General features: G+C 46.0%; 53 protein-coding genes (2 of these 53 cut by a window edge). 33 read left to right on the top strand and 20 right to left on the bottom strand.

Annotation, left to right across the window (positions count from 1 at the left end; genetic code table 11):
- A protein-coding gene (locus QNO02_RS29580; protein ID WP_289390714.1) for a GNAT family N-acetyltransferase crosses the window boundary here: on the bottom strand, positions 1-469 show its 5' portion. It extends 392 nt beyond the left edge of the window; 469 of the gene's 861 nt are visible here — the first part of the coding sequence; its start codon is at positions 467-469; the stop codon falls past the left edge of the window.
- A gap of 267 nt (positions 470-736) precedes the next feature.
- On the opposite strand from QNO02_RS29580, the gene QNO02_RS29575 reads away from it, so the two are divergent.
- The gene (locus QNO02_RS29575; protein ID WP_289390713.1) at positions 737-1,330 is read left to right on the top strand and encodes a hypothetical protein; all 594 of its coding nucleotides are present in this window, start codon (positions 737-739) and stop codon (positions 1,328-1,330) included.
- Here the strand turns inward: QNO02_RS29575 and QNO02_RS29570 are convergent.
- The gene (locus tag QNO02_RS29570) at positions 1,325-1,678 is read right to left on the bottom strand and encodes a winged helix-turn-helix transcriptional regulator (protein WP_289390712.1); all 354 of its coding nucleotides are present in this window, start codon (positions 1,676-1,678) and stop codon (positions 1,325-1,327) included. The two genes, QNO02_RS29575 and QNO02_RS29570, sit on opposite strands and share 6 nt — an antisense overlap.
- Positions 1,679-1,825: 147 nt before the next feature.
- Between QNO02_RS29570 and QNO02_RS29565 the strand changes: the two genes are divergently transcribed.
- On the top strand, positions 1,826-2,440 hold the full coding sequence (locus QNO02_RS29565; RefSeq protein WP_353959095.1) for a flavin reductase family protein: 615 nt from the start codon (positions 1,826-1,828) through the stop codon (positions 2,438-2,440).
- A 139-nt stretch (positions 2,441-2,579) separates the two neighbouring features.
- Here QNO02_RS29565 and QNO02_RS29560 read toward each other — a convergent pair whose 3' ends face one another.
- Positions 2,580-4,448 carry an AbfB domain-containing protein gene (locus QNO02_RS29560; protein ID WP_289390710.1) on the bottom strand — a complete coding sequence of 623 codons (1,869 nt, stop codon included), beginning with the start codon at positions 4,446-4,448 and terminating at the stop codon, positions 2,580-2,582.
- A gap of 245 nt (positions 4,449-4,693) precedes the next feature.
- Here QNO02_RS29560 and QNO02_RS29555 point away from each other — a divergent pair, with 245 nt between their 5' ends.
- Positions 4,694-6,106, top strand: a complete 1,413-nt coding sequence (locus tag QNO02_RS29555; protein WP_289390709.1) for a DKNYY domain-containing protein — start codon at positions 4,694-4,696, stop codon at positions 6,104-6,106.
- Between the two features lie 80 nt (positions 6,107-6,186).
- Here QNO02_RS29555 and QNO02_RS29550 read toward each other — a convergent pair whose 3' ends face one another.
- The gene (locus QNO02_RS29550; protein WP_289390708.1) at positions 6,187-7,632 is read right to left on the bottom strand and encodes a DEAD/DEAH box helicase; all 1,446 of its coding nucleotides are present in this window, start codon (positions 7,630-7,632) and stop codon (positions 6,187-6,189) included.
- A 231-nt stretch (positions 7,633-7,863) separates the two neighbouring features.
- Positions 7,864-8,220: a hypothetical protein gene (locus tag QNO02_RS29545; protein WP_091035462.1), complete on the bottom strand. Its 357-nt coding sequence runs from the start codon at positions 8,218-8,220 to the stop codon at positions 7,864-7,866.
- Positions 8,221-8,650: 430 nt separating this feature from the next.
- On the opposite strand from QNO02_RS29545, the gene QNO02_RS29540 reads away from it, so the two are divergent.
- Positions 8,651-9,583: a macrolide 2'-phosphotransferase gene (locus QNO02_RS29540; protein ID WP_091035466.1), complete on the top strand. Its 933-nt coding sequence runs from the start codon at positions 8,651-8,653 to the stop codon at positions 9,581-9,583.
- A 315-nt stretch (positions 9,584-9,898) separates the two neighbouring features.
- Here QNO02_RS29540 and QNO02_RS29535 read toward each other — a convergent pair whose 3' ends face one another.
- Positions 9,899-12,187, bottom strand: a complete 2,289-nt coding sequence (locus QNO02_RS29535; RefSeq protein ID WP_289390707.1) for a 5'-nucleotidase C-terminal domain-containing protein — start codon at positions 12,185-12,187, stop codon at positions 9,899-9,901.
- Positions 12,188-12,632: 445 nt separating this feature from the next.
- Between QNO02_RS29535 and QNO02_RS29530 the strand changes: the two genes are divergently transcribed.
- Positions 12,633-13,595 (top strand): endo-1,4-beta-xylanase, encoded by a 963-nt coding sequence (locus QNO02_RS29530; protein WP_133386336.1) that lies wholly within the window; start codon positions 12,633-12,635, stop codon positions 13,593-13,595.
- Between the two features lie 137 nt (positions 13,596-13,732).
- On the opposite strand, the gene QNO02_RS29525 is transcribed toward QNO02_RS29530, so the two are convergent.
- The 3 genes from QNO02_RS29525 to QNO02_RS29515 form a co-directional block, all read right to left on the bottom strand.
- A complete protein-coding gene (locus QNO02_RS29525) occupies positions 13,733-14,893 on the bottom strand; it encodes an MFS transporter (RefSeq protein ID WP_289390706.1) in 1,161 nt (386 codons plus the stop codon).
- Positions 14,894-15,203: 310 nt separating this feature from the next.
- Positions 15,204-16,535, bottom strand: coding sequence for a glycoside hydrolase family 30 protein (locus QNO02_RS29520; RefSeq protein ID WP_502921892.1), 1,332 nt, complete (start codon positions 16,533-16,535; stop codon positions 15,204-15,206).
- 285 nt (positions 16,536-16,820) lie between these two features.
- The gene (locus tag QNO02_RS29515) at positions 16,821-18,338 is read right to left on the bottom strand and encodes a leucine-rich repeat domain-containing protein (RefSeq protein ID WP_289390704.1); all 1,518 of its coding nucleotides are present in this window, start codon (positions 18,336-18,338) and stop codon (positions 16,821-16,823) included.
- Positions 18,339-18,692: 354 nt separating this feature from the next.
- Between QNO02_RS29515 and QNO02_RS29510 the strand changes: the two genes are divergently transcribed.
- The 7 genes from QNO02_RS29510 (at position 18,693) to QNO02_RS29480 (ending at position 24,760) form a co-directional block, all read left to right on the top strand.
- The gene (locus QNO02_RS29510) at positions 18,693-19,583 is read left to right on the top strand and encodes a diacylglycerol/lipid kinase family protein (RefSeq protein ID WP_289392925.1); all 891 of its coding nucleotides are present in this window, start codon (positions 18,693-18,695) and stop codon (positions 19,581-19,583) included.
- 147 nt (positions 19,584-19,730) lie between these two features.
- Positions 19,731-20,648 (top strand): aldo/keto reductase, encoded by a 918-nt coding sequence (locus QNO02_RS29505; RefSeq protein WP_076213731.1) that lies wholly within the window; start codon positions 19,731-19,733, stop codon positions 20,646-20,648.
- A 273-nt stretch (positions 20,649-20,921) separates the two neighbouring features.
- Positions 20,922-22,304 (top strand): transcriptional regulator, encoded by a 1,383-nt coding sequence (locus QNO02_RS29500; protein ID WP_289390703.1) that lies wholly within the window; start codon positions 20,922-20,924, stop codon positions 22,302-22,304.
- 238 nt (positions 22,305-22,542) lie between these two features.
- Positions 22,543-22,713 (top strand): aspartyl-phosphate phosphatase Spo0E family protein, encoded by a 171-nt coding sequence (locus tag QNO02_RS29495; RefSeq protein WP_289390702.1) that lies wholly within the window; start codon positions 22,543-22,545, stop codon positions 22,711-22,713.
- Between the two features lie 99 nt (positions 22,714-22,812).
- On the top strand, positions 22,813-23,193 hold the full coding sequence (locus QNO02_RS29490) for a GntR family transcriptional regulator (protein ID WP_036611682.1): 381 nt from the start codon (positions 22,813-22,815) through the stop codon (positions 23,191-23,193).
- The gene (locus QNO02_RS29485) at positions 23,190-24,065 is read left to right on the top strand and encodes an ATP-binding cassette domain-containing protein (protein ID WP_133386331.1); all 876 of its coding nucleotides are present in this window, start codon (positions 23,190-23,192) and stop codon (positions 24,063-24,065) included. Before QNO02_RS29490 ends, QNO02_RS29485 begins: the two co-directional genes overlap by 4 nt.
- Positions 24,062-24,760 (top strand): hypothetical protein, encoded by a 699-nt coding sequence (locus QNO02_RS29480; RefSeq protein ID WP_289390701.1) that lies wholly within the window; start codon positions 24,062-24,064, stop codon positions 24,758-24,760. The genes QNO02_RS29485 and QNO02_RS29480 overlap by 4 nt, the downstream gene beginning before the upstream one ends.
- Positions 24,761-25,113: 353 nt before the next feature.
- Here the strand turns inward: QNO02_RS29480 and QNO02_RS29475 are convergent, their stop codons facing one another.
- The 3 genes from QNO02_RS29475 to QNO02_RS29465 form a co-directional block, all read right to left on the bottom strand.
- A complete protein-coding gene (locus tag QNO02_RS29475) occupies positions 25,114-25,632 on the bottom strand; it encodes a hypothetical protein (protein ID WP_133386329.1) in 519 nt (172 codons plus the stop codon).
- Positions 25,633-25,684: 52 nt separating this feature from the next.
- Complete coding sequence (locus QNO02_RS29470; RefSeq protein ID WP_133386328.1) at positions 25,685-26,470, bottom strand: isocitrate lyase/PEP mutase family protein; 786 nt, start codon at positions 26,468-26,470, stop codon at positions 25,685-25,687.
- 77 nt (positions 26,471-26,547) lie between these two features.
- Entirely contained in the window at positions 26,548-27,600 is a 1,053-nt protein-coding gene (locus tag QNO02_RS29465) for a bifunctional transcriptional activator/DNA repair enzyme AdaA (RefSeq protein ID WP_289390700.1), read from the bottom strand.
- Positions 27,601-27,905: 305 nt separating this feature from the next.
- Between QNO02_RS29465 and QNO02_RS29460 the strand changes: the two genes are divergently transcribed.
- A complete protein-coding gene (locus QNO02_RS29460; RefSeq protein WP_289390699.1) occupies positions 27,906-28,283 on the top strand; it encodes a LysM peptidoglycan-binding domain-containing protein in 378 nt (125 codons plus the stop codon).
- 186 nt (positions 28,284-28,469) lie between these two features.
- Complete coding sequence (locus QNO02_RS29455) at positions 28,470-29,039, top strand: hypothetical protein (protein WP_289390698.1); 570 nt, start codon at positions 28,470-28,472, stop codon at positions 29,037-29,039.
- 315 nt (positions 29,040-29,354) lie between these two features.
- Here the strand turns inward: QNO02_RS29455 and QNO02_RS29450 are convergent, their stop codons facing one another.
- Positions 29,355-30,272, bottom strand: coding sequence for a phosphatidate cytidylyltransferase (locus QNO02_RS29450; protein WP_076213755.1), 918 nt, complete (start codon positions 30,270-30,272; stop codon positions 29,355-29,357).
- A 96-nt stretch (positions 30,273-30,368) separates the two neighbouring features.
- Here QNO02_RS29450 and QNO02_RS29445 point away from each other — a divergent pair, with 96 nt between their 5' ends.
- Entirely contained in the window at positions 30,369-30,923 is a 555-nt protein-coding gene (locus tag QNO02_RS29445) for a hypothetical protein (protein ID WP_289390697.1), read from the top strand.
- Between the two features lie 90 nt (positions 30,924-31,013).
- On the opposite strand, the gene QNO02_RS29440 is transcribed toward QNO02_RS29445, so the two are convergent.
- Complete coding sequence (locus tag QNO02_RS29440; RefSeq protein ID WP_289390696.1) at positions 31,014-31,475, bottom strand: VOC family protein; 462 nt, start codon at positions 31,473-31,475, stop codon at positions 31,014-31,016.
- Between the two features lie 161 nt (positions 31,476-31,636).
- Here QNO02_RS29440 and QNO02_RS29435 point away from each other — a divergent pair, with 161 nt between their 5' ends.
- From QNO02_RS29435 to QNO02_RS29425, 3 genes are all read left to right on the top strand, one after another.
- Complete coding sequence (locus tag QNO02_RS29435) at positions 31,637-32,071, top strand: Lrp/AsnC family transcriptional regulator (RefSeq protein ID WP_091035519.1); 435 nt, start codon at positions 31,637-31,639, stop codon at positions 32,069-32,071.
- A 521-nt stretch (positions 32,072-32,592) separates the two neighbouring features.
- On the top strand, positions 32,593-33,888 hold the full coding sequence (locus tag QNO02_RS29430) for a GntP family permease (RefSeq protein ID WP_133386323.1): 1,296 nt from the start codon (positions 32,593-32,595) through the stop codon (positions 33,886-33,888).
- A 22-nt stretch (positions 33,889-33,910) separates the two neighbouring features.
- A complete protein-coding gene (locus QNO02_RS29425) occupies positions 33,911-35,077 on the top strand; it encodes a glycerate kinase (protein WP_091035525.1) in 1,167 nt (388 codons plus the stop codon).
- Between the two features lie 135 nt (positions 35,078-35,212).
- Here the strand turns inward: QNO02_RS29425 and QNO02_RS29420 are convergent, their stop codons facing one another.
- Together QNO02_RS29420 and QNO02_RS29415 are read right to left on the bottom strand one after the other, a co-directional pair.
- A complete protein-coding gene (locus tag QNO02_RS29420) occupies positions 35,213-36,259 on the bottom strand; it encodes a CdaR family transcriptional regulator (RefSeq protein WP_091035528.1) in 1,047 nt (348 codons plus the stop codon).
- Between the two features lie 144 nt (positions 36,260-36,403).
- The gene (locus QNO02_RS29415; RefSeq protein WP_289390695.1) at positions 36,404-36,757 is read right to left on the bottom strand and encodes a winged helix-turn-helix transcriptional regulator; all 354 of its coding nucleotides are present in this window, start codon (positions 36,755-36,757) and stop codon (positions 36,404-36,406) included.
- A gap of 240 nt (positions 36,758-36,997) precedes the next feature.
- Here QNO02_RS29415 and QNO02_RS29410 point away from each other — a divergent pair, with 240 nt between their 5' ends.
- Together QNO02_RS29410 and QNO02_RS29405 are read left to right on the top strand one after the other, a co-directional pair.
- Entirely contained in the window at positions 36,998-37,741 is a 744-nt protein-coding gene (locus QNO02_RS29410) for an SDR family oxidoreductase (protein WP_289390694.1), read from the top strand.
- Between the two features lie 228 nt (positions 37,742-37,969).
- The gene (locus QNO02_RS29405) at positions 37,970-41,965 is read left to right on the top strand and encodes an S-layer homology domain-containing protein (RefSeq protein ID WP_289390693.1); all 3,996 of its coding nucleotides are present in this window, start codon (positions 37,970-37,972) and stop codon (positions 41,963-41,965) included.
- Between the two features lie 241 nt (positions 41,966-42,206).
- On the opposite strand, the gene QNO02_RS29400 is transcribed toward QNO02_RS29405, so the two are convergent.
- Entirely contained in the window at positions 42,207-42,779 is a 573-nt protein-coding gene (locus QNO02_RS29400) for a GbsR/MarR family transcriptional regulator (RefSeq protein WP_076213761.1), read from the bottom strand.
- A 198-nt stretch (positions 42,780-42,977) separates the two neighbouring features.
- On the opposite strand from QNO02_RS29400, the gene QNO02_RS29395 reads away from it, so the two are divergent.
- The 7 genes from QNO02_RS29395 (at position 42,978) to QNO02_RS29365 (ending at position 50,266) form a co-directional block, all read left to right on the top strand.
- Positions 42,978-43,853 (top strand): carbohydrate ABC transporter permease, encoded by an 876-nt coding sequence (locus QNO02_RS29395; protein ID WP_036671737.1) that lies wholly within the window; start codon positions 42,978-42,980, stop codon positions 43,851-43,853.
- An 89-nt stretch (positions 43,854-43,942) separates the two neighbouring features.
- Positions 43,943-44,758 carry a carbohydrate ABC transporter permease gene (locus QNO02_RS29390; RefSeq protein ID WP_248278243.1) on the top strand — a complete coding sequence of 272 codons (816 nt, stop codon included), beginning with the start codon at positions 43,943-43,945 and terminating at the stop codon, positions 44,756-44,758.
- A gap of 37 nt (positions 44,759-44,795) precedes the next feature.
- Positions 44,796-46,169 carry an ABC transporter substrate-binding protein gene (locus QNO02_RS29385; RefSeq protein ID WP_192135348.1) on the top strand — a complete coding sequence of 458 codons (1,374 nt, stop codon included), beginning with the start codon at positions 44,796-44,798 and terminating at the stop codon, positions 46,167-46,169.
- Between the two features lie 160 nt (positions 46,170-46,329).
- Positions 46,330-47,100: an HAD family hydrolase gene (locus QNO02_RS29380; RefSeq protein WP_289390692.1), complete on the top strand. Its 771-nt coding sequence runs from the start codon at positions 46,330-46,332 to the stop codon at positions 47,098-47,100.
- Positions 47,097-47,435: a DMT family transporter gene (locus tag QNO02_RS29375; protein WP_289390691.1), complete on the top strand. Its 339-nt coding sequence runs from the start codon at positions 47,097-47,099 to the stop codon at positions 47,433-47,435. Before QNO02_RS29380 ends, QNO02_RS29375 begins: the two co-directional genes overlap by 4 nt.
- Positions 47,435-48,529, top strand: a complete 1,095-nt coding sequence (locus QNO02_RS29370) for a metallophosphoesterase family protein (protein ID WP_091035553.1) — start codon at positions 47,435-47,437, stop codon at positions 48,527-48,529. Before QNO02_RS29375 ends, QNO02_RS29370 begins: the two co-directional genes overlap by 1 nt.
- Positions 48,530-48,808: 279 nt before the next feature.
- Positions 48,809-50,266: a carboxylesterase/lipase family protein gene (locus QNO02_RS29365; protein ID WP_289390690.1), complete on the top strand. Its 1,458-nt coding sequence runs from the start codon at positions 48,809-48,811 to the stop codon at positions 50,264-50,266.
- Positions 50,267-50,438: 172 nt separating this feature from the next.
- On the opposite strand, the gene QNO02_RS29360 is transcribed toward QNO02_RS29365, so the two are convergent.
- Complete coding sequence (locus QNO02_RS29360) at positions 50,439-51,590, bottom strand: VanZ family protein (RefSeq protein WP_289390689.1); 1,152 nt, start codon at positions 51,588-51,590, stop codon at positions 50,439-50,441.
- Positions 51,591-51,825: 235 nt separating this feature from the next.
- Between QNO02_RS29360 and QNO02_RS29355 the strand changes: the two genes are divergently transcribed.
- From QNO02_RS29355 to QNO02_RS29335, 5 genes are all read left to right on the top strand, one after another.
- Entirely contained in the window at positions 51,826-52,167 is a 342-nt protein-coding gene (locus QNO02_RS29355; RefSeq protein ID WP_017691576.1) for a zinc ribbon domain-containing protein YjdM, read from the top strand.
- 146 nt (positions 52,168-52,313) lie between these two features.
- A complete protein-coding gene (locus QNO02_RS29350; RefSeq protein WP_289390688.1) occupies positions 52,314-53,126 on the top strand; it encodes a class I SAM-dependent methyltransferase in 813 nt (270 codons plus the stop codon).
- Positions 53,127-53,235: 109 nt separating this feature from the next.
- Positions 53,236-53,493: a hypothetical protein gene (locus QNO02_RS29345; protein WP_047840923.1), complete on the top strand. Its 258-nt coding sequence runs from the start codon at positions 53,236-53,238 to the stop codon at positions 53,491-53,493.
- A complete protein-coding gene (locus QNO02_RS29340) occupies positions 53,490-53,876 on the top strand; it encodes a retropepsin-like aspartic protease (protein ID WP_289390687.1) in 387 nt (128 codons plus the stop codon). The genes QNO02_RS29345 and QNO02_RS29340 overlap by 4 nt, the downstream gene beginning before the upstream one ends.
- A gap of 155 nt (positions 53,877-54,031) precedes the next feature.
- The gene (locus tag QNO02_RS29335) at positions 54,032-55,093 is read left to right on the top strand and encodes an LLM class flavin-dependent oxidoreductase (protein WP_289390686.1); all 1,062 of its coding nucleotides are present in this window, start codon (positions 54,032-54,034) and stop codon (positions 55,091-55,093) included.
- 132 nt (positions 55,094-55,225) lie between these two features.
- Here the strand turns inward: QNO02_RS29335 and QNO02_RS29330 are convergent, their stop codons facing one another.
- Positions 55,226-55,885 carry a TetR/AcrR family transcriptional regulator gene (locus QNO02_RS29330; RefSeq protein ID WP_289390685.1) on the bottom strand — a complete coding sequence of 220 codons (660 nt, stop codon included), beginning with the start codon at positions 55,883-55,885 and terminating at the stop codon, positions 55,226-55,228.
- 365 nt (positions 55,886-56,250) lie between these two features.
- Between QNO02_RS29330 and QNO02_RS29325 the strand changes: the two genes are divergently transcribed.
- Positions 56,251-57,051 (top strand): SDR family NAD(P)-dependent oxidoreductase, encoded by an 801-nt coding sequence (locus tag QNO02_RS29325; protein WP_289390684.1) that lies wholly within the window; start codon positions 56,251-56,253, stop codon positions 57,049-57,051.
- A gap of 37 nt (positions 57,052-57,088) precedes the next feature.
- Here the strand turns inward: QNO02_RS29325 and QNO02_RS29320 are convergent, their stop codons facing one another.
- Positions 57,089-57,671, bottom strand: the 3' end of a protein-coding gene (locus QNO02_RS29320) for a VWA domain-containing protein (protein WP_289390683.1). It continues 725 nt past the right edge of the window; only the last 583 of its 1,308 coding nucleotides appear in the window; its start codon lies off the right edge, out of view; it ends in the stop codon at positions 57,089-57,091.

The raw sequence follows: 57,671 nt of genomic DNA, 5'->3' as shown, positions 1-57,671 counted from the left end.
CCACGGACAACGTTAGTTCAGGCGGCTCCACAACCGAAAGGACCTCATTCACAAGTTGCATCGAGTACTCCGCACGATCATAGATGGCTCCAAGGGATTGGGCAGTAAGAAGGCCCGGAGATAAGCCCTGAGGAACACGATAACTGAATTGGTTGATTCCCTGTGGTTTCATGTCCAGAATTACCCTTTTCAGTAGGCTGCTGAACACACCTTGGCGACGAAAATCTGGGTGTACGATGGCATTAATATTCCCGGTTACAGCGTCAGAAGCATACCAGCTGAGGAGCCCTACCAAATCACCGTGGCGATAACAGAGGAGCGCGTGGTCTCCGTCTTTTTTGCTGATATGGTCAAGGTCTGCTTTCAGATGAATGGAATCAAGCTGTCTACATTGTTGTTCGAACAAAATAATAGCTTCAATCTGTTCCTTGGAATCATAGATCATAGGAACGACTTGATAAGTTGACATAGCTTTACACCTTCAATGTTGAAGGAAACACGCAGTTATTGGACCCGCAGGCGCTATCCTTCTTGAGTTGGTCCAGTTGTAATTTTGATCATCATCATTATCTCCTCCAAATCACTTCCCGATGACTATAACACAATCTATGATGAAGATGACACCCAATGGATGTAATTCACTGGGTGTCTGTTCAGATGTGCCCAATAACTGGACATTATATCCTATTGAAGGGATAATTGAGAGTAATACTGACGAGAAAGGGAGGGATTACCTATGCGCAAGTTGGCATATGTGATGGGTACATTATTTCTTTTCGCCGCCATGTTAATGGGATGTACACCATCTGAACCAGCGGAAAGCACTGAACCCATCACTCCACCAGCAACGGAACAGCCAAGTGATACGGGGGACCAGAAGGCGACGGCGGAGGAGCAGCAACAAGCGCTGGAAATGTCGCTCGATTATAAGACAACAGAACTCACCGTGGATGGTAAGGATTATGATGATACGTTAGAGATGGAAGGGTTATTGGCCAAAGGAGAGACGATGAAGCCATTCCTGACCTCCAGGAATTATGAGGCTTATATGGCTAATCGATATATTGTCTTGCCTCTTCAGGTTGCAAGCATCGAACAAGCGAAACTGCATCCTGAAAATATACAAACCAAGATCAAAGATAACAAGAGCGACTGGATTCTTGTGGAATACACGCTTGATCTGAAATTTACAGACGATAACGGCAAGGAGTTCAAGTCCATTCCGTTATCGGGGGATATCACCTTTTTGCAAGATCAGGGAGAATGGCGCATTCAGGATGATACGTACAACAGGGATGCATTCGCAGACATCATCAATAGTTCTCTATAGTTCATGAAGTGTCTGTGATTCCGGCACATTATGCACACCCCACTTGCATATCTCCTCCAGAATGGGCATTAGACTCTTGCCTCGAGGGGTTAAGGAATACTCCACTTTGGGCGGAGTCTGATCATACTCCACTCGTTTTATCACACCTTCACGTTCCAAATCGTTCAGTTGAGAGGTTAACACCTTGTAGGTAATCCCGGGGACACGTCTTTTGAGTTCGCCGTAGCGTGTGACCCCATGGAAGGCAAGTTGATACATGATCTTCATCTTCCACTTCCCGCCGATAATGGATAGGGTGTAGTCGAATGGAGTTAGTGTTTCCATTGGGATTGTGCTCGGATTATCCATCACGAATAAGCTCCTTTATGCAGGTACGCACTTCAAAGTGCGTACTTTTTTTGTGGTGAACAAGTGTATATTCTTATACCAACTATATGTTTCCCATGGGGCTTTGTAAACCGAAGGAGCTTCTGTTGGAATGGAGAAAAGGAGTTAGTGTCATTGGCAAAAGACAATGCATTTGAGTTTGCAGCAGATGATATCACCATCGATGAAATGTATAAATTGATGATTGGTTCCGTGGTGCCACGGCCTATTGCCTGGGTTTCTACGAGAAGCAAGGACGGTGCTCTTAATCTGGCGCCCTTTAGTTTTTTTACCGTTGCTTCGCGCAATCCACCAACCCTGCTCATATCTGTTGGACCCGGTGTAGGTGAGAGGCAAGGTACCGTGAAGGATACGCTCCTCAATATTCGGGAGACGGGAGAGTTTGTGATCAATGTAGTTCCCGCTGTACTTGCAGCGTCCATGCAGCGTTCGTCAGCAGATGTAGCATCGGACGAAGATGAATTTGAACTGGCGGGGGTTACTCCGAAAGCGGGCATACGTGTAGATGTACCTTCCGTGCTCGAATCTCCGATTGCTTTTGAACTTACGCTGGATCGAATTATTGAGGTGGGAACAGATCATCTGGTTCTTGGAAAAGTAGAGCACGTAAGGGTCGATGCAGAGGCATATGCCGGTCATTATAAAATAGCGATAGAGAGCTGGCAGCCACTAGCCAGTCTGGCTGGCGATTATGCTTTAATTAAACCTACATTTTCAGTCTGAGATGGGGTTACGTGATCTATATCTGAAATGGTGAAGCAGAAAGAACCGCTTCTTCAGTTGTGACTCCTGAATAAGCGGCCTTTCCCCAAGATTTAAATTATAGATGTAGGTGGCTAATCCTCATCTCCAATTCATTGGTTTAGAAATTTGTTCGCCCAAACGTGGCGTCACTCTTTACCGTTGAGCTGCTGGATGTATTGATGGCATCGAGTTGTAATACGTAATCATAATGCCGGATGTAATATCCGGGCTGACTGTACGATTGAAGGGATACTTTGGTGCTGTCAGCCCAACCAGGGCTGCTTAGGAACGTAGCATCTCCTTTATAGGCAGCGGTGTCGGCGTAGGCTTCAAGTACAATTTTGTTGCTGGCATTACGCTTCAGAAAGTAGCCTGGGAAGTTAAGGGACTCCAGTGATATTCCCGTGGAGCTGGCAAGACCCGGTACGACGCGGAACTGTGAATCCAGAACAGGAGAGACGTTGGCATCCACGCGAGCGGTGTAATTGGCATGACGGATGTATCGATCCGGATAGTTGTGTGAACTGAACCGGCTGTAACCTGTGGCTTCAGGTGTTGCAGGGCCCAACATTTTGACCTCGTGCAGGGTTGGGGTGTACCAGTTCCCCGGATTATTCCACAAGACGGCGTTCACCATATTGATCCGTACATAACGGGCGGTGAAGTGCACGGCGTCCGTGGTGAAACCATAGGTCAGATTGTTGGTGCGATCCAAGGTGGAGTAATTAACACCATCGTTGCTAATCTCAATTTTGTATTTGTAGTACCCTTCAGAACCTTTATACATAAACCAGGAGGTGTCGATCTCGGTGATCGTCTTGGGTGCGCCGAAGTCCACTTGCCACCAGGCAGGCCAGCTATTGGAGGAAGCCACCCATGAAGTCTGGTAGTTACCATCATTAACGTTGGATGCAGACGAGCCGGAGGCTGTGGAGATGGCGGTAGCTGTTTTGCCTTGTGCATGGTTGACGAGAGCAGGTGGTGTTACTGCACCCGTTACTGCATCGATATTCCATGTTGTATACCACTCCAGTGATGCTGTTCCGTTCGAATCATTCAAGGTTAGCGGCAGCCAGATATGTTTGTGCTCTCCGAGGTTCATCGGATTCCAGCGATCCCCCATGTAGACGTAGGATGTGGTATTGCTGCCTGTAATCGTGGCAATATCATGAATCTGCGAACCGAAGGCAGATGGATTGCCATATGGCGTAAGCGCAGTCCATGGGCCCGTCATGGAAGTTGCTGTAGCATAAGCACCTTGATTCGGATACCAGCCAGCCGCTTGGGAGGTGAAGAGGTAGTAACGGTTTCCTTTTTTCACAACGGCAGGCGCTTCACGATAGGCGTTCTCAAACAGCCAGCCCTCGAAGGATTGTATTCCGGTGTAACTTGCATTCATTTTAAAAATAGCCATCGTATCATTGGCACCGCCATTTTTGCGTGAAGCAGTAACCAGATAACCTGTGCCATCTGTATCAACAAAGACGGTCATGTCACGGGATTCATAATTCAGCGGGCGGAAGCTGCCCTCATAGGTGAATTTGCCATTCGGGGTATTGCTTGTTGCAACTGCTACACGCCCGAGGTTGTAGTCTGTACCGTTCTCATAGTGTGCCCAGAGCACATACTGATTGGTGGAGGCGTTATAGATGACTTTGGGGCGTTCGATTTTACTGGAGGCCAACTCAGTTGCCGAATCTTTTGTCAGAATGGCGTTGCTGAAAGTCCAGTTCTTCAGATCGGTGGAGGTGTACACGTTCACACTGTCGAACCTGCCACCCACCGCATGTTCACCGTACAGATAATACGTCGAGCCTACCTGCAGAATGTTGCCGCTGTTCGCATGGATGGGGTTGCCTGCGGTGTCGAGCCAATCGGTGCCATTGGTTATCGTGACACTTGCTGCGCTTGTTCGTTCAGGATGAAGTCCAAACAGGGTGAACGTGAGTGCAAAGACCAGAAACCAGACGGCTTTTCTGTTACCCATTACATACACCTCCCGAAAGATATCAGATAAAATGTAGCGCTTTCATTTATATTGTAGTTCGGCTAGACTCTTTTTCAAGTGAACAATCCATCCATTGCTGAACAAACCTTCATTTCATCGTGGCTGAGCGGTGAGAGCAGAGGAAATGTTGCTAAATATCAAGTACGATGATGTAGAGCGGATCAGGTACACACGTTAAAATAAAGCTAGACTGAATTCACATCATGGTTGGAGGGTGGACCGTCATGAACAAGTTTATTGTAGATGAGGACCTTCAGGTGATATTGCATAATGAAGAAGATAGCACCAGCACTCCGATTAAGGGAGGCATTACCGCTCAGGATTTTGAAGTCATCTCCACTTATCAAAAGGGGTGGTTGACCTTCGCCTATCTCCGTGATCATCAGGGAATATGGTGGTTTAATGCCCGTAAGAACAAGGCGAGTTTGTTCAGCCAGGATACGGAAGCTTTCCGTGTGATTGATGAAGATTACTGCTGCGACTCTCAGTACGTCTATCTGGAGGATCAGGCCGTGCCTGACTCCGATCCGGAAGGCTTTCGGCTGTTGCCGGATACGCCCTACTTTGCGCAGGACCAACGTTATTTATATGTGAAGAGTAGCCAGCATTTTCATCTTTTTGAGGATATCGATACAAATGCTGTGATTGCTCATCACGATTATTGTACCGACAAAGACCACCTGTTCCATCTGTCCAGCTCTCTTCGCTATGCGAATGGGGACAAGGATGAGGTGAGAGAATGGTTGCGTGAGCATCATTCCGACGTACCTGGCTGGTGGAATGATCAATATGCACACAGTGCAGAGGGCGCTACGCAGATCACAGGGAATTGGGTTGAGACTGCGTCGTCTATTTTTTATAAAACAGAATGGGGCGTTACGGCTCATCGAGAAGCGAAGGGCGTATTTAACCTTGTTCGTGAAGTGGACAGGTCTACCTTTGAACCGCTGGATGAGCAGTTTGCACGTGACCGGGAACGTGTTTATTTTCAGTGGCGCACTGTAAAAGGAGCAGACCCGGATACGTTTCAGCCACTAGGTGGACCTTTTGGACGTGACCGCAATCATGTGTATTACAACGGATACCGTGTCGATGAGGCAGATGCTCGGGAGTTTGAAGTGTTTGCCGGGACAGAGCATCTCGGACTTTCCAAGGATCAGCACCATGTGTATCGTGCCGAGGTTGTTCGGACAAGTCAGCCTTTTGGTCATCCAGACGATGTGCTTCAGATGATCAAGGGGGCGGATGCATCGACATTTGAGTTAATAACACCTTCCGGGAGCTGGGCAGTGGATGCCGATCATATATATCTATGGGGTAAACCAAATAAACATATCGATCGTGCCAGCTTTACACATCTATTCGATGCCGATCCCCAGAGTTGGGCCACGGATCAGAATGGTCTATATAATGCCAATGGCAACCGTACGGTAAAGGGTGTCAATGGAAGTACATTTGTCATGCTGAATCCATATTGGGGCAAAGACGACCGTGTAGTGTTCAGCTTTGTGACGGGTGGGGTTTATAAGTCGGGAGATGCAGCGACGTTTCAAGTTACGGATGATACAGGGGGCGCCGAAGATGCGCTATTTAGGTATACGGTGGAAGGCGGTACAGTGCGGAAAAAGAAGAGGTAATGAAAAACAGGGATGGCAGACTTAGAAAAGAGTCCACTATCCCTGTTTGAATTTCTATTTATTTAACCGTGTTTACCAAACTATTTATGACCTTTGCGAACCTTGAGCTGCATCTTTTTGATCGTTGTATTCTGCATGAGCTCTAATACGAGTGGGCCTTTGCCGTTCAGAATCTCTACATCCGTCACATTATCCAGAATCGTAATGATCCCGATGTCGTCTGCAGTAACCCCTTCAAGCTTGGCGATGGTACCTACAAAGTCAACGGCGCGAAGTTTCTTCTTCTTGCCTCCGTTGAAGTTCAGCTTCATGATCTGTTGGTTCAGCTGTTCACGCTTGTCCTTTTTACGTTCAGGAACGATCTTCAATCGCTTCTCAAAATCTTCTCTGCGGCGATCTACAGCTTCCTCGGAAGGTGCTTTCACGACAGGGATTTCGAATCCAATATAGGATTCAATCTCCGCCAGACGTCTGCCATCTTTCGGTGTAATCAACGTAATGGCTTTACCTGTTTTGCCTGCGCGCCCCGTACGGCCTGTACGGTGAACATATCCCTCTTTTTCCAAAGGAATATCGTAGTTGATGACATGAGTAATATTTGTGATATCAATACCACGTGCAGCTACATCTGTCGCGATCAGATAACGGAATTGTCCCCGTCGGAATGCGTTCATTACTTCAATCCGCTCATCCTGCTCCATACCACCATGGATACGATCTGCTGGATAGTCAAGGTCAGCCATGACACGGAACAGTTTGTCCACATTTTCCTGCGTACGGCAGAACACAATGCAGCTATCCGGATTTTCCACAATGAACAAGTCCTGAAGCAGCGCGGTTTTGTTCACCTCTGGAACGTGAATCACGGCATGTTCGATGGTGGCTGTTGTCAGTCCACTTGCCTTGATCTCAATCTCCACCGTTTTGTTCATGTATTTGCGTGACAGCTTGGCTACATCTTCAGGGAACGTAGCGGAGAACAACATCGTTACTCGCTCCTGCGGCAGTTTCTGAATGATGGACTGTACCGTCTCAATAAAGCCCATATTCAACATCTCATCAGCCTCGTCAATAACGAGATAGGCGATCCGTTCGAGTGGCAGCGTGCCGCGTTCGATATGATCCAGTACCCGACCTGGTGTACCAACAGCCACGTGTGTTCTTTGTTTTAACTCTGCTTTTTGGATATGAAAAGGGGACTGTCCGTATAGTGCGGTTGCTTTAATACGCTTAAAGCGGCCGATATTCGTAATATCTTCGTTAACCTGCAAAGCCAGTTCCCGGGTTGGGGTAAGAATCAAAGCCTGTGGCTTATTCTCATTCCAATCCACAAGCTCACAGAGCGGAATGCCGTAGGCGGCTGTTTTACCACTGCCTGTCTGTGATTTGACCACAAGATCCTGATTCTCAAGTGCTACCGGAATAACTTTAGTTTGAACCTCGGTTGGTGTCTCATAGCCCAGACTGTCCAGTGCTTTTACGATCTCTTCACCAAGTCCATAATCTTTAAATTGTTGCTCGCTCATCGTTTACCTCTTTTGCGTTAGTTTTGAATACTCTACATACAAGCATTGCACCGTACATTTATCGTATACCTCTTCATTATACTCTATATGCAGGCAGGCTAACGGAGTAAATGCTTTAAGTGTGTAAATTGTTTTCATGATTTCTGATTTGAGGGAGCAACGTTTGTTGCTATTCGTATGTGTATCATAACGTTCCACGTGAAACGAAATGTATCGGTAGTTTGCTTGGTGTTAGTGAATGACCATTTTTACAGCCTTGGTTTGGGGAGGGTAAGATTGAGCAATAATTCCATTGACCCACACTTCTGCACTTCGACCAACCATTGTTTCATCCAAAGAGACGGCGACAATCTCTCCTCCAACGATGAGTTCGGCGTCCTTGCTGAGCGAGACCCAAATCGGTCCTGAATCAACACCGCCATCTTCTTTATTGTCGATGAGTACCTGACCTCTTTCTTCCTCAAAATCCGTAATAATTCCTCGTACATGTGGCTTCTCTTTCCCTTGTTCCTCGGATTGCTCTGCGCATCCGAGCGTTAGCAGAAGCAAGATCACTGGTAATAAGGATAACCTTCGTACAATGGACATTGGGGTGCTCACCTCGCATCCTTTTTAATCAATCTATAACTATGGACGTTACCTGAGAGGATGAAGTTCCTGTACATCAATAAAAAAACGAAAATCAGTCGATTCAGTCTGGTGCTAGAAATTGGAATATGTTAGCATATAGTTATCTTACTGAACGGAGGGATACGTGTGGTAAATTTTTTTCGATTGAGATAGTAGCGGAACGTTTGCTTGCGCTTGCTGTTTCACTGCCTGTGTGCAGATCATCGGGAGAAGTTTGCCTGTTTACACGTATGCCGTTATTTGTAGTGGACACTCTTGCATAAGAGTGGTTCTTTGATGTACCACTATGGGGATGCGCAAAAATAGGTATAGCCCTATTCCGAGATCGAAAGCACAGGCATGAATGTCTGTGTTTTTTATTTTTCCAAGGAAAAGGGGAGGTTTGGATATGACAAAGTCAAATGAACAAGTGGATTTCACACAGGATATATGGTTGCTGGCTGAACAAAATGGGCTTCAAATCCGCAAGGAATCAATGGAAATCAATGAGTCCGGGATGGACTTCCGTGTAGCCTTCGCCACTGATATAAGTGGACAAAAGTGGGTTCTGCGTCAGCCGCGGCGTGAAGACGTATGGGGGCGTGCCGAGAATGAACGTAGAGTACTGGACGTTGTCCGGGGGAGTGTTCCGGCACAGGTACCGGACTGGCGAATCTGCACGCCCGAACTTATCGCTTATCCACTATTGGATGGCGACCCGATTGCAGTGGTAGATCCTGCTGGCGCAGGATATGCGTGGCGTTTCCCGCAGGAGACCTTGTCTGACGAGTTCCTGGATTCACTGGCTGCTACACTTGCCGCATTGCACAACATTGATCCTGAGGAGGCGGCCAGGGGCGGAGTTCGGATCAAGACGCCTATGGAAGCTCGCAAAGAGTTTGCGGCAAATATAGAGGAGATTAAAAAGAATTTTACGGTACCGGACCAACTGGCGGAACGCTGGACGGTGTGGCTGTCTGTGGGTAGCTATTGGCCGAAGCACTCGACGTTTAATCACGGGGATCTGCACCCACCGCATATCATTGTCGATGATACACAGCGGGTAACCGGACTCATCGACTGGACGGAAGCGGAGATCGCTGATCCGGGTAAGGATTTTGTAATCCTTTATGGACTTTTCCAAGATGATGGACTACGCGATCTGCTGAAGCGATACGAGAAGGCAGGGGGAAGGACATGGCCTCAGATGTTTGAACATATTCGTGAACAATGGGCTGCTTACCCGGCACTGGTTGCCAAATTTGCTCTAACCACAGGGGAAGAGTCGACGATGGAAATGGCGAGAGGCATGCTGGCAAACTGGGATGTAAAGAGAGGTTGAGCATCGAAGGTATATAATTCGTTCACTCGCTACGGCACATACTATATTGTCGATGATGACTACGTACTTGCTGCCTATGAGGGTGAATCGGATGAATTACGTGACTTTACGGAACAAACGAATGGAATACAGCTGGATTCTTTTATAGATAAAATCAAGAACCTGCCACAAGGCTAAATGACTTTTTCCCATAGAGCAGTTACAGCGATAATCCTAACGGTTTGTTAACCTAGCAAAAGGCGATCCTCACCATGATATTCATGGGAGAATCGCCCTTTTTTCTTTTTCGTTAAGCGTGGTGCGTAACGATTGTATCTATTTCAAGATACTCACATATTTCCCGTATACAAATGCTACACGTCCATCCAACTTCACTTTTACCCAACCATACTTGTCTGTACTAATTACCTCAAGCAGGGTACCTTTCGGTACGGCAGCAACGACCTTGGCTTTGGATGAAGCGCCAGCGCGTACGTTCAGGTAAGCCGCAGTAACCTTGGCTTGTTTGCCTTTGATGACGGTATCCGGTTTACCAGTGCTTGGTGTTGATGGTTTAACAGGTTTCGACGTGCCTGGAGTCGGTGTTGGTTTTGGTACTGTTGGTGTCGTAGGCTCCTCAGGAGTAGTTTCTCCCTCGCCATTGCCTGCCGCTTTGCGAGCTTTGTTCAGCTGTTGATAGAACGCTCCCTTGGTTTTCACGCCTGCGAATTGTGCCGCACTCACATCTGCTTTGGCAGATAGCGTATCAATCTCTTCCTGAGTCACCGTATCCAAAATGTTAATGGAGGCAATGTTGGTGTACTTGCCATCTTCTGTTGTTGGCACAGACATGATGCCATCGTTAATTAACTCCACCACATCTGCACGCTCCGGTGCAGTCAGGTCTACGCCAGTGATTTTCCAGTTGTGTTGAATCTTCGGTTCGTAGACACCTTTCATGACATCTTTCAGATAGGCGATGGACAGGTTGCGAATTGTGCCTTGAATCTCACCAAATGCCGAAGCATCCTTGGAGGACCAGAGCTGCTTGAACTTGCGCCCTTCCATGGCTCCGCCTTTGGCAATCAGCGCTTCCATTCGATAGGCGTTCATGCCAAGTTTCAACGTATCGTCTTCTTTTACTGTCGTACCGTTGCTGTACTTGAGATTTGTAATCCGACTGCCGTATGGTTTGGTCAGGTCAATCTCATACGTTACGCCGCCGAAGAAATCATCGGTGCTGTATTTGGAAGCACGTCGTTTCGGATCAAAACTGATGGTCACATCACCCGGGCGTGTGGAGTTGAAGTACCCCGCAGACCACTCCATGTAATCCTTCAGATCACGTCCGGTTACTTCATATACGGTTACTTCACCAAAGGTGTATTGGTAGTTGAACGCAATATCCTTTTTCTTAATCGGGCCTATATCCAGCTTGGCCTTGTCGTTATCAATCTGGTGCGCGACCACATCGGCATCGCTGTAGTGCAACATCACTTCGGTGAAAAAGTCAGACAAAGGTGTTTCCTGGATCTGCACCGCAGGGATACCCTTAATCTCATCAGCAGGCACCAGGTTCGTTCCTTTCAGTTCAGCCACTTCAATATTGGCATCGGCACGAGCGAACTCGTGGAATGGGTGCAAAGTCTCTTCCAGCGCAGGATCGGAGACTTCATATGTTCCGTCGGCTGCTTTTACAGCGAGAGCTTGAGCTTCCTTGCTTTTCAGCACAATTTTGTCGCCGTCTTTTTCAAATGTCAGATCGATTCGTGAAATATGTGAGCCATATTTATTCGGTTCGGAGATCAATACGCCGTTAACCGTTTGGGATTCAATCAAGGTATGCATGTGTCCGGCAAAAATGGCAGCCAGCTCCGGGTTGGCGTTGGCGATATCCGTCACTCCGGTGCCCGGATTTCCGTTCTCGTTATCCAATCCCATATGCATGAGTCCAACCATGACATCGACTTTGCCTTTCAACTCAGCAATGGCCTTCTTGGTTTCTTCCACAGGATCTTTGACGATGATACCGTTCAGGTGATCCGTCCCTTTTTCAAACTCGGTAATCATAGGTGTGTTCATTCCAATGACACCCACTTTGATTCCGTCTTTCTCGATAATCGTATAGGCAGGCATGTAGCGGTCGCCGTTTTCTTTGAAAATGTTACCCACGAGAGGCTGTCCATTGAATTGGGAAGAGATCTTCTCCAGTACGTCCAGTCCAAAGTTAAACTCATGGTTACCCATAACCCATGCGTCATACTTCATCTCGTTCATTGCAACCATCATGGGAGATTGAGGTTGATCATTGAACAACTCAGCCGAGTTATCTTGAATCATGTCTCCTGCATCCAGCAGGATCGTGTTGGGATTCTCTGCACGGACTTTTTTCACAATCGTGTAGAGCTGTGTCATGCTACCAGTTGGATTTGGACCGTCCAGAGCATAGTCCCACGGCATGAATCGACCATGTATATCCGATGTACCCAGCAACGTGATCTTGGTTTCCTTGTCTGCCTCAGCAGCCTGAACCGGAGTGGAAGCAAAAGGGGCGAACAAAATGGAGGCACATAAGAGAAATGATAGGGGCCATCCGGCGAAACGTTTTGTTGAAATTTTGCGCATGTTGTAATCTCCCTTGTTATCTAGTGTATGTAAAGATATGTATCATTTTATACTAGATAAACATGTGGTGAATGTAAACTCCAATGTAAGAGGTTGTTCAAAAAGTCCGCTTTTGATTACGAATCATGCCTAGCGGCATCATCAGCATCGAAGTTGAAATTCAGCCGAAATGTCCGTTGCTCACGTAGTTTTCCCTACGCTCCGCTACTCCATTTCTAACTTCATTCCATCTTCTCGGTACTGAAAACCAAACTTTTTGAACTCGCACTGTAAGAGTTATGTTCGATTTAAGAGAGTGAATCTATGAATAGCTTCAGAAAAATAACTTAATTCTACTTTTTTACAATAAAATACTATAATTTGACAGGTGTTAAAAACCAAAATTATCCAGTAAAATGATGTTTGTAAGCGCTTAACAAAAAATGAGTACTAAGGAGGAAAATCATTGATTAAGTCTAAGTGGTTTAAAACAGTCGGCTCACTGGCATTGGTAGGGATTCTCGCTGCTTCTGTTGCGGTTGGTAGTGTGAGTGCTGGTTTGGCGAAAGGTAGCAAATTTCTGGGCAATATTATTGCCAACCAGGTTCCTTCGAATTTTAGCCCATATTGGAATCAGGTAACTCCGGAGAACTCTACCAAGTGGGATGCTGTTGAAGGCACACGCAACGTAATGAATTGGGGCCAGGCGGACATGGCCTACAACTATGCTAACAACAACGGATTCCCGTTCAAATTCCATACGCTCGTATGGGGAAATCAACAGCCAAATTGGATTAACAGTCTCTCAGCTGCAGATCAGAAGGCTGAAGTGACACAATGGATTAAAGCCGCAGGACAGCGGTATTCGAAGTCTGCCTTTGTTGATGTGGTAAATGAACCTCTGCATGCGAAACCATCCTATCGCAATGCCATTGGTGGAGATGGGGCAACGGGTTGGGATTGGGTTATCTGGTCATTCCAACAGGCGAGACAAGCCTTCCCTAACTCCAAATTGTTAATTAATGAATATGGTATTATCGGTGATCCCGCTAAAGCGGACCAATACATCCAGATTATCAACCTTTTGAAAAACAGAGGTCTAGTTGATGGTATTGGAATCCAAGCGCATTACTTCAATATGGACAACGTTTCTGTGAGCACGATGAACACGGTATTGAACAAGCTTGCAGCGACAGGGTTGCCAATCTATGTATCCGAGCTGGATATGACAGGTGACGACAATACACAATTGCAACGTTATCAGCAGAAATTCCCTGTGCTGTGGAAACACTCTGCTGTTAAAGGTGTGACGCTGTGGGGTTACAACCAAAATCAAACTTGGCAGGCAGGCTCCCACTTGGTCAATAGCAACGGTACAGAACGTCCGGCTATGCAATGGCTGAGAAATTACCTGGCGAACAATCCTTAAGCTTGCGTTTTGACAAGTCTGAGCATCTCTTGCAAATCCGGTAATCATATAACACCAAATAGCGCCTGTTCTACATGTTAAGCATGGGAATATGGCGCTATTTGTGTTAATGCTTTGTCTCAACAGTGTTAGGCAATTCATGGTGCAGGGAAGCATTTAATTTTAATCCAAACCAATACAAAAGCGATCAGTGCAAAGATCATTCCGCTCCAGATCAGTTGATGTATTCCCAGATTTGCGATGAACCAGCCGCCGATGGCAGTACCCAGGGTAATACCAAGGTTAGAAAAGGATACATACAAACTGTTGCCGAATTCAGGCGCATCCTGCGCTTCAGCGGTTAACCAGGTTTGGCTAACAATCAATCCTCCTGAATGCACGGATGCCCAGAGGATGACTACAATAACCATCCATATGAAGTGAGGACCGGCCCAATAGACGAGTGCGTAAGCTGCTACATACAGCAGGGGGAACATGAGGACAGTTCGGACCACGCTCTTACGCAGAAACTGTCCAAACCCCAAATTTCCGATAATCATGACGACACCAAAGACGGTCAGCATGACACTGATCCATGATCCGCTCATTTGAGTGACTTGCCCAAGATACTCGGCGAAATAGCTGTATACAGAGAACATGGCGGCGAATATAAAAATGACTGCGGCAACATTCAGCCATAACCCGGGTTTGCGCAGAATACCAAGCTGCTTACCATAGGACATCTTTTCCTTCACGGGCATTGAGGGTAACCAGATCCAAATTCCGATAAAGGCGACCACACTGACCATCGCTCCAAACAGAAAGGCGACTTCGAGAGATAGGCGTTCAGCAAGATACGATGTCAGCGGCACGCCAAAGGCAAAGCCCGCGGTAACTCCGGTGAATACTTTGGCGACGGCCTGGCTGCTTTTCTCTGCCGGAACGAGTTGGGCACTGGTGACCAGGGCTACGGAAAAGAAGACGGGATGGAATAACGCGGGAATGATACGGAAGATAAGCATGGTATCAAATGTTGTGGCGTAGGCATAGACGATGTTCGAAATGGCAAACATCAGCACAGCGGTTAAAAGGATGATTTTGCGATTAATTCCGGACGCCAGCAAGGTGAGAAAGGGACCCGCAATGGCTACGACCAGCGCAAATATACTGACCAGCCATCCTGCCTGTGCAGCCGAGATACCGAATTTATGCGCAACCTGAGGCAGTACCCCCACAATTCCCATTTCTGTTGTAATGATCCCGAATACACCGATTGCCAGAATCAGGATAAGGAGCGGGTTGACCTGTTGTGATTTCATGTAAAGCGTACCTCCAATTAATTTAAATATACAGAAAAGTAGATATAATATTCTAAAATGGGACTGCCTTTCCTCCTATAATATGATGGACATGAGAGTAAGTTCTCTGGATTACATTATATCTAGATTTATAGATTTGTAAATATAAAAGGTGAAACGTCATATCTTTAAGTCGTCTTCGGCTTGTGTTCTACAGGAGTAATCATGGTGACAGTAGGCATGGTCTGGTCCATGAAAAATAGCGCCGGCTCAAGGAATTCCTGAGCCCAACGCTATTGATGTCCGCGTTTTTAACGATGTGTTGGATTAGTTATTTCGGTTGAATAACCATGCTGTTGAAGGAATCAGCCTCCAGCTCAATATGAAGGGTCTGCCCTTCCTCGATGGTTAGATACAGGTCCCGACGGTCCTGGAATGGATTGTTGATGACAATCACGAGACTGTTATCCGGGTTGCGGAAAGCAACGGATTTCCCGCTCCACGCGCCTGACAGACCGACTCTTCGAGCACCAGGAACAATATGATGAGCGAAGTGTTTCATCACATAATACTCGGGGTTCCGAGTAACCTCCTTATTGTCCGGATCTACGGTGATCATGGAGTTTTGCTCCCAGCCCCATGTGCTGCGGCCTTTGGGTTCCAGAACCATGTTCCAGTAGATGTACGCGTTCACTCCGTTGCTGAAGTAATGCTGGTAGAGATTATATACATATTTGGCATAGTTCCATGAGTTGTTGCCATCGCCGCATTCGTTCTCGGTCTGCATATAACGCAACTCCGGATAACTTGCCGAGGTACGTTGAATGGCATTTTTACCAGCCCATTGATACCCAACACCCTTGATATAGGAATAGGCCTTTGGATCACTCAGGACAAGCCCGGCGTACTCATCGAAGTCATTTGTTTTTTTCTTGATTAATTCTTCCCATGGATCAGGGGCGTTGATCGTCCCCAGCCAGATTTCGGTATCCAGACCGTGTTTGTCAAAAGCCGGGCCCAGATAATCAGCGATAAACTCACGAAGCTGCTCACCTGTCCACATGCAAGAAGGGAATTTCTGATCTGCAATCACTTCGTTCTGTACATGCACCTGATGGATGGTAATGCCTGCTTCACGGTAGGCCTGTACAAATTTTACGAAATACAGGGCGTAGGCTTCCAGAATAGCTTTCTCCCAACGAAGCGTGCCATAGTTATAGGCTTTCGGCGATTTCATCCACGTTGGCGGACTCCATGGGGAGGCGAAGAATTGCAGGTTCGGGTTATAACTTAGAGCTTCCTTAATGTAAGGAATCAGATATTTGAAATCACGTTCGATTGAAAAATGTTCCATGGCCACGTCTCCGTCCACCTCGTTGTGGCTGTACCACTGCTCTGCATAGTCACTTGCGCCGATCGGCAGGCGACAGATGTTAAACTTGTTCTCACCTTCCGGATGGAAGAGGGAATGAAATACCTCATGGCGCTGCTCCTCATTCAAGTGGGATAGAGCAATATAACCAAGCTCGTTGAAACATCCGCCAAACCCTTCTACAAGCTGGTGTTGCTCACCCGTCAGTTTTAAGTTAGCGCTTTCATTAGTCAGCACAAAAGATAGCTCTCTCCACGGGTTGTCTTGGGTTGTGGAATAACCAGTGAGCATGAATGTCATGTGAATTTCCTCCTCGATTGAACCTCAGTTGTCATATATATATTACGTTCAGTATAACAACTCCCACGGCAAAAGAAGATATGCTAAACCGTGTGAAATTTACCCTAATCCAAGATAAAGCATTACGAGTTCGTATCCGCACAGACAGATCGTATGCTGCAATTTGCTTGTGATCGGCGATGTCCATATACCATTATCCAATGTCATTACGCAACTGTCATAACACAACAAAAATCCCCGCTGATTGTTCAGACGGGGACTTTCGCTATGTTTTTCTTAAGGCTGTGCACTCTCACCAAGCTGTTTATTTTCAAAAATCAGAATCGTTTTGCTGCTTCCGATGTAACCAACAGAGGTATTGAATTGCTCTGAAATGAATCGTACCGGTACAAAAGCTTTACCATTTTTCATCAGAAGAGGAGCATCATTGATCGCAAGCGTATCATTCACGACAACTTGTTTGTTACCCACGCTCCAACGGATGGTCTTATCATTCTGTGTGATCACAGCTTCGCGCGTACCGCTGTTCCAGTTCACACGGGCATTTAACTGCTCCGAGACAAAACGCAGAGGCACATAGGTCCGCCCTTCATCGATAAAAGGTGCAGCATCCAGTGCGTAAGCACGATCCCCGACATAGGCAGTGGTGGACCCTTCAATCAGACGTTGGAAGCTGCCTTGCGGCGTTCGTTTCTGCTCACGCACATTCATCCGATTCAGTAGCTGCATCGTATGACTGCCACTCACAACATCCAGATAGTTGTTCTGTACCGTGAGTCCGGCAGGCTCAACCTCTGAGACAGACGTCTGAATACCGGAGGATAACGAGGTTGACGCCGAGATATCCTGTATAGCATTTGTCGCTGACTGATCACGGGTAAACGTAAAACCTGCGATCGGTGTCAGATCCCACACCCGGTTGTTGGATAATTTTAATACGTCCAGGCTGGAAAGCTGCCGTAAAGGTTCCAGATCATAGATCTGATTGGACTCTGCATTCAGCTCCGTCAGCCCAGTCAGTCCCTCAAGCCCCTTGAGGTGCTGTACTTGGTTACCAGAGATATCAAGTGTCCGAAGACGTGTCATGTGCTCCAGTGGTGTCAGATCCGTAATTTGGTTGCCTGCCACATTCAGATTCCGCAGTGTATTAGGCAATTCAGCCAGTACGTCCAGCGTCTGAATCTGGTTGTTTGCTACATTGAGTTGTTGGAGCCGTGTTTTACCCATGAGCGGTGTCAGATCGTTAATCGTATTGTTCGAGATCTCAAGCCACTTCAGTGCATCCGCATCTGAGAGGGCCGCAAGACTGGCAATCTGGTTACCGCTGGCGTGGAACGTATGTAATCGGTTGAACCCACGTACAACCTCTATGGAAGAAATGGAATTGTTGCTGATGTACAGCCGTCCCAAGTCTTTTAATTCAGTAAGTGCGTCTATGGATGTAATGTAATTGTTGCGAACATCGATCTCGCGAAGCTGGGTTAGGTGCTCCAGCGGTGTGAGATCCTCAATCTCATTCCCATATAATCGGAGGTGTGTCAGGTTGGTTGCATATTCGAGACCGGTCAGGCTGTGAATACCTGCATTGCTTAGATCTACCACCTCAAGCTGCTCCAGATCCGTTGAAGTTAATGGTACATCCAGAGGTTTGTTCAGGATTAACTTCAGTCCGTCCTCCAAAGCGGGATCTTCAATGATTCCCTCGCCCAAGTCCGTAGTTGTGTAAGCCATGGCTTGCCCCGATGCCCCGAGACTCAGGATGAATACTAGAAATAGTAGCGTCATTCTTCTCATTGCATGCATTCCCTCCGATTCCGATGATATAAAAATATAAAATACTCCGAACAGTAGTAATCGTAGGGTTGTTCTGTCAATCGGAGTGCTATGTGTAAATCAATCTGTTTAATTTTTGCAGGTTCGGCTAAAAGCACATCTATAGTTATTAACCCGTCAACAGGAAAAAGGAACAAGAAATTTCGTAAGTGGTATTCCTATACTTCTATTCTATATGAAACAAACCCTGATCTGCACTCTTCAGAGACATGTTTATCAAAAAAAATAGAACATCTCCCGCCGACCCTATTCAATCCACCCTTGAAACGGGTAAAGATGAAGTAAAGATGCCATTTTGGAGGGGAAGATGTGAGTATGCGCCAAGCCATGATCATTAGTAATCCATCGTCAGGTAAGGAAGAGGCCGAGCAGTATGTGTCCCAAGTCAGAGAAATTCTGGAGTCACAGCAGTATGAGGTGGTTGTTAATGAGACGGCCGGGGAAGGTGATGCCACCAACTACTGCCTTAGCGCCTGCAAAGACGGCTGTGATCTGGTCATCTCCATCGGAGGCGACGGTACACTACATGAGACGATTAACGGCATGATGGATCAGGATCATCGTCCCCGATTAGGCGTTATACCGCTAGGTACGGTGAATGATTTTGCACGTGCGCTGAATATTTCGCTTGACCCGGAAGAAGCCATTAGGCAGTTACGTTCGGATCAGACCCATATCGTGGATTTGGGGAAAATCAATGATCGCCTGTTTGCCAACGTTGTGGCTGCAGGTTCTTTGGCAGAAGCTCTGTTCTCCGTATCCTCGGAAGAGAAGTCGAAGTTGGGTTCATTCGCATATCTCAAAGAAGGCTTGAAAGACCTGGTGAATACACCAGCCAATCATCTAACCATCGAATATGACGGACAGATCTGGGAGGGGGAATCGCCACTTTTTTTGGCGGCGCTGACCAACTCCGTCGGAGGATTTGAGAAGTTGTCCCCGGATGCTGAGGTGGACGATGGTCTGATACATTGTTTTGTTGTTCGTAATATCAGTGTGTTTAACAGTCTGACCCTTGGCACTTCCCTTTTCTTTGGTAGTCTGAAAGACCATAAGGACGTGGACTATTTTACAGCGAAAGAAGTTCATGTTCGCTCAGACGAAGCCATTCGCACCAATGTAGATGGGGAAGAAGGTCCTGCCCTGCCGATTCATATCCGTGTCCTGCCAAGGCATATTGAGGTCATTGTACCGGAAGAAGTATAGTATATTCTTTTGGATCTATAGGCTGGAATGAAGAACCTATCATTTCTCCATATGAAAGTAGGATAAATCTATTGAAACCGATTGCAGATATATGTCACAATCAAAGGTAAGATACACGATAATATTCGAATATGGAGGGAAAACATCTTGAGAACCATTAAATTGGGCAGCAGTGCACTAGAAGTACCTGTAGTCGCGGTGGGCTGCATGCGGATTAATTCACTAGACGGTAAGGAAGCCGAACATTTTGTTCGTTCTGCAATGGAGGTTGGCGCAAATTTCTTTGACCATGCCGACATTTATGGTACAGGAACATGTGAGGAGATCTTCGCCGAAGCGGTACAGATGAATCCCCAAGTTCGTGAAAATATGATTCTTCAATCCAAATGCGGGATTCGCAAAGGCATGTTTGATTTCTCCAAAGAACACATCCTGAACTCAGTCGATGGCATCCTGCAACGTCTGAAAACGGAATATCTTGACGTTCTGCTGTTGCACCGTCCTGATGCATTGGTTGAGCCGGAGGAAGTGGCTGAAGCCTTTGATCAACTGGAGCGCGAAGGTAAAGTGCGTCACTTCGGGGTATCGAACCAGAATCCGAACCAGATCGAATTATTGAAAAAATACGTGAAACAGCCACTGGTAGCCAACCAGTTGCAGATGAGTATTACCAATACGACGATGATTGACAGTGGCATCAACGTGAACATGGAGAACGATGCCGCGGTTAATCGTGACGGTAGCATTCTTGATTACTGTCGTCTGCATGATATCACCATTCAGCCGTGGTCCCCGTTCCAGTACGGATTCTTTGAAGGTGTATTCCTGGGTAGTGACAAGTTCCCGGAATTGAATGCAAAGATTGACGAGATTGCTGCGAAGTATGACGTGAGCAATACAACGATTGCAATCGCATGGTTGCTTCGTCACCCTGCGCAGATGCAACCTGTGACAGGCACGATGAATATCGAACGTCTGCAAGACTGTGTAAAAGCAGGAGATGTTCATCTTACGCGTCCAGAGTGGTATGAAATTTACCGTGCGGCAGGCAATATACTGCCTTAAATCCAAGTTATAGTGAGCATGATGACTGCTGAGTCAGTTGAGAACACGAGCCCGTAGATGGCTCGTGTTTTTTGTCTATTTTCAGGTTTGATGTCAGGCGCGTTTCCGATATAAAATAAGGATAGAGATTTGTGGCTTAATTAAAGGATTAAAATGTAATTAATACAAATTAGTTGAAATTATTATATTGACCGATACTTTCTAATTACATATAATTACTTTTGCATACCGATAATCCCGTTTATGTTTTTTATTTTGGAGGGTGGTGTTCGTTTGGAGTCGACAACCACGATACGCGATCACTTGGAAAGTTATCTGAAGCGTGAACAGATGTCCATTAGTCATTTTTCGGAAACGTCAGGGATTAATTCGGGTACGCTCAGCAATATTTTGAATAAAAATCGGCCTATTGCCATGCAGCAGTTGGATCGCATCACTTCCGCCATGAGACTGGAAGAAGGTTACTTCTATGAGTTATACATAGACGAGTGTTTTGTACACGCGACCCCGGACTGGCGAAGACTGGGACCCTTCCTTCATCGCTGTGCCGAGTTGGACAAGTTGGACTGTATTGAAGAGGTTATTCGTCTGATGATGGATAATCTATCCTATATTCCTTTGTTATTTGATGTGGCTGAAGAATTCTACCAAGCGGGTAAATTCAAACCGGCCATTCTTCTATATGAAAACATTGCTGAAAGCGAGAAAATGCAACATTCCGAGCGGCTGGCACTCTGTCAGTATCGACTGTTCCGGTTGGGACTGACTAATGATCAGCAGCGGAATCTGATTATCGCAGCTCGGTTCGAATATTATGTGGATCGGCTGGATGAGCGCTATCAATTGGATGCGCTTAACGAACTAATTAATGCATTTGGAGCGTTGCATAGATGGAACAAGGTTCAGGAGTTATCTGAAAAATTGAAAATAAAAGCGTCCATCCATTACGAGATGAATGGCCGAAGGAAACAAGAAGAGACAAAAAGACCAATTGTCTTCTATATTCTGTACTCCGATCTAGCTGCAGGAAGTGCCTGTTATCATTTGAAAGACTACACTGGAGCACTAAAATATGTTTCTTTATATTCGGATAATCGCTGGGTGAGGAACCCGGATACAGATGAAATCGTCGTTATGAATCAGTTTCAGGAATGGGCTGAAGCGAATCGATATATATATCATTTAATGGGCGGTCATTTTGAGGTGTTACCTGATTATCTGGCGTATATCTCCACGAAGGAAAATGAGATATTCCCAGCGCTGTGTGATATTGTAACAGCGGCTAATCGCTATGATAAGGATATTGATCATGTTCTCAAACAGTATGAATCCTATTTCACTTATCAGGAACAGAGTAACCGAATTGGCAAAGTGAGCAGACAGGTTACGGATGATCGATATTTACGACTTTTAGCAGACTTGGGTGCATATTATTTAAAGAAGGACGAGTTTCATTTAGGGATAGAATTTGTTCTGGATAGTTTAAAATTTTCTATTGAAATTAGTAGTGGACGAGGTATGCTTAGAGGTGTCGGACTGTTTGAGCAATACCGGGAATTTGCATCTGAGACGGCGAAACAGCAATACAAAATGATAATTAGTGAGGTGCAGAAACTCAATGAAGAGAAAGTTGGCTTTGCTGATAGCTACCTGTAGTATCGTTGTATTCATCGTAGCCCCTGCTACGGAACCTGTCCCAGGCAAGGAAATCCCGAACCCCGAAATTATGAGACCCGCTGATCATGGATTTGGAACGTAATAAAAGTAAAGAACGCTTCTGATTTATTCAGAAGCGTTCTTTTTGTGTATCAAAGTGGAAGAATAAGTATGTCGTATCTCACATGCGCTTATGATTGGCATAATACACTAAAATATGACAAAAAGGAGGGATACTATGGATTGCCTGGATTTGATATCACGGATCGAAGATGCCAGACAGTTGTTATATCGCATGCATATGGAATACGGCAGTCTGCTTCATCCGGAAGTGATCCAGCAATCCGTAGTCCTGGACGGGCTTATTAATCAATACAACAGAGCCAAGGTAGGAAAGGCAATGAATTAAGTTCGCCTATTTACATTTGCGTCTTTGTATACTATAGTTAGTTACATGAGTAACTAACCGACTAACTGACTAATGAATACGTATGAAAGTTGGAAGCACATGAAATCGACTTTGGATGAATCTCAGCCTATTTTTCATCAGATTGCCACGATGATTATGGACGATATTGTGGAGGGCAGATTGAAGGTGGAAGAACAGGTTCCCTCAACCAATGAACTGTCACGCTTCTACAATATCAATCCGGCTACAGCCCGCAAAGGGCTGCAGGAACTCGTGGACAAGGGGATTATATACAAACAGCGAGGTGTTGGAATGTTTGTTGCAAAGGGAGCAAGAGAAGCATTGCTCGTTGAACGGAAGCAAGATTTTTATGAAGAATACATCAAGCCTTTACTTGAAGAAGCCAGACGGATTCACATGAATGAAGACATGATCATTGATCTGATTCGCGGCAAGAAGGATAAGGAGAGTGAGTTATGATTCATATGGAGCAGGTCAACTACAGCTACCAGAAGACGCCCGTTCTGAACCAGGTTACGCTACATGAGAGTGAGCCAATCATTAGTGCAATCTGGGGAAGAAATGGAGCGGGTAAAACAACCATGATGAGTTTACTGGCAGGGCATAACCGCCCTGACAGTGGAACCGTTCAGATCATGGGTCAAGACCCCTATAATAATCTGGCTGCCCAAGAGCATCTGTGCTACATCCAGGAGAATCATCCCCTGGGGAAAAACTGGACGGTTAGTGACATGGTTCAAATGGGGCAATATTTTCATCCGCAGTGGAATCAGGATTTGGCGGAGCGTTTAATGGATGTGTTCGAACTACCGGCGAAGAAAAAGATCATTAAATTTTCGAAAGGCATGAAGACTGCCACCCAGATTATATTAGGTCTTGCCAGTAATGCAAAGATAACCATTCTGGATGAACCCACCAATGGGCTCGATGCTGAGAAGCGTAAATTCTTCTATAATGCGTTACTGGAAAGTTATGAAGATAACCCGCGTCTGATTCTGATATCCAGCCATCATATTGAGGAGATTCAGCCTTTATGTGAGTCCCTTATCGTTTTGCAAGCCGGAGAGGTGTTGTTAAATCAACCGATGGAAGAGATGCGCGAAAAAGGAGTTCTTCTAACAGGGAGAATTGATGATATCAACCAAGTCACAGCAGATGTTAAAGTTATCGAATCTTCCCAGATGGGATCGACTGTAAAAGTGATGATTGATGAGCCCTACTCGAAAATGTGGAAGGATATCGCTCATTCGCAGGGTCTTTCCATTGAGAAAGCGACATTACAAGATTATTTGGTTAACAGGACCCGTAATCAAGAGGGGGTTAAACCATGAACGCAGTAAAAGGTACGAATCGACTGATTCGCGATGATATGCGTTTGTATCTGGGTATATTTTCATCCATCGCTCTAATGCTCACCGTTGTATATCTGGCCATTGGCTTCATATTTGATGTCTCGTATACCACGCAACTGTTTGGTCCCATGTACGGAGGGATATGTACGTTTGCAATCGGGGGAATTATTACACTGTTTCCTGTTGCGATTGGTATGGGTAGTACGCGAATTCAATTCATGAAATCCTTCTATATGAACTCGGTATGGATGGTTGCAGGTACCATGGTCATTCTGCATGTGGCATATTTCCTCATACACCTGCTTCAGGAAAAAGGAATTGTTGACGTAACCCTTTATCAACCAGGCATGTTGTATTCAAGCGAATATCATTTCTTATCCTACCTGTGGATCGATCTGATGTGCGGTTTTCTCGTACTGGGAATCTCTGTCTTCCCAACGGTTTGTTGGATGCGATTGGGGATGCGCGACTTTTTCATTATGTTCTTTGGGGTTGGCTTGGTCATTACGCTGGTCATTACATTGGGCGATCTTGGTGAGTTTATGTTGTGGATTGCTAGGATTGATCGCATGACATTGTTCACCGTTCTGGGGTGTATTGGTGGTGCGCTACTTCTATCTACGTACCCGATGATGAAGAATGCGCCGCTTACCATGAAATCCAAAAAAGACTGACAGGAAACAGTTATAAAGGAATCTATATAAGTTGAACTAATCATTTACACGATAACGGAGAGGACAGAAAAAACCTGAAAAAGCGAAGCGTGCGCCTTTATCACCGGATTTTCCCATGAGAAAGGGGATCGAAAAAATCTGGGGATAACAGCGATTGGAAGGTTGTTCTGTCATCGTAGTGTCAGTGTAAATAATCTTTAGTTCAACTTATATAGGCAAGGAATCTAAGCGAAACTTCCTGTAATCTGAAAAACACGAGTGCGAACACGCCTCGTGTTTTTTGTATCATCCTAAATCACTGAATATACCTATCCAACAATCTTTGTACGCAATTCAAAATGAAGGTGTATCCCTTAAGCCTGAGCCTGCGGTTTGAATCCTTCGTCTTTGAGGTACTCGCCGGCTTCGCTACGCGTTTCAAAAGCCATATCCAGATTAACACCGGAATACACATACCACATGTCATCTTCGTATTTTAAAGTCAGCGTATGTCCATCTTCATCAACCCATGTTCCGCCACCCGTAGAGGTTGTAGACAAGGCAGGAGCAACAGCTTTTACTTGTTCTGGCTCTTCGAATTCAACTGCGTTGGGATTGTGAGACATCGCTTGGATCGTTTCATCTAACAATGTGCGCAGATCTGCTTCGGAGTAATCACGAATATTGACGAATCCTTTAGCATCGGTCTCATAGTCAGGCAGCAGCCCTGCATAGATATAACCGTTACCGTTAGGGTGAATATGGAGAGCAACAATTTTTTTATCATACGCACTATCCTCGTAGTGGAAATTAACACGACCGAGAGAAACATCTTTGCGTTGCAGTTGGGGATACGATTGTAGCACTTCAAGCTTTTGTTCCACGTTAAGCATAATTGCCTCCTAGTTAGTGTTCAATAGGGGTGATTATAACATAGGTAATCACTTATGACGATTCGGAACTATTCATCAAAATGCTTCGTCCTAGTTCTTTCAGGTGTTCCATAACTTGCAGATAGGGATATGGCCCATAGCTTACACGTGCTACACCCAGTGCGGCAAGCTGTTTTGGTGAAGGCTCAGGAGACGTAACCATAATGTTAATTGGCAGCGATGAACGCTCACACAATTCCTGAATCAGTTGGTGATCCTGCAAACCGGGTACAAACAGACCACTGGCTCCTGCATCTGCATATTGGCTCGAACGTATAAGTGCTTCCTCCAGGAGGGAGTGGTTATGGTGTTCAGGTGCATGTTGCAGAAAAATATCTGTGCGGGCGTTAATGAACAACGGTATGCCTGCCTGCTCCGCAGCTTCCCGGGCGGCGGACAGTCTCGTGCACTGCTCCTCCACAGAGTACAATCCCAAGCCAGTGGGAAGTTGGTCTTCAATGTTGACTCCTACAGCACCATGATCGATGACTTGCAGGATATTTTGCTTCACTTCTGACACCAACCTCCCATACCCTCCCTCTATATCGATCGTTACAGGTAGATCCACGCTCGCTGTAATCCGTGCCAGATTGGCAAGTACCAGATGGAATGGCATGGCTTCCCCATCTTGCTCACCATGGGCCGCAGCAACGGACCAGCTTCCGGTTGCGATGGCCGTTGCTCCAGCGGATTGAATGGCTTGCGCACTTCCGGCATCCCACACATTAACGAGAACAAGTGGTTTTCCTTTCACATGGTATTGTTGGAACAACGCTGCTTTTTCTTCTAAGGTACTCATATTATGTTGACTCTCCTTTGTTATATCATGCATTCCTTTGGACATTTGATGCGTACTTCATTACTTCATTCTGTTTTTCAGCTACCGTTTTTTTGTTTCTCGTGAGTCAAAAGCCAGTTTTTGCGAGTTAATCCCCCGCCGTATCCACCCAGTTCCCCACTGGCATTAATTACACGGTGACATGGAATCACAATCGCAAGCTGATTGGCCCCATTCGCCTGTGCCACAGCTCGGCAAGCAGTCGGTTTTCCCAGTGCATTTGCAATCTCTTGATATGACCTCGTTTCACCAGCCGGAATGGCCAGCAACTCGTCCCACACACGCTTTTGAAATGGTGTTCCTAAACAGAACAACGGTGTGTCGAATGCTGTCCGAATACCTTGAAAGTACTCGTTTAGTTCACGCTCAATGGACTGGATGGGAGCTGTAGTGCCGGGCACAATCGCTGATTTGGTTCGTTTGCGCAGACGCTCAACTTCGCGTTCCAGACCTCTGCGGTCCACAAATTCCAGTAAATATAGCGACTCCTCATCAGCAATGGCCATCATCGGGCCGAGGCGGGTGTCAATCCAGGACGCTTTTAGGATATGTCCTTCATCGACTTGTGTAGGGGCGGCACCCATGATCCGTGAAAAGGCATCGCGGAAGCCGCTGCTTGACTCATATCCGGTAGATAATTGGCTATCGATCACGGTGCGACCGGAGCGAATATTTTTTAGTGCAAGTCCCATGCGGCGGGCACGGGCATATTCGACAAAGGTCATGCCGAACCGCTTCTTGAACTGTCGGCGCGCCGTGGATTCATCGATGGAGAGTTCCTTGAAATCCTGTCCTTTCCAGCGTTTCTCCGGATTGTTCTCCACAGCTTCCACTAATATGCGAACGACATCGGATACTTGGTTGGGGTGAGAGAGCGGGCGACAGCGCTGGCAAGGGCGATAAGAGGCCAGAAGTGCCTGCTGAGCCGTCTCATAGAATTCGCAGTTTTCGAATTTTGGCTTTCGCGCAGGGCATGTGGGACGACAGAACACACCCGTGGTTCGGACTCCAACATAGAATAAACCCTCGTATTCCGAATCCTTGGCCACAAGTGCCTCGTAATATTGTTCCTTCAGATCAGCAGAAATCATGGGGGCACGTCCTTACTCATTAGAATCTTTATCTATAACCTATTATAGAAAAACGTTGCAGCAAGCATCGCCGAAAATCAGGCATGAATATTGGATAGATTAAATTGGATATCACATTGAAATTCGGTTGTTCAGAATTTGTTTAGAGTGAACTGGTAGTATAGACCTATCAGTGTAGGGTTACTTAGGCAAAGATACCTATATAGTGAAAAATATAATTATTGATCATTCATTGTTATAGGAAAAATACATAGGTAAACATGAAATTAAAGATTAGCGGAACGAAAGTTTGGAGGTCGACTAGAATGAGATATTCCACGTACAAAAGTATTTATGAATCCGTTTATACCAAAACGTCCGAGTCCCGCATCATGAATGTTAAAGATCAACTCATGCAGCGTGTGAAGACGCCAACCTGGCTAATGAAGATCGTCACTATAACTCTAATTATAATCATAGGGTGTAGTGCTGTATTCACTGCATTTGCCGGGGATGAGCAATTGTTGTCGGGGGACCAGATCGTTGTATCTCAGGGAGATACACTGTGGGGCATTTCATTGGTACATAAACCTCAGCAGATGGACACTCGTGTGTATGTAGAAGCTATCAAGAAAGTGAACAAAATCGAGCATAACGCCATCCAGATTGGACAAGTGTTGGTCTTGCCTGGGTTTGATCGATAAAATAATACGTGTATGAAGTCATGAACAGAGCTCTTTCTTTATTCATTGAGATGCAGTTACATACTGAATTTATTAATCATTTACATATAATGGAGCTTCATGTGGGACGATATGGTGTAGTGATTAATAAGTGGTGTATCCGATCTATGTGCTGTAGATGAATGAAGGGAGAATGAGATGATGAACATGAATATAAAGAAATCTGCACTTTGCATGTCTGTGCTCTGTATTTCGCTATTAGTTAGTGCCTGTGGCGCCAAGAATAATAATGAATCGGTTCAGGAGCACGCCTATCCGCAATCGAAGCAACCCGTAGAGGAAGCTGGAGAAAACTCTGTTCCGAATGCGGATGCGAAGAATAACAATAGCCAAGGCAGTGCCAGTGGTGAAGAGGGCAAGCCTACGGCTCAATCGGAATCCACTGAACCGTCTGAGCAGATTGATATCGTCATTGACCAGTCGGAGAAACCGAGCGAGGGTAACAGTTTTGATTTTGGAATCAAGCAGGTTCCGAAGGGCTATACACTAACGGAGATGCGATGGACGTCTAACACGGTGACGATTGTGAATTCACTACAGGAAGCCATTGAACATGGTGGAAATGGAGAAGATGGCTTTTACTTTAGCGGCAATGGACAATTCTCCGGCTTTATCTATTCGGATGAGATGAAGGGCGAGCGGGGCAAAGCGACATTTGTCTTCACGAATGATGAGGGGAACGAAATCATGTCCGAGAAAGAAATTACGTTGAAGTAGCAGGCACATCATGAAGGCTCAGTCTGGAGCCTGTTGAACAGGAAAAGCAGCCACTTGGGCTGCTTTTTTTGACATACATAATTACAAGATCGCCGATCTGTCTGTTGCTACATCTATAAAGATTGAACTGAAGATTTACACGAGAACGTAGAGGACAGAAATAACCAGAAGAAGCGGAGCGTTAGCCTTTATCCCCTGATTTTCACCTTTATAAAAGTGAAAAAATCGGGGGATAACAGCGATCTGAAGGTTGTTCTGTCATCGGAGTAGCAAGTGTAAAAATTACTTTTTAGTTCAATTTAATTTATATAGTTGCTACATAAAGTCAAAGAAATAACGGACCACGTGGAACATAACCGGCGAGGTATAGGTCAGGCTGTCGACCCGGCTCAGGTAGCTTTTTTTGAGTGAATCGAACTTGTTGTCATCTCCAATTAACAGATCTCGCTTCAGTACAGACACCGTCAGACTGCCGAAGAATCCGGCCAGACTGATCAACACCCCGATGAACAGCGAGAATTTCCAATCAAATGGCGTCAGGTAGGGATGGATGAAATAAGACGTTGCTGTCGTCACAATGAACGCACACGCGAACCCTTCCCAGGTGACAAAAGGATTGGCGGTAGGCACCACTTTTCGTTTGCCCAGATAAAGAGAGACCAGATAATGCACCACATCATTAAGCTGTGTTAACACGACCAAGAACAGCACCAGCTTGGAGCCGTACTCCGGTGTGGCGAAAGGGAAATAGGCCAGGTGGCTCAGTCCAAACACCATCAGCATTAGTCCCCATTGTGTGGAGCTGACACTGCGCAGGAACCCGACCGTACCTTTGTTAATTAGGCGTGGCAAGGGCAGCACCAGGAACACATATAGTGGAATAAACACGATAAACATGCCATACCATCCAATGTAGATCCAGTAGAACTGAACCGGAATCGCCAGATACGCCCACAGGAACAGCCTGCGGTCGGCTTTACGTGTACTGCGAATCATGGAGAAGTATTCTTTGAGTGAGAAGAATGCAAGCACCATGAGGGAGATCAGGGACACGATGGGGTTAAAAAGGGTAGCGAGGCAGAATATCACAAACATACCCCACCAGGTTTTGATTTTTTGGCCGATGCCTGAATAGTCTTTGCTTGGCTGAAGCTTCGCAATAATTTTGTACACGATATGTATCACAAGTAAAGCTGTGAAGATTAACGTTAGTGTAAAGAGTGAACTGCTCACGTACCGATCACCTGCTTATTCAAAGTAAGATTCCATTATAGGGTACCTATGTTATTATGAAGGAATAGTGCCAACTTGATAAGGGGAAATTTTGTTATGACAGATGAACGCTCCATCTATATCCTGCTTACGAATACAGGAACGCTGTTTACCAAGGTTATTCAGAGTTATACTCGAGCGCCATATAATCACGCATCGATCTCATTTGACAGAGAATTATCCGAGCTGTACAGCTTCGGTCGCAAACATCCGAGTAATCCGCTGAATGGCGGGTTTGTGAAGGAAGATATTCAGACAGGTACATACAGCAAGTATCCCAATACGACATGTGTCATATATGAGCTTAAGGTGACGGATCGTGAAGTGGAAAAGATGAAACGTGTGCTGCACATCTTCATCCGCAGCCGTCAGAAATATATGTACAATCTGCTCGGCGTGATTGGCATTACGCTCAAGGAACCGGTGGAGTTCAGCAACTCCTACTTCTGCTCCCAATTTGTAGCCGAGATTCTACAGCGTTCGGGAATCAAATTGTGGAATAAGCTGCCGGCGCTGGTGACACCGGATGATTTTCGCCAGAGTGAACGATTGCAACTGGTTTATGAAGGAAAGCTACGCGAGTATACGCTGGGGAATGCAGAGCAAGAGTAGGGTAGTGCGTATGCTGATGCTTGCCAAGCAAATCCAATCATGAAATAGCCTGCTGCCACGGATGACGAGGCAACAGGCTGTTTGTGTATTTCATATGGATGATGGTAAGGATCGGTCAAAATTAACCTCTTCGAGGAATTCAATCACTTCACCATTGGGACTGTGGATGAGCGCATTTCTAACCCGAAGTGCAGGTTCGCCAAGCGATATCCAATCCGGTTCAACATAGGCCTTGGCTCCATGGGCGAGCGCACGCTCATAGATATCTTCTACATCATGCACGTAAAAGGCGAAATGTAACAGTGCGCCGTGCCGGACCGCTTCAGGAGAGGTGGCAGGTTCACCCTCGGCGGGAATGACGGCTTTTGGGTCAAATACCTCAATGCAGGTGCGCTGATCCGGAGAGATCAGCATACATGCCTCGGTAATGTGGAAGGAAGGCAAACTCCAGGAGTGACCGACCTTAAATCCCAATACTTTTGTATAAAACGCCAGGGTATCTTTATAATTTCGGGCCTGAATTGCCACATGTGCAAGTCCAATAACACTCACATTACATCGCTCCTTCTTCAGATTGTAGTTTAAATTATAGGGCTGATATCGCATTGGAACCATACAATATCAAAGGATATAATGAGATGAAATCTAACTATTTTTAGCTAATTTATCAGGATAACCTTATTAAATAAGGTCATGACTCGGAGGTCTTACAAATGGAACACATGATAGATGAGATCGATCAGCAGATTATGCGTTTGCTGCAACATCATGCACGTATCCCCGTTGCACAGATAAGCAAAGAAATTAACATGTCCCAACCTTCGGTTAAGGAAAGAATCCTGAAACTGGAGGAAAGAGGTGTGATAACGGGATATTCAACCATCTATAATCTGGCCCGGTTAAACCGTGGAACCACGACGTTTATTTTGCTCAAAACAGAGCATTGCGACGAGTTGGTCCAGTTCTGTGAACAGGCCATCGAAGTCACGGACGTTTATCGGATTAGCGGTGAGTATAACTATCTGATCAAGGTACAGACGGCGTCCATTGAAGAACTTGCCGAGTTCCAGGATTCACTGGTGAAGCTGGGACCCTCGAAATCCCATATCAGCATGAAAAATATTATGGAAAACCGTATTCTCCTCTAGGTTGTATTTTCAAGGTCAGGCAAGCTATACAAGTGTGGATGTTAGTGCCCTAAAAGTCTCGAACCCAAGCCGAGCTGATCCCGCGAATGAGTGAACGATTTTCTAAGGAACACAGGACGTCTTATTTGGCCTCTTGGCCCTCTTTTGAAAATGTAAGGAACATTAGACACGTTATTTCCCGCAATCCCTTGATAAAAACGCTGCAAACGGCTATTTATTCAGATATAACGTGTCTCAGGTTCCTTACATTTCTGAGGACGCTTCTAACCGCTCAATAAGACGTCTCAGATTCTTTAGCGCTCGGTTTCACCCTTTGCTCCAATAGTGAGTGAGAGGAAGGATTTGAATCCCGTTCGCTTGGGTTTCAGCTTTGAAAACGTACTCTAGGGTGATGATGAGGATAGTCTGTCCTTCGTGTTGTGCAAATGCACAATGAATTTCGTCCTTTCATCAATATTTATTCTCGCCTCCAGCAACTATAATGAAAGCGTGTTCAACAAGTGCGTGGGGGGCAATTGACAATGGAACCATTAACAATTAGCTGGATTGGCGCGCTGGCAGGACTGGCTATTGCCATCATTTTAATTTTGAGGAAGCTGAATCCGGTCTATTCTTTATTTCTGGGTGCAATTGTAGGCGCTTTAATTGGCGGCGCTAACCTGGAAGAGACCGTAAATATACTGGTAGATGGCACACAAAGTGTCATGGGAACCGTACTCCGTGTACTGGCAGCCGGGGTGCTTGCGGGTGTGATGATGGAATCGGGAGCAGCAGAGACGATAGCGCAGGCAATTGTACGGAAATTTGGCGGCAGCAAAGCCATTCTCGCCTTGGCGCTGGCTACGATGATCATTACCGCAGTTGGTGTATTTATCCCCGTAGCCGTGTTGATCGTTGCACCGATTGCATTGTCTGTAGGTAATAAAATGGGCATATCCAAATTGGCCCTGTTACTGGCCTTATCGGGTGGAGGCAAAGCGGGGAACATTATCTCCCCGAATCCCAATACCATTGCAGCAGCGCGAGGATTCGATCTGGATCTGAGCAACGTTATGCTGGCAGGCGTAATTCCAGCCATCTGCGGTTTGATTGTAACTGTTCTTGTAGCTTCAATGCTTAAGAACAAAGGGGTTATGGTTTCTGATCAGGAAGCCGAACAGGGCAATGTAGATACATCGAAGTATCCACCACTTGGCAAAGCCATTGTTGCCCCTTTGGTTGCGATCATCCTATTGATGATTAATCCCATCGGTTCTATTGCGGGCATTGAAGCATTGTCTACTTTTAAAGTGGATGCGATGTACATTCTGCCGATTGCAGGCATCATCGGTATGCTGGCGATGGGGCAAGGCAGAAATATTGTGAAGTATACAACCGCAGGATTAAACAAAATGACCGCAACTGTGCTCATTCTGGTAGGTGCAGGCGGAATAGCAGGGCTCATCTCTGCTTCAGATCTGTCAGGTCAGGTGGTGGGTCTGATTGAAGCCTCTGGAATATCCGGTACCTTCCTCGCACCAATCGCGGGTATTTTGATGGCGGCAGCGACGGCCTCGACGTCAACAGGTGTTATTCTAGCAACGGGCTCCTTCGGTGATGCCATCCTGAACATGGGTACGGCACCGCTTGCAGCGGCAGTTATGGTGCACACGGGTGCGACTGTTATTGATTCCCTGCCACAGGGCAATTACTTCCACGTGTCGGCTGATAGCATGAAGATGACGATTCGTCAGCGGATGGGCGTGATTCCATATGAGGCAATTGTGGGTGGCACGATGGCTATCGTAGCGACGTTACTGTACGGATTTATCCTTTAATCTAACGGATGGAGTGAGAGAGATGAGAGAAACTGTAGGGACTAGAGAGAAGACATTTGTTCTGGCACCGGATTCGTTTAAAGAAAGCATGACAGCGAAAGAAGTATGTATCGCGATGGAAAAAGGATTGCGTAAAATATATCCGACCGCAGGATATATTCATGTACCCATGGCGGATGGTGGGGAAGGCACGGTGCAGTCCCTTGTGGATGCTTCCGGCGGTTCCCTTCACCAGCAAGAGGTAAGCGGACCATTGGGTCAGACAGTGACTGCCCAGTATGGCATTTTGGGTGACGGATCAACGGCGGCCATCGAGATGGCATCGGCCAGTGGCATACATCTCGTAACCAAAGAAACCCGAGATCCGCTACAGACGACAACCTATGGAACGGGAGAGTTGATTCGAGCTTGTCTGGACCTTGGCATACGCAAAATCATCATCGGCATTGGTGGCAGTGCAACTAACGATGGTGGTGCCGGCATGGCTGAAGCGCTTGGCGCGAAATTTCTGGATGAACAGGGTCAGCCGCTTGCGCGGGGTGGCGGGGCTTTGGATCAACTGACTCAGATTGATGTATCCGGTCTGGATGTGCGTTTGCAGGAAGTGGAGTTCATTGTCGCCTGTGATGTGACCAATCCGCTCTGTGGAGAGCATGGCGCATCAAGGGTGTTTGGGCCACAAAAAGGGGCTACCCCAGAGATGGTTGAGCAACTGGATGCGAACCTGTCCCATTATGCAGATGTGGTGAAACAGCAGTTGCACAAAGATATCCGTGATATGCCAGGTGCCGGAGCGGCTGGCGGGCTGGGTGCGGGACTCTTGATTTTTACACAGGCAGTGTTGCGTAAAGGCATTGAAATTGTCATTGAATACACTGAGTTGCGTGAAAAATTAATTGCTGCGGATGTCGTATTTACGGGCGAAGGCGGTATCGACTTTCAAACGAAATTTGGCAAGACCCCCTATGGCGTTGCTCGGGCAGCCAAGGAAGCGGGTAAACCTGTAATTGCCATTGCAGGTTGTGTGGGCGAAGGAATCGACACCCTGTACGGGGAAGGCATTGATGCCATATTTGGTATTGTGCCCGGGGCAGCAGATCTGGAGCGGTTATTGCAAGAAGGCCCTGAGAATGTGGAGCGTACAACTGAGAATATTGCCAGGGTGCTGAAACTGGGTCTACTATCTTAGATCAGTGACGATCGGGATCGTACGGGGAGTTACGTGATTGTATTGGAATGCAATGTAAAATAGACGGGATACGGATATGCCTGAAATCAGGTGATCTGTGTCTCGTCTTTTGCTATTCTCGAAGCTGTTCTGACGCTATTGGTAGAACGCGAGTAGTCCATGTGTAAGTTCAATGAGTTCCAGCAAATTACGGGGATCTTTGCCCGTAAGGGTCTGTATGCGTTTGAGCCGATATTGAAGGGTATTGCGGTGAATATTGAGATGGTCTGCTGTCGTGGTCATACTGCCGTTATGTTGGATAAAACTGCGGAGTGTATCCAGCAGGTCAACTGTATCCTCAAGTTTGCTGATGATATTGGCATGAGGTGTTAGATCAGCCGCGCTGAATCGTACCAGAAAGGGTACATCCTCATACCGAATGATCGGCGAGTCTGGTTGAAGTGCCACCATAATGTTCATCACGGACCGGGCCTGTTCGTAACTGGTGGCGATATTCGCTTCTTTTTGGCTGACGGCGATGAATGCTGTGGGTGTGATCTGTCTCAAACGCTGGATTATCCGATCAACGTCTGCTTCATTCTGGATCAGAATAATCTGATCATCACCATCACCTTCAATAGAGAATGAAGGGACTTGGAGCAATATGCGGTTAACCTCCGTCTCAGCGGCCAAGGAGTTTTTGGGGAGACGGACATATAGAAGAATGGTTGGCAATTGCAGATCAATACGGTATTGCAGGGCTTCCTTTTTGACCTTTTGTGAGTATGAACCCGGCTGATTGAGCAGTCGTTCGATAAAGGCTTTTTTACGTGAAGCTTCATGAGCCATACTTTCCATTTGATTACGCTGTTCGATTAAGAGAGATACGGTAGTACGCACGATGTTGCAGAAAGGCCGAACTTCATCCGGATGACCGGATATGCCAATGACTCCGACATGCTGCTGATTGATTAGAATCGGTTCGTTGGTGCCCATCTTCTCAAGTATGCCATCCTGCCAAACCTCGATCATGCTTCCTGTTGTTAATGCGCGGACAGCGCCCTGATGAACTGTGCCCACACGTTCCTTCTGACCACTTCCAATAATAATGCCATGCTCATTCATGATGTTGATGTTGTATGGAATGTCTTGCATCATTTTATCTACGATATCCTGTGCCTGTTTTTCCGAAAGCTGCAACAACGAAGCTCCTCCCCTTCCATCTCATCGTGCTAAATGCGCATCTTCTCTGATGATGATTCCGCCCGATACCATATTGTGCATCTGAACGAAATTATAGAGGAATGGTAAGGCTTACACAAACACGACAGTTCGAATTGAAGGTGTTCATGTATCCATAGTGGTACCTTGTGTACTGTTCAAATAGTTCAGATGTGCTTTGCCCCAACCACACATGCCGTCCAATAACGCACCAATGGTCTGGCCGTGTTCGGACAAGCTGTATTCCACCTTCGGTGGAACATCCCCATAGAGCGTACGCACAATAATTCGATCCTGCTCCAGCTCGCGTAGTTGTTTCGTTAAGGTGCCTTGGGCTACATCAGGAATCATGCGTCGTAGTTCACCAAATCGTTTCGTACCTTCCTTTAATAAAATAAACAAGATAAGGGGTTTCCACTTCCCATTAATGGTGTCCAGCGTTGTTAATACTCCCTGTAACCTGGGTTCTTGTAAATCCATAGTAATCACCTCGTTTTATACGACAATATGTATCTCCATCATATCGGATTTTCACGATCTCTGCTTGATTGACTCTGTGAAAAGAGGAGGGGAACCGTCGTAATCTCGTACCAATAGTACGAATATTCATACTAGGTACGATGTAAATGCGTACTATTCAACGTCCTTCATTTCATGAATAATGAACACAACGTGAGCGCACATGCACATACATAACCGGAGATGAGAGGATGATCATAGATGAATCAATTTACATTGGCGAATAAACGGGTCGTTGTTATCGGAGGCAGCTCGGGCATCGGACTGGCTACGGCAATTCAGGCAGCTGCCGCAGGTGCGGAATTGGTGTTAGCAGGTAGATCGGCGTCCAGACTGGAGGAAGCAAGGGAACAGATTACGAAGGCTGCGGGCAAGGGCATGGCTGGAGAAACGGTGGTGGAAGTTCATGTATTGGACAATCAGGATGAGCAACAGCTCGAAGCACTTTTTGCCCGAATCGGCAGGTTCGATCATCTCTTCACGCCAGGAGCAGCCTACACTAGAGGCCCACTGACTTCGGATCGAGAGACGGCAGAGAGCTGTTTCAAAGGCAAATTCTGGCCTCAATACTTTGCGGCTAAATACGCTGCACCATCTCTTTCGACTTCCGGCTCGATCACGTTAATGTCTGGTGGATTCAGCCAGCGACCACTGGATGGGGGTGCTTCCTACGCTGCATGTAACGGCGCAATCGAGAGTCTGGGTAAGGCGCTTGCAGTAGAATTGGCACCGGTTCGTGTGAATGTTGTATCCCCTGGAACCATCTGGCGGGAGGGTCAAGAAGGGACGCCGCGTGGTGATCATTTTAAAGATTATGAGAAGCTGTCTCTGCTCAAGCGGGTTGGCTACAATGAGGAAATTGCACATACCGTTACGTATCTGATGACCAATACGTTTACGACCGGCAGCACATTGTATGTGGATGGCGGGTACACCTTGATTTAAGAGTCGGAGTTATATAGGTCCAAAAGAATACTTTTTTAAAAATAAAATGATGAAATATGACGAAAAAAGTTGAGATCTATCCTGTTTTTGTACTACAGGGTGGATCTTTTTCCTTTTACTTACTCTTTTTGTTTAGATTCTGTTTATTGCATTGCAATACAATAGGCCTTACGTATCAGAGGGATTGAATTTATATGTAAAAAACATGAGACAGGGAGGATCAAGTACATGAATTACAGAAAGCTGATAAGCTGCCTTTTAATTGCGGTTTTGTTATTACAGGTGGTTAGCGTGGGTGGGGTTGCAAGTGCTGACCCGGTTAGTCCAGTAGAGCAAATGAATGAATTAAAAAATTCAAATAAGGATATTGAAGAGATTGTTTTAAATCTTCAGAGTGTATTGGAAGATGACGGCATAATTGGTGTAGACAGTATTTATAACGAGTTGGATAGTATTCAAAAGAGTGAAATCGCACGAGGCATGATACTCTTGCTACCGAGCGGGACGGATTACAGTAGTTCTGATCAGATTCTGGACGTTTTCCTTCTACTACACGAATTAGTAGTCCTGCCCAGAGAAAAAAATCCGGATCATGTCCAACAAATGTTGGATCATCTATACAACACTTCGTATCGAGAAGCCACTAGTTTTCTTCCTTTTGATCAAGCCGAACCAATGGTTGAAGCGAGTGTTAAATACAGCTTGTTGAAAGGCGCCGATAAGCAAATTTTTACGAACATTATCATGTTTGAACCTGTTATAGGTCCCAACCCAGATAAGATCCATTACCAGGGTCAGCTTGATGCATTAATAAAAACGCTGTCCGAATACCTTCCGATTAACGCTCTCAATGAAGGTTCAGTTATGAAGGAAACATTAACTGGCTTGTATGAACACTACTTAATGACCAGTATGTTCAGTGAGTGGTATCCCAATCTTAGCGTTCAGCCATTTCCAGTAAATATGGATAAAATGTCTAATATAGATGACACAGAAAAAAATGAGCTTGCTCAATGGATGATTGATCACAGACCACCGAATGGTTTCGATACAGTTGCACAGGTGCAAACTACATTTGATGCATTCTTCATGGATACAACCTGGTTGAATCAATATAACGAATTCAAAAAGAGAGCAAATAGGAATAACCCCGAAGACATTCAGGAAGCTGTGGCATTGTTTAACAATAAGCTGTTCGGAGTACCTGATTTTGAATCCCTATCTAATGAAGATCAGGTGGCGGTAGCTTATTACTTATTAAGAATCGATCCACCGACAGTTGAAGGATATACGAGCCAAAAGCAAGTTCAATATATGGTGGAATTGGCTATGCTGGCCCTTAAACTGACGCAGCAAATTGGAGGACCAACCTCAAGAATTGCAATGGATAATTTCTATGCTAAACAAGCTGAACGTGCTGAATACTTTAATGATGCTATTGAGAGAGAGAGCTTCTATCAACTTGTTGATACATATCTTACATCCTCTGAAGTGGAAAAGCGTATGACTGAATACCGATTTGAACTTAGACTCAAATCAAACTCATCGATCTCTCGTGTGATGGGATATACGGACTCAGCAGTAGAGTTGACTCCTCATCTGAATCAAGCCGTGACGCAAGAACAGATGAAGGAATCATTAGAAAAATTCATATACATTCAACAAAACGTAGAAAAATATAATAAGGATAATCCGAACAACCCTATGGAGAAGTTTCCTCTGGATTTCAGCAAATTCAATACACTAGAAAGCGATGAGAAAATTGAATTGGTCGAACAAATGTTTGAGCTTCGCCCGGACAATGGCTATGCAAGTTTCGAAGAAATCCAGACTGCATTTGATAAATTTTTCTCTGATGATAACGAAACCGACCTATTGACTGTATTAAATACGGCAAAGAATAACTTTGATGTAGCAGCAATGCGTGCAGCGATGGAAAACCCGGATCTGGGTATTACTCTGCCTGATGGCTACGGCGCTCTAACCCCGCAGGTCAAAAATTTCATTGCAGGGTTCCTGATTCAATATGTAAGTAAAGAGTTCAAAAATAAAGAACAGGTTCAGTACATGATTGAACTTGGTGTCCTCACACAATCGGTTTGGGAGCAAAAAGAACTTATTACTCTTAAAAACAAGCTGGATGCACTTGCCCAGAAGTTAGCGAATTTGCCAGTTTCCTTTAATGATCAACAAAGCGAAGAATATCGTAGTATTGGTCAAGAATACTTGAAACGTACCAACGAAATAGACAAAAGTGTTTTTGCTTACAGATACTTGTATTCGGTGGCCTTCGAGAAGTTAGAGGGGACTTTCCACGGAGATATCGTGGAACCTATGGTAGTGCTAGGGCTTTTGACTACGCCATACCAGTCTATCGATAAGGCTACCAAGGTTGATCGAATGGATCAATGGCTTGATTCAGCTATGAATGATTACATTACAGGTGAAGCATTCTTCAACAAATACAAGTTTGATCGTACAGGCGCCCTTGATTTATCCAAAAGAGCAGAGCTGAGTCCTGAAGACCAAAAGGAATTGGCAGAATGGTTGCTCACTGAACAAGACAGCTACGAAGATGTCGAAAATCTACAATATGTATTTAACCGATTCTTTACGGCTCCTAATGTGAAGGGGAATGACATCAATAACTCCATAATTGGCTTGGACAGCACGATGGAGATCTCCTTTGACGATAAGCTACACTGGATTGATGTTGCCTCTATTCAGAAAACGGACTTCAGCGGTAACAAAACGGTATGGGTTCGCTATAAGGCGATCAGTGATGAACTGCCAGGGCGCGCAATAAAGATTGTCTTTACACAGAACGGTGATAGCAACACTGATAATGGTAATACTCCAACGCCTAACCCGGGTGGTAGCATAGGCGGCGGATCATCTACGACTGCACCTGCACCGACGACGAAACAGGAGCAGATCGTGGTTGACGTTAATGGAACTAATGGCACCAACCTGACCAAAACACCGATTACCCGTACAACCGAAACCAACGGCATGATTAAAGATTTGGTGAAAATGACCGAAGCGATTGCCAAGGAATCGGTGGAAAAAGCGAAACAATTAAACATGAACACCGCACGTATTGTCATTCCAGATACCAAAGATTCCGTGTCTGAGACACGTATTGAACTGCCTAAGGCAGCGGTAAAAGAATTGAATGATGGCTCGCTCAAGCTGGAGATTTCCACTGAAAATGTAGTGATTTCCGTTCCGACGAATTCCATCGCTGGATTTGATCAAGACTTGTACTTCCGCGTTGTACCTTTGAAAAAGGAATCCGAGCGTAAGGAAGTCGAAGAGCGTGCGAAGAAAGAGCAATTGATTCAACAAGTTGCTCCGAATACGAATGTTCGCGTATTGGCTCGTCCGGTAGAGATCGACACGAATATGCAGAGCCGCGAAGTGACGTTGACTTTGCCACTGCGTGACAGTCTGCCAACTGATCCGGCTGCGCGTCAGCAAGCATTGGACAACTTGGCAATCTACATCGAACACAGTGACGGCACAAAAGAATTGATTCAAGGCAAATTGGTGAAACTCGCTGATAACAGCGAAGGCATTGAGTTTACTGTAACCAAATTCAGTACGTTCACCCTCGTTGTTGTGGATGGACTGAAAGCTTCACAAAGTACACATCAACCGTACATCCAAGGTTTTGGTGTAGATTTCCGCCCAGATGCATTCGTAACACGTGCACAGATGGCAGCTATGCTGGCTCGAAATCTTTCAACTGAAGCAGCAGGTTCTGCGAATAGCGAGAGCTACAAGGATGTATCTGCGACACACTGGGCAACAAGTGAGATTCAAAAAGCACAATTCGCTGGCATCATGAACGGCATGAGTAACACTCAATTTGCACCGGAAGGTTCGATCACCCGTGCGCAGATGGCGGCAATTGCGTATCGCTGGATGCAGCAACAAGCGAGTGCAACAACCGTGAATGGTCCAGCAGTTTCCTTCACAGACGTATCCGCAGACCTGTGGGCAGCAGATGCGATTGCATACGTGCAATCCGCTGGCCTGATGGTTGGTTACAACGATGGTACATTCAAACCGGACAGTAAGCTGACGCGTGCTGAAGCGGTGAAAGTGTTGAACGTATTGTTCAACCGGACACCACTCACTGGCGCAGTTACGCCAACGTTCAGTGATGTACCAGCAACGCACTGGGCATATGCTGATATCGAAGCTGCAGCGCAAAAGTAATATTTTTAAAAGAAAAAAGGGGCCATTAACGCAGTTGCATATGGAAAAGAGAACCCCTAATGACGGATAGGATATGACAATACAATAGATAGAATAAAAAAAGAGCTGTTCCAAAAGCCATATATTGGCTAGGAACAGCTCCTTTTTGCGGTTTAGTGTGACTCAACAATGGTGCGTCAGATCGTCTAGGTTCGTTAGCGCCCCTGGGTCACCTATTAGTTATTCTGTTTACGCAGTTGTACTACTCTTTATCGGGCGTGTGTGCAGCATTCTCGTAAAATTTACCGTCCCGCAACTGATCCACGAATCCTTGGAGCCAGACGTAATACTGCTCTGCGTGTTGGAGTTTGTGCAGATCACGCAGTGCATCATCTCGATCTTTGGACGAGGTATGTTCCGAAAGGATCATGGCCGACAGGTCAGGAATGACCTCACGAATGCCTTCTAACATGACATCTACTTCCCGTTGGAGCTTGGCTCCAAAGAAATTCTGAAATGTACGATAAAAGTCGGTCTCAGCCAGATATTGATCCTGGCGCTCCTTCTTTTCCTCCAGTTTATAGATCATCTGTGACTCCGTAAGTGACCGAACCGCATAGCTCATGTTGCTCTTGCTCATATTCATTGAATTCTTCATCTCTTCAAGTGTCATCGGTCGATCTTCAAAATACATGATGCCGTATAATTTGCCAAACGTATGATTAACCCCATATAGATCCATCGTATTGGCGATGGCCTCAATGACTCTCTCCCTCAGCGCATGCCGATCAGGTAACGAAGAATGATTCGGGTTCCCGGCAGTTTCTTTTCCCACAATGTCACCTCTGGTTTATGATAGCGTTCCCACTAGCTGCCTCATATTTTACATGACTTGCTCCAATTTTAACATAAGCCGGAATTAGAATTTTCAATACGAGTGTACAATCAATTTTGTACAGAATAAATATAAAGCTGATTATACTCAAAAATTCCCAATCATTAAAGAAAAATTGGACAGTAAGGAGTGGGGGATTTGCGTTTAAAACTATGGAGGGAGTCTGAGGCGGTCTTATTCACGCTGCCAGCTCTAATCCCATTGCTGATCTTCTGGCTGGGACCTCTGGGATATATCGTTTATCTCAGTTTCACCGATTGGGACTTTATGAGCCCGGACAAGCTGTTTGTTGGTTTGGACAATTACAGTTATCTGCTGACAAACTCTGAATTCTATCGATCACTGAAAGTCACCTTGTTATTCGGATTGGGCAGTGTAATCCCAACCATTGTGGGCGGATTGGCGCTTGCGATGCTCATGAATAGCAAAATCAAATCATCCGGCATCTTCCGGACATTACTATTCTCACCTTGGGTCACCCCGACAGTTGCGGTGTCCATTGCGTGGTCCTGGATCTTCGAGCCAGAAGTCGGACTCGCTAATCTGATGCTGGGCTGGGTTGGCGTATCTCCGATCGGATGGTTGCGTGACGCGGACTGGGCGTTGGTTGCTGTTCTGATTGTCACGCTCTGGAAGTCGATAGGATGGGCAATGGTATTTTATCTCGTTGCGCTACGAAATCTACCGTCCGATCTGCTTGAAGCAGCTTCAATCGATGGAGCCAACGGTTGGGACAAGTTCAGAAGTATCACATTGCCGCTGATCTCACCAACAACATTCTTTCTATCGATTATTCTTACAATCCAGTCCTTGCAAGCCTATGACCAGATCAATGTCATGACGCAGGGTGGACCGGCGGGATCAACGAGAACGTTGCTGTACATGTATTACCAGTCTGCATTCGAATCCTTTAATGTAGGTGAGGCTTCGTCCATCGCCGTTGTGATTATTCTGATCTGCGTGTTGCTGTCGGGTGTATCCTTCCTGCTTGGCAGACGTCTGGTGCACTACTAATGACAATGACATTGCCTAACAAAAAGTCTAAACGGATGAAGCGCAAGGAGTTGCAGAACGTGTCACAACCGAATTTTAAAATAAGTAAAATGATCCGCTACCTCCTGTTAGCCGTTATCGCGCTAGGTACAGCTTTTCCCTTCTATTGGATGGTCATTAGCGGGTTCAAAACCAATGATGAGATCTGGCAGTTTCCGCCGACCTTCTGGCCGGAGACTTTCCTGTGGAGCAACTATGTGGATGCCTGGAATGCGGCACCATTTGCCCGTTACATTCTAAACAGTACCGGGGTAGCATTAGCCATCTGTCTATTTCAGATCGTCAACTCCAGTATGATGGCGTACGCCCTAACACATATGAAATTTCGTCTCAAAGGTGTACTGACATCCCTGATTCTGGTGGGTTATATGATACCGAGTACAGCCGTATATCTGCCTAGTTACCTGGTGCTTAGCGAACTTAATCTGCTTGATTCCTACACAGGCTTAATTGTATCCAACTGTGTCAGCGTGTTCTCGATCTTCCTGATCCGGCAGGCGTTCATGCAGGTATCGCATGAATTGGTGGAAGCCGGACAGCTGGACGGTGCATCCCACTTCCGGATTCTCTGGACGATTATCACGCCGCTTGTTCGCTCAAGCTTCGCCGTGATGGTGCTGATTACGTTTATTGAACAGTACAACAACTATTTCTGGCCTATGCTCATCACCAAAGACCCTGATTTACAGCTGGTATCGGCGGGTCTGCGCAGCTTCTTTGTAGAAGGCGGGGCATATGGACTGGCTTGGCCACAGATTATGGCAGCGAGTGCCTTCACCATCGCACCCCTACTTATTCTCTTCCTGTTCACCCAGAAGACGATCATGCAGAGCGTGAATATCACGGCTGGTGTGAACAAGAACTGATATGCACTACCATTCACCTAAAACGGGAGGAACGACAATGAACTGGAGTCAAGCAAGCATGACATGGAAAAAGAGATTGAGGTTGAACTGGAAGGGTGGCATGTCGCTGGTACTCGCGACCAGCTTTGCTCTATTGACCGCTTGTGGAACACAAGCACCCGCAGAATCAGGCACGACGGCTGCTGCCAGTGGAACCGAAGCTCAGGCGAAAGATCCGGTGGAGATTGAGTTCTGGTATGGTCTGGGTGGTAATCTGGGCGATAACATGAAAAAGACGATTGATGCGTTCAACGCCTCCCAGAACGAAGTCGTTGTAAAAGGGATTGTACAAGCAGATTACACGGAAACGGAACAGAAGCTGCAAGCAGCAATTGCTTCCAAGAAGGTTCCAGCCGCTGTACTCAGCTCCAATATAGACTGGGCACGTAAAGGATATTATGCACCTATGGATGAGATGATTGCCGCTGATCCGAATTTTAAGAAAGACGATTTCATTCAGACATTCCTGAACCAGGGACAGGTGGATGGAAAGCAATACTTTTTGCCAATGTACGGTACAACTCAGATTATGTACTACCGTATGGATACGTTCAAGGAGAACGGAATCGACCCAGCAACTCTGACGACATGGGAGAAGCTGGCTGAGGCGGCTGCGAAGATGAGCAAACAAGAAAATGGCAAGACCACCTTCTACGGTTGGGAACCGATGTGGGGTAGAGACAATATGATTGATGCCGTGCTGGGTAAGGGCGGACAGATTCTTAGCGACGATGGCAAAACCGTTATGATCGACTCTCCGGAATGGATCGAGACATGGGACTTGTTCCGTAAATGGATTAACGAAGACAAGATTATGGGCATTCATTATGGAGGTCAGGGCTGGGAGTACTGGTACAAAACGATTGATGATGTGATGAAAAATAAAGCAGCAGGTTACACCGGATCTAGTGGTGACCAAGGTGACTTGGACTTTAGCGTAGTCGCTGCAATGCAACAACCAGGCTGGGAAGGTATTGGTGAAGGAAAACCGGTAGCAAGTGCCATATCGGCAGGTATTCCGTCAGCAGCGAGTCCAGAGCAACAACAGGCTGCTTACAAGTGGCTTACGTATTTCTCTGAAACTTCGAATACAGCTTCATGGTCCATGAACACCGGATATATTGCAGTACGTCAATCGGCTCAACAAGATCCAGAGTTCATGAAATTCAGTGAGGAAAATCCACAGATCACGGTACCATTGCAACAAGCAGCTCACGCTTCGGCTCCATTCCAGGATCCAACGGGTGGCAAGATCAATGATGCATTGAAGGATGCAGCTGATCAGGTACAGATCAATAATATGCCAGCGGAACAAGCACTGAAGGAAGCAAAAGAGAAAGCGCAGAAGGAACTGGATCGTGTAACGAAATAACGATATCGACAAGAACTGTTTCCAAGAGACTCGGTCGTGAACCTGACTGAATTGTAAACATAACGTATCACTAATCACTATAAGTAACTCAAGCGGAAAGGGCGGTACATGCTGTACCGTCCTTTCCGTTCATAAAGATCGCAGACAAGGAGTTTGACCAATGCAAGATGAAACGTATGTGGATGGATTATCAAATCCGATTAAAGCCGTTTTGTTCGATAAGGACGGAACATTACTTGATTTTACGGGCATGTGGGGGTTCTGGACCGATTGTGTGTTGAACGACTTCAGAGACCAGTTGGCGACCAGGGGACTTCGTATCGATACAGAGGAATTCCCACAGATCTGGGGTACATTCCACGATGACCAAGGCCGGATGAATGGGTATGACGTGCGGGGGCCACTTGCGATGGGCACGATGGATGAAGTGTATGCCGTGCTGACGTGGCATGGATATCGTGCGGGTCTCAGCTGGGCGGAAGCCAAGATCATGGTTCGGGAGTGTTTGGCGCGAGCGGAGGAAGAGATGGAACAGCATCGTCCGGCACGTCCGTTACCGGGAGTTCAAAGATTTCTTGAACAGTGCCGTAGCGAAGGCGTGGTTATGGGTGTTGTGACGGCAGATGATACACCAAGTGCAATTAAACATTTACAGTGGATGGGGTTGGATTCCTTTTTTGACGTGGTGATTGGTACAGATCTGGTGGAACGGGGGAAACCATTTCCCGATATGCTACTGCTTGCCTGTGAACGGTTGGGTGTATCTGTGCAGCATACTGTGGTCATTGGAGATACGGACGGAGACATGGAGATGGCACGAACCGCTGGTGCGGGGTACAGGATTGCCATTGGAGAACCGGGAAGAATCCACTTGGCCGATAGAACGATTCAATCCTTCCATGAATTGCTGAATGGTGGGCTGAATCGATGACGAACAGTCACGCCTACTTGGGCTGGGTACTGTTGGCACTGGCTATCGGGCTGGAGCTTAGTGCTACCATTTTGCTAAAAGTATCGGATGGGTTCTCGCGGTTATGGCCTTCGGTGTTGATGTTTGTCTGTTATGGCGCAAGTTTTACTTTTCTTAATTTTGCAGTGAAGTATATGCCGCTGGCTGTAGCTTATGCGATCTGGTCTGGGGTGGGCATTACGCTCATTGGCGTTGTAGGGCATTACTTTTTTGGTGAACGTCTGCGGCTCGCGTCGATGGTATGGATCGGTTTTATTCTGATTGGCATTATTGGACTGAAATGGAGTGATTCTTGATGAAAAATGAACATACACCGGAGCAACCTATTGCCAGCTTCCAGGTTATTACGGACACACATGTGCGAGAAGAGGCAGACCATATTCATAACCGGCATCTGGACCAAGCATTAGCCGACATAGCTACATTTAGTCAGGGGAGCAGCGGGATTATGCATGTGGGCGATGTGACGGATCGAGGTCTGCCGAGCGAATATCGTGAGTTGCAACGCATATGGAAGCAACATGCGGAGAGCTTGCCTGACATCAGATACACGGTAGGTAATCATGATATTGGAGCCGTGGTATGGCAAGATCCACCGATCGTTTTGCTTGAGATGAAAGAGGACGAAGTAGCTGAGTTATTGGAGCAGGAAGCAGAAATGGAGCTGGTAACAAAACAAACCGCTGCTGAATCAGCTGCACTGATTGAGCAACTATCCGTCGGGACATATACGTTGTCGGCTGCACCTCCGGAGCAGGAGGGTCAGGATGAGGGACCGATCTCTTCAGGAGTCGACCCCATTACAGTCGCCGGGTTATGGCAACGTCGATTGAGTGATTTTGAAGCAATAACCGGCATGAAGGGCTCTTACCACGATCACTGGATTGATGGTTATCATTATATTTTCCTGGGCACCGAGCAACCTCATCCGAAGGATTGTGATATGTCGGCTGAACAATTGGAGTGGCTGGATGCGAAATTGTCTGAGCATGCAACGCCAGATCATCCCATCTTCCTGTTCTTGCACCAGCCACTCATGGATACGGTAGCAGGATCGCTGAAGGAACAAGGCTGGTATGGTGTGAATCAGGATGCAGAACTTAAGGCCGTTCTGGCTAAATACCCGCAAGCGATCCTTTTCTCGGGACATACCCATTGGCAACTTGAAGCAAAGCATACGATGTACGATGGTGCGGGGCACATGCCAACCATGTTTAATGCGTCCTCTGTAGGTTATCTCTGGACAGATGAGGATGAGCATCTGGAGGGCAGTGAAGGACTTCATGTGGAGATATATAAGGATCGAGTGGTTGTGAAGGGACGGGACTTTGTCGCGGGCGAATGGATTGAAGGTGTTGAGTTTACAGTGTCATATCCTGTAGAAGGGTAGTTATTTGGATAGTCAACGGGAAAGGGTCATGCTAAGGGTCAATGTCATTAAGATAATTTAGACTTGATGATATTACTCAATGGGTGGCCTTTTTGGTGTCCATCTTAAAGGTATGTTCAGATCATCCACCCCATAAAGTTCCACGTGAAACGTAGCAGGTGAGGCTAGAGTTGGGTAAAGTTGTAAATGGGTATGATTACAAACTATACTCAAATAAGAACACATGATATGCACATACTCGTTAATTTAACCTATTTACGGAGAGGAAGTAGAACCGGCATGAGAGAACTTCAGGTTCAAACGACATATGGTACCGTTCAAGGCGAACTTTTGCACGATGCAAGCGTATGGAAAGGCATTCCCTATGCGAAACCTCCGGTAGGTGAGCTGCGTTTCAAGGCTCCGGTACAGCCCGAGTCATGGGATGGAATCAGACAGGCTACACAATTTGGGCCTGAGAATATACAACCTCGAAATCATCAACCAGAAGGCCAGACAGAAATTCCGAATGAGTCAGAAGATAGTCTATATCTGAACATCTGGGCACCTAAGGAAAAGGGAGCAACACCATTGCCGGTCATGGTATGGATTCACGGCGGCTCCTTTGTATCAGGTTCAGGTAGCCAGCCGATGTATGATGGTACACAGTTAGCGGTTCGGGGGGACGTCATCGTTGTGACGATCAACTACCGATTAGGACCTTTGGGATTCCTTCATATGGCTCCATTAGGTGATTCATATGTATCCAATGCAGGTCTGCTGGATCAGGTTGCGGCATTACAGTGGGTGAAGGATAATATCTCTGCTTTTGGTGGTAACCCGGATCAAGTTACGGTGTTCGGCGAATCAGCAGGCAGTATGAGTATTGCAGCACTGATGGCGATGCCAGCGGCCAAAGGACTGTTCCAACGTGCCATTATGGAGAGTGGTGCATCCCAGTTCATGCCAGCAGAGCAAGCCTCAGCGTTGCGGGAAGCGATGCTGAAGATTCTTGGGGTGGATCGGGACAACCTGCAGAAGTTAAATACAATTCCTGTAGAGCAGATTATTGCAGCGGGTGAAACGGTCAAACAGCAGAGCGGGGCAGGTATGGCATTATTGTTCCAACCTGTATTGGAGGGGCATACATTACCACAGGTGCCACTTCAGGCGGTGAGCGAAGGTTCAGCGCAGGATATTCCGGTGCTGATTGGTACGACATTGCACGAGGGTGCACTGTTCATCCAGCCGCATGTACCTTTTTCAAAAGAAATCGATATGGTTCAGGGCGTAGACTTTATGACACCAGATCTGGAGAACCGGGTAGCCATCGCGGATAGTTATCCAAAAACGGCAGATGGACAAGCCCAAGTGATGACCGATATGTTCTTCTGGCGGTCAGCGCTGCAATATGCTGCGGCACAGCAGAAGTATGCCCCCGTGTGGATGTATCGATTTGATTGGGTGATGCCGGAACATCCCTTGTTAAAAAGAGCGATTCACAGTATCGAAATGTTCTTTGTGTTTAATACACTACATGTCCTCAAATTCATGAATGCGGAGCCGGATGAAGCTGCGGCGGCACTTGCCCTCAAGGTACAGGATGCCTGGATTTCCTTTGCCAAGAATGGCCAACCTGAAGTTGCAGGTGTGAACTGGCCTGAATATGAGCAGGATCGAGGGACACTAATCTTCAACCATGAGATTGAGGTCGTACATGATCCGGATGCAGCCAAGCGAGAGCTGTTAGGGTTATAATCCAAGCCGATTATTTGAAATGAATACTCTGAATAACTGCTATACGCTTAATCAAAAGAGGAGGTTCATTCTCAGAATGAACCTCCTCTTTTTGTAATCCGGCTGGAGAGTAGCAGAACGTAAGCACCAATTAGGGGGATACATTATGCATTGCATTGTTATACTCCAAACATTATTTACGAGAGGCACGCGTGCGTGACACCTCATCGAAGTAGAAGGAACGTTTTCCACGGGAGAACAGCACAATTAAGACATGAATGAAGAGCACGGCATAGACCAACATATAGACACCGACTGTTCCCAGGGAAAGCAATATTTGATAAGGCTGGAGCATAACATCCTGATTACTGGTGAAGGCATAATCGTTGACCAGGCGAATGATCGTAACTAGCAGCCATGGAACATAGAGTGCGGCAAATCTTTTAAATAACGATTCACTGGTGGGTGTGCCGGTCTGACGATCTACATAGCGGAATCGCAAGATAATTGAGCCTGGAGTTACCCCATTTCTTACCCAAGGGATGAAGAACAGCACAATGACCATAGCAATGGATGTACTTAGCGCATCACTGATCACATCAGATGCTGTGAAGATCGAAATCAGATTCGAGAGGAAGACAACAACGACTCCATCGATAATTAACGCGAGCAATTGAGGCATAACATACACTTGGTTTTGCTCCACGATCTGTTCGCTCTTCGCCTGAATGCTTGCACGTGATGGGAATAAAGCAAGCAGGATGGGCGCTGTGAAGAATCCAATGACCGCTCCTGAAGTATTCAATAACAGATCATCTACATCAAAGAGACGGTAAGGACAATTATAATACCCGTAGAATCCGGTGATCTGGGTGATCTCGAAGAATAAGGAGAGCCCGAATCCACCTAGCAGGGCGTACTTCCAGAAGACTCTTTTTTGAAAAAAATAACGGATATATACACCCAGCGGCATAAGAAGCAGGACGTTAAATAGAACTTGCAAGAAGGCTCTGCCCTGAATCATTCCGATATAACTAGATGGCTGAGACCATACAATGGGTGTTTCTTTCATAATGTCTTTGACAAAAGTGAATGGAACCAGATTGTAGTAGATCGTGTCAGCGGCTTGCTGCGCACAGGTATCTCGCGTAGTCGGAAACGGAAGAATAACGAGGCAATAGGCAGCTAGAATATAAAAGATAAAAGAAAAGCTCACGCCAAACCGTGACCAACTGAAGAAGCCGTCTTTGCGATAACCATAGATCAACCAAGGCACCAGCAAAAACATGGCCGCAACAACAAAGATCAAAAAAGCCGTTTGCACAGGGAAAACATATGAGGACATGAGTAGGAACTCCTTTGGTATTAAATATAATAACATTCATAGAAACAGAAAAATTCATGTATGTGTAGTGCGTATCTATTAGTTACATTATAAGTAGTTACCCTTAAAGTGAGGGATGCATGAACCTTAAATTTGGTTTAAATCCATCCATGCAGTGACCAAGCGTATGGAATATACCGCCGAAATCCCGTATACTTGCGGGAATGCCAATCGTAGAATGGAGAGTTTAATACATATGTCTAATTTGCCTAACTGCCCCAAATGTAATTCGGAGTACACGTACGAGGATGGTAACCTGCTGGTTTGCCCGGAGTGTGCGCATGAATGGTCTTTGGAAGCAGACAATGATAACGCAGAGGATGCAAAAGTAATCCGTGATGCCAACGGAAATGTGCTAAGTGATGGCGATACCGTTACCGTCATTAAAGATCTGAAGGTAAAAGGTAGCTCGCTTGTAGTTAAACAGGGCACGAAGGTGAAGAATATTCGCCTAATTGATGGGGATCATGATATTGATTGCAAGATCGACAGCTTGGGTGCAATGAAGTTGAAATCTGAGTTTGTGAAAAAGATATAAGATCGAAAAACGTTCAGTTCCGCATTCAATGGAAATTGAACGTTTTTTTGTTTGACAGGAAATATTTAGTAGATATATACTGGTTGGAATTTAATTTTGAACATGGTTAGGTGGTCTACATATAAGAAAAGGCAGGTGTCAGAGCGATGAAGAGAGATCATATTATTAAATATTATTCCGGGTTTGATGAGTGGGGCAGACTGGAGCGGGAACCAATTGAATTCATCATTAACATGCATTACATCAGGGAACATCTCCCCGCTACTGGTTGTATTCTGGATAATGGCGCAGGACCAGGAAAGTATGCCATGGAGCTTGCGAAGCTGGGATACCAAGTCACTTTATCGGATCTGACACCTTCCTCCGTGGATACTGCGCGGCAAAAGGCTCAGGAGTTTGGATTGACACAGCAATTCGATGGATTCCATGTCCTCGATGCCACTTCGCTCTCCGGTATGGCTGACGAGAAATATGATGCATCCCTTATGCTGGGGCCGTTATATCATCTGCAGACAGACGAAGAGCGGATGGCTGCTGTACAGGAGTTGTACCGTGTGACCAAGCGAGGAGGCGTGGTGTTTGTAGCGATGCAGAGCCGAATGCGCATGAGTATCAATTCGCTGCAATCTCCGCAGCACTGGAAACCGAATGATAACATGGCAGCAATCCATTCTTTTGTGGAAAAGGGTAGATTCGATCATCAGGATCAAGGACGATTTACGGGAGCATACTATTTTAATATTCAGGATGTTACACCCTTCATGGAGCAACATGGATTTGAAACCGTTGATTTGATTGGTTCATCCAGCCTTAGAGCGATGCTCACGGACGAGCAGCAGCAATACTGGAAAGAGCGTGGCGAGTACGATGAACTCATGCAATATATGATCGAAGCCGCCAAAGACCCTTCCATATTGGGAATCTCGTCGCATCTGCTGTACATCGGGAGGAAGAAATAATAGACTTACAGGCAATGCTCTAAAAATCTATGTATTTTAGAATTTCAGCCCGTGGAATACTGTTTCCACATGATATAATATCTCTATCTAATGGTCTGGAGGTGTCACTATGCAATGGAAGGAAGTTCAGGAGCGATTCCCTAATGAGTGGGTCGTTTTTGAGGCAACCAAGGCGCATTCTAGAGAAGGCCAGCGTTATATTGAAGAGATGGCAGTGATTGATTCATTTGATGATTCTACAAAGGCACTAAAACGTTATGGTGAATTGCATCAGGAAGATCCCAGACGGGAATACTGCTTTTTTCACACTTCACGTCCAGAAGTTGTGGCAAGAGAACGATATGTTGGCATGAGAGGTCCTCGATGAAAATTTCAGAGTTTTATGGTCTACCCTTCACAAGCATAAAACTTGAATTTAGAGGAGAAGTACTACAATTAGAAAAAGTCCTTTTGGATACCGGATCAGCTAGTACATTGTTGAATGCAGATGCAGTTCGGGAAGTAGGAATGGTTCCTGAAGAGGATGATCTCGTTGATATTATAAGAGGTGTAGGCGGTATAGAGTATGTTTACACCAAGTCACTCGATTCTATAACTGTAGATGGAACAACGATTAATGATTTTCAAGTTGAAATAGGAAATATGGATTATGGTTTGGAGATTGACGGAATTCTGGGATTTAATTTTATGAAACAGACCGGTGTTGTAATTAATGCCAACCTGATGGAACTAAGTATAGATAAGCTGTAATCTATAGAAAATAAACATAAATGTGCCCTCTGGAAACAGAGGGTACTTGTGTTTTTTATCAAAATAGTTCAATATTAAGATACATAACAAAAGGTGATCTACTTACAATAGGTTAGATGAACAACGGATCGCTTCATACCAGGGAGGAACAGACAATGGAAATCGGAATTAGTACATTTGTGGAGACGAACCCGGATGTAAAAACAGGAGAACTTATCAGTCATGCGCAGCGCATTCGCGATGTTGTTGAAGAGATTGTTTTGGCAGATCAGGTGGGTCTGGATGTATATGGCGTGGGAGAACATCATCGTGCCGACTACGCCGCTTCATCACCAGCTGTCATTCTGGCGGCCGCAGCTTCACAGACCAAGAATATTCGCTTGACGAGTGCGGTAACCGTGCTGTCATCGCATGACCCGGTACGGGTATATCAAGATTTTGCGACATTAGATGGCATTTCGAACGGACGTGCAGAGATTATGGCAGGGCGGGGATCATTTATCGAATCGTTCCCACTGTTCGGCTATGATCTGAACGACTACGATGAGTTATTCGACGAGAAACTGGATTTGCTGCTCAAGCTGCGTGATTCGGAAAAAGTAACCTGGGAAGGCAAACACCGCCCTTCCTTTAACAATCTGGGCATCTACCCGCGCCCGGTACAGGAAAAACTTCCGGTATGGATTGGCAGTGGCGGTAATCAGGAATCGGTAGTTCGTGCAGGACTGCTCGGTTTGCCACTGGTGCTTGCCATTATCGGTGGTCGTCCGGTGCAATTCGCACCACTGGTGGAACTGTACAAGAAAGCAGCTGCACATGCAGGACATGATGCTTCCAAGCTGACCGTTGCTTCTCACTCTCACGGCTTCATTGCCGATACAACAGACGAAGCCGTGGAGAAATTCTTCCCGCCAGCGCAAGCGGTCATGAACTTACTGGGTCGTGAACGTGGATGGGGACACTACAGCCGTGCGACATTTGATGCGGCGCGCAGCCTGGAAGGTGCATTGTATGTAGGTGATGTGGAGACCGTAGCTCAGAAAATTATTTACCTGCGTAAAGAAGTCGGGATCACACGCTTCATGTTGCACACCCCCCTCGGCACAATGCCGCACAACGAGGTTATGAGAGCAATCGAGCTACTTGGTAAAGAAGTCGCTCCAATTGTGCGCAAAGAAATTGCACGTTGGGAAGCTGAGAACCAAGAGGCACGTTAATCGACTGAAACCGTTACGGAACTAGATAGAGTCAACCAAATAAAGGAGCATGACCTAGGCGTATTACGCCAATGGATCTGCTCCTTTTTCGTTTATCTTCTAAAAGCTTCTAACACATCACCAACTTCATGCCTATCCATTCGCAGATGTACTCACAAGGGAGTGTATAACCATGGATAACGTATGATCATAGAGGGTTTTGGCAGCTTCTTCGCTCTCAATATGGCCTCCCAAATACAGATGAATAACACCGTGTAAGGGAGCCCAGATCATCCGAACTGCAAGCATGGGATCTTGTACCTGAAGCATTCCCTGTTCAATGGCTACCTCCACTAAGGCAGACACTTGCTTAAGTGCAGTCGCTGTTCCCTGTAAGGTTTCTCCATCTGGTTTGAATTCGGAAAAAGATCCTCCAAACATCAGCTGATAGAAGCTGGATTGAGAAATGCCGAAGTCCCAGTAGACGTAGGCCAGATCACGGAAATACTGTTCGAACGATGTCTGCCGGGGTATAGTTTCAAATCGCTGGGCCATGAGGGAGCATCCCTCTAAATACAGATGTTTGGCTAACCCTTCTTTTTTGCCAAAAAGGTTATATATGATTTTGGTGGAGCACTCCATGCGTTCAGCTACACGGCGTACCGTGACGGCTTCTGGTCCATGCTCTTGCAGTAAAGCAGCAGCAGCATGCACAATATTTTGCCGCAGATTATCCGAGTGCTGGAGTCTGGCTTCCTGAAAGGTTGTTACCGTATGTGCAGATTCTGTGGAACCCGAATTAAGATCCTTCATTGATTTCATCCTCGTAACCGTATTGTTGTTGAACAGAAACTACGTTTCCTTTTCTTAAGATTATAGAATTTATACGTTTTCAGCGGAGCTGAAGGATTCGATGATGGCAAGAAAAACTTCAGCTTAAATGCGGTCTGTCTTCTATGAAAGTACGTCGATATATTTTTTTCTTATGGTCATTCTACTGTTTTACGCCGGATGACGTCAATTTAATCCGAATTTAATAAGTAAGCACCACGTTCTAGATTTAAATTTAACAAATGTATTTGACAGCGTCATGGATTTTGGTTACGATGATTCTATACAGAAACAGTGTTTCCTAATAAAAACAAGTGTTCAAATTATGCATAGAGGATGGATGAGAGATGATAAAAGAACAGCATCAATGGGTACTTATTACAGGTGCTTCTTCAGGTATTGGGGAAGTTTTTGCACTCGAAATGGCTTCCAAGGGTAAAAATATTGTGCTGGTGGCCAGAACAGAATCCAAACTGAATCAATTGGCAGAGCGTATAGAACGTACATATCAAGTAAGGGCTGAGGTGATCGTATCGGATTTGTCTCAAGTCGATGCACCTCAGAGGGTATATGAGGAATGTCAGAATCGGGGAATACACATCGATATGCTGATCAACAATGCGGGATTTGCTACCCATGGATGTTTTGAACAGGTGGATGGTTCCCGCCAGCAGGAGGAGATTATGTTGAATGTGCTCGCCTTGACAAACATGACGCATCTTTTCTTGCCAGGCATGTTACAGAAGCGAAATGGTGCTGTCATTAATGTCTCTTCGACGGCTGCCTTTCAACCTGATCCATATATGGCTGTGTATGGAGCGACAAAGGCATTTGTACTTTCTTTTACCGAGGCATTATATGAAGAAAACAGGAAGCGTGGCGTTCAGTTTTTGGCACTATGCCCAGGCTCAACCGAGACTTCGTTCTTTGATGTAGTGGGCGCTGATGAAGCTTCGGTGGGTAAACGTGATACCCCTGAGCATGTCGTGGCGGTGGCCATGAGAGCACTCGAGTCAGGCAAACCTTATGCTGTGCCGGGGGCCGGTAATTACTGGACAGCGCAGTTCACCCGCCTCGTGCCACGCAAGTTGATGTTGCGAATTGTAGGAAGTATGCTCCGTCCACGTTCGAAGGATGGTAAAGCATAAAAAGTACAAGCCTGATTAGTGGTATAGGGATAAAGCTTTAGGCCAAAATGCCTTTGGCCCGAGCTTCCTTTATCCAACCTGGAAATTCAGTGAGGAGACGATCGTACAATTCTTCATCGCTGATCTTGGAGATGTCGTCGAGAGCAAAAAAGTCAGCATTATCGATGAAACGTCCAGTCATATCATCAAGATTCTCCAGAATACCGTAATTGGCTTGTCCCAGGCCAACGAATTGCCAGAACAAATTTTTGGTTGAACTTTCGGTAATAAGCCGCATGATTTTCCCTTTTTGACTGACTCCACCATCGCTAAAAAAGATAATATACGTTGGAATCTTCACATCGGGTTCCTCGATCGTATATTTGCGAATGACATCCTGCATCACAGGAGGTTCGTTATTGGTACCACCTTTGCTTCCCAGCGTATATGTGCGTTCAATATAATTCTCGAAATCCCTGGCGGTGACGCTAGGTGCACGCAAGAAGTCTTTGGCGAAGAACCAGACGTCCAACTCCCCGTTATCGTCAAATGCTGATGCAATCGCCAGGATACGCTCGAAGGCTTCTTGCACGATGCCTTTGCGATACAGATGGTACATGGAGCCTGATGCGTCAAATATG

It is taken from the genome of Paenibacillus sp. PK1-4R, assembly GCF_030369595.1.
Lineage (GTDB): Bacteria > Bacillota > Bacilli > Paenibacillales > Paenibacillaceae > Paenibacillus.
Note: the sequence above shows the minus strand (reverse complement) of the source record. Positions and strands in the feature narration are given on the sequence as shown.

Bases quoted from the DNA above. Each gene is read 5' to 3' on its own strand.
- QNO02_RS29575 (WP_289390713.1), top strand. From the start codon at position 737: ATGCGCAAGTTGGCATATGTGATGGGTACATTATTTCTTTTCGCCGCC.
- QNO02_RS29570 (WP_289390712.1), bottom strand. From the start codon at position 1,678: ATGGATAATCCGAGCACAATCCCAATGGAAACACTAACTCCATTCGAC.
- QNO02_RS29560 (WP_289390710.1), bottom strand. From the start codon at position 4,448: ATGGGTAACAGAAAAGCCGTCTGGTTTCTGGTCTTTGCACTCACGTTC.
- QNO02_RS29555 (WP_289390709.1), top strand. From the start codon at position 4,694: ATGAACAAGTTTATTGTAGATGAGGACCTTCAGGTGATATTGCATAAT.
- QNO02_RS29550 (WP_289390708.1), bottom strand. From the start codon at position 7,632: ATGAGCGAGCAACAATTTAAAGATTATGGACTTGGTGAAGAGATCGTA.
- QNO02_RS29545 (WP_091035462.1), bottom strand. From the start codon at position 8,220: ATGTCCATTGTACGAAGGTTATCCTTATTACCAGTGATCTTGCTTCTG.
- QNO02_RS29540 (WP_091035466.1), top strand. From the start codon at position 8,651: ATGACAAAGTCAAATGAACAAGTGGATTTCACACAGGATATATGGTTG.
- QNO02_RS29535 (WP_289390707.1), bottom strand. From the start codon at position 12,187: ATGCGCAAAATTTCAACAAAACGTTTCGCCGGATGGCCCCTATCATTT.
- QNO02_RS29525 (WP_289390706.1), bottom strand. From the start codon at position 14,893: ATGAAATCACAACAGGTCAACCCGCTCCTTATCCTGATTCTGGCAATC.
- QNO02_RS29520 (WP_502921892.1), bottom strand. From the start codon at position 16,535: ATGCTCACTGGTTATTCCACAACCCAAGACAACCCGTGGAGAGAGCTA.
- QNO02_RS29515 (WP_289390704.1), bottom strand. From the start codon at position 18,338: ATGAGAAGAATGACGCTACTATTTCTAGTATTCATCCTGAGTCTCGGG.
- QNO02_RS29510 (WP_289392925.1), top strand. From the start codon at position 18,693: ATGCGCCAAGCCATGATCATTAGTAATCCATCGTCAGGTAAGGAAGAG.
- QNO02_RS29495 (WP_289390702.1), top strand. From the start codon at position 22,543: ATGGATTGCCTGGATTTGATATCACGGATCGAAGATGCCAGACAGTTG.
- QNO02_RS29490 (WP_036611682.1), top strand. From the start codon at position 22,813: ATGAAATCGACTTTGGATGAATCTCAGCCTATTTTTCATCAGATTGCC.
- QNO02_RS29485 (WP_133386331.1), top strand. From the start codon at position 23,190: ATGATTCATATGGAGCAGGTCAACTACAGCTACCAGAAGACGCCCGTT.
- QNO02_RS29480 (WP_289390701.1), top strand. From the start codon at position 24,062: ATGAACGCAGTAAAAGGTACGAATCGACTGATTCGCGATGATATGCGT.
- QNO02_RS29475 (WP_133386329.1), bottom strand. From the start codon at position 25,632: ATGCTTAACGTGGAACAAAAGCTTGAAGTGCTACAATCGTATCCCCAA.
- QNO02_RS29470 (WP_133386328.1), bottom strand. From the start codon at position 26,470: ATGAGTACCTTAGAAGAAAAAGCAGCGTTGTTCCAACAATACCATGTG.
- QNO02_RS29465 (WP_289390700.1), bottom strand. From the start codon at position 27,600: ATGATTTCTGCTGATCTGAAGGAACAATATTACGAGGCACTTGTGGCC.
- QNO02_RS29460 (WP_289390699.1), top strand. From the start codon at position 27,906: ATGAGATATTCCACGTACAAAAGTATTTATGAATCCGTTTATACCAAA.
- QNO02_RS29455 (WP_289390698.1), top strand. From the start codon at position 28,470: ATGAATATAAAGAAATCTGCACTTTGCATGTCTGTGCTCTGTATTTCG.
- QNO02_RS29445 (WP_289390697.1), top strand. From the start codon at position 30,369: ATGACAGATGAACGCTCCATCTATATCCTGCTTACGAATACAGGAACG.
- QNO02_RS29435 (WP_091035519.1), top strand. From the start codon at position 31,637: ATGGAACACATGATAGATGAGATCGATCAGCAGATTATGCGTTTGCTG.
- QNO02_RS29430 (WP_133386323.1), top strand. From the start codon at position 32,593: ATGGAACCATTAACAATTAGCTGGATTGGCGCGCTGGCAGGACTGGCT.
- QNO02_RS29425 (WP_091035525.1), top strand. From the start codon at position 33,911: ATGAGAGAAACTGTAGGGACTAGAGAGAAGACATTTGTTCTGGCACCG.
- QNO02_RS29415 (WP_289390695.1), bottom strand. From the start codon at position 36,757: ATGGATTTACAAGAACCCAGGTTACAGGGAGTATTAACAACGCTGGAC.
- QNO02_RS29410 (WP_289390694.1), top strand. From the start codon at position 36,998: ATGAATCAATTTACATTGGCGAATAAACGGGTCGTTGTTATCGGAGGC.
- QNO02_RS29405 (WP_289390693.1), top strand. From the start codon at position 37,970: ATGAATTACAGAAAGCTGATAAGCTGCCTTTTAATTGCGGTTTTGTTA.
- QNO02_RS29390 (WP_248278243.1), top strand. From the start codon at position 43,943: ATGATCCGCTACCTCCTGTTAGCCGTTATCGCGCTAGGTACAGCTTTT.
- QNO02_RS29385 (WP_192135348.1), top strand. From the start codon at position 44,796: ATGAACTGGAGTCAAGCAAGCATGACATGGAAAAAGAGATTGAGGTTG.
- QNO02_RS29380 (WP_289390692.1), top strand. From the start codon at position 46,330: ATGCAAGATGAAACGTATGTGGATGGATTATCAAATCCGATTAAAGCC.
- QNO02_RS29375 (WP_289390691.1), top strand. From the start codon at position 47,097: ATGACGAACAGTCACGCCTACTTGGGCTGGGTACTGTTGGCACTGGCT.
- QNO02_RS29370 (WP_091035553.1), top strand. From the start codon at position 47,435: ATGAAAAATGAACATACACCGGAGCAACCTATTGCCAGCTTCCAGGTT.
- QNO02_RS29365 (WP_289390690.1), top strand. From the start codon at position 48,809: ATGAGAGAACTTCAGGTTCAAACGACATATGGTACCGTTCAAGGCGAA.
- QNO02_RS29360 (WP_289390689.1), bottom strand. From the start codon at position 51,590: ATGTCCTCATATGTTTTCCCTGTGCAAACGGCTTTTTTGATCTTTGTT.
- QNO02_RS29355 (WP_017691576.1), top strand. From the start codon at position 51,826: ATGTCTAATTTGCCTAACTGCCCCAAATGTAATTCGGAGTACACGTAC.
- QNO02_RS29350 (WP_289390688.1), top strand. From the start codon at position 52,314: ATGAAGAGAGATCATATTATTAAATATTATTCCGGGTTTGATGAGTGG.
- QNO02_RS29345 (WP_047840923.1), top strand. From the start codon at position 53,236: ATGCAATGGAAGGAAGTTCAGGAGCGATTCCCTAATGAGTGGGTCGTT.
- QNO02_RS29340 (WP_289390687.1), top strand. From the start codon at position 53,490: ATGAAAATTTCAGAGTTTTATGGTCTACCCTTCACAAGCATAAAACTT.
- QNO02_RS29335 (WP_289390686.1), top strand. From the start codon at position 54,032: ATGGAAATCGGAATTAGTACATTTGTGGAGACGAACCCGGATGTAAAA.
- QNO02_RS29330 (WP_289390685.1), bottom strand. From the start codon at position 55,885: ATGAAGGATCTTAATTCGGGTTCCACAGAATCTGCACATACGGTAACA.
- QNO02_RS29325 (WP_289390684.1), top strand. From the start codon at position 56,251: ATGATAAAAGAACAGCATCAATGGGTACTTATTACAGGTGCTTCTTCA.